This is a genomic window from Micromonospora reichwaldensis (assembly GCF_031845925.1).
Classification (GTDB): Bacteria; Actinomycetota; Actinomycetes; order Mycobacteriales; family Micromonosporaceae; genus Micromonospora; species Micromonospora reichwaldensis.
In genome coordinates, this window is sequence record NZ_JAVRFL010000014.1 from 114,018 (window position 1) to 169,138 (window position 55,121).

The 55,121-nt window shown below is 73.4% G+C and carries 57 protein-coding genes (2 of these 57 cut by a window edge); 34 read left to right on the forward strand and 23 right to left on the reverse strand.

Going from position 1 to position 55,121, the window contains the following annotated elements:
• The 6 genes from RM555_RS14295 to RM555_RS14320 all read left to right on the forward strand — a co-directional run.
• A protein-coding gene (locus RM555_RS14295; RefSeq protein ID WP_311412182.1) for an ATP-binding cassette domain-containing protein crosses the window boundary here: on the forward strand, positions 1 to 95 show its 3' portion. 748 nt of this gene lie to the left of the window's left edge; 95 of the gene's 843 nt are visible here — the last part of the coding sequence; its start codon lies beyond the left edge, outside the window; its stop codon occupies positions 93 to 95.
• A 31-nt stretch (positions 96 to 126) separates the two neighbouring features.
• A complete protein-coding gene (locus tag RM555_RS14300) occupies positions 127 to 1,014 on the forward strand; it encodes a sugar phosphate isomerase/epimerase family protein (protein ID WP_311412183.1) in 888 nt (295 codons plus the stop codon).
• Positions 1,011 to 2,072 carry a Gfo/Idh/MocA family protein gene (locus tag RM555_RS14305; protein ID WP_311412184.1) on the forward strand — a complete coding sequence of 354 codons (1,062 nt, stop codon included), beginning with the start codon at positions 1,011 to 1,013 and terminating at the stop codon, positions 2,070 to 2,072. The genes RM555_RS14300 and RM555_RS14305 overlap by 4 nt, the downstream gene beginning before the upstream one ends.
• A 22-nt stretch (positions 2,073 to 2,094) precedes the next feature.
• Entirely contained in the window at positions 2,095 to 3,177 is a 1,083-nt protein-coding gene (locus RM555_RS14310; protein WP_311412185.1) for a Gfo/Idh/MocA family protein, read from the forward strand.
• Between the two features lie 75 nt (positions 3,178 to 3,252).
• Complete coding sequence (locus tag RM555_RS14315) at positions 3,253 to 3,555, forward strand: hypothetical protein (RefSeq protein ID WP_311412186.1); 303 nt, start codon at positions 3,253 to 3,255, stop codon at positions 3,553 to 3,555.
• Positions 3,556 to 3,633: 78 nt separating this feature from the next.
• A complete protein-coding gene (locus tag RM555_RS14320; RefSeq protein WP_311412187.1) occupies positions 3,634 to 4,716 on the forward strand; it encodes an NAD-dependent epimerase/dehydratase family protein in 1,083 nt (360 codons plus the stop codon).
• 31 nt (positions 4,717 to 4,747) lie between these two features.
• On the opposite strand, the gene RM555_RS14325 is transcribed toward RM555_RS14320, so the two are convergent.
• The 5 genes from RM555_RS14325 to RM555_RS14345 all read right to left on the reverse strand — a co-directional run bounded on the left by RM555_RS14325 (position 4,748) and on the right by RM555_RS14345 (position 8,656).
• Positions 4,748 to 5,947, reverse strand: a complete 1,200-nt coding sequence (locus tag RM555_RS14325) for a GNAT family N-acetyltransferase (protein WP_311412188.1) — start codon at positions 5,945 to 5,947, stop codon at positions 4,748 to 4,750.
• A 66-nt stretch (positions 5,948 to 6,013) separates the two neighbouring features.
• Complete coding sequence (locus tag RM555_RS14330; RefSeq protein WP_151452585.1) at positions 6,014 to 6,706, reverse strand: hypothetical protein; 693 nt, start codon at positions 6,704 to 6,706, stop codon at positions 6,014 to 6,016.
• Complete coding sequence (locus RM555_RS14335; protein WP_311412189.1) at positions 6,703 to 7,521, reverse strand: ATP-binding cassette domain-containing protein; 819 nt, start codon at positions 7,519 to 7,521, stop codon at positions 6,703 to 6,705. Before RM555_RS14335 ends, RM555_RS14330 begins: the two co-directional genes overlap by 4 nt.
• Positions 7,518 to 7,856: a PadR family transcriptional regulator gene (locus RM555_RS14340; protein ID WP_151452587.1), complete on the reverse strand. Its 339-nt coding sequence runs from the start codon at positions 7,854 to 7,856 to the stop codon at positions 7,518 to 7,520. Before RM555_RS14340 ends, RM555_RS14335 begins: the two co-directional genes overlap by 4 nt.
• A gap of 80 nt (positions 7,857 to 7,936) precedes the next feature.
• Entirely contained in the window at positions 7,937 to 8,656 is a 720-nt protein-coding gene (locus tag RM555_RS14345; protein WP_311412190.1) for a PP2C family protein-serine/threonine phosphatase, read from the reverse strand.
• Between the two features lie 63 nt (positions 8,657 to 8,719).
• On the opposite strand from RM555_RS14345, the gene RM555_RS14350 reads away from it, so the two are divergent.
• On the forward strand, positions 8,720 to 9,757 hold the full coding sequence (locus RM555_RS14350) for a helix-turn-helix domain-containing protein (RefSeq protein ID WP_311412191.1): 1,038 nt from the start codon (positions 8,720 to 8,722) through the stop codon (positions 9,755 to 9,757).
• 84 nt (positions 9,758 to 9,841) lie between these two features.
• Here RM555_RS14350 and RM555_RS14355 read toward each other — a convergent pair whose 3' ends face one another.
• Positions 9,842 to 10,309, reverse strand: coding sequence for a helix-turn-helix domain-containing protein (locus RM555_RS14355; protein WP_311412192.1), 468 nt, complete (start codon positions 10,307 to 10,309; stop codon positions 9,842 to 9,844).
• A gap of 149 nt (positions 10,310 to 10,458) precedes the next feature.
• On the opposite strand from RM555_RS14355, the gene RM555_RS14360 reads away from it, so the two are divergent.
• On the forward strand, positions 10,459 to 11,841 hold the full coding sequence (locus tag RM555_RS14360) for a benzoate/H(+) symporter BenE family transporter (RefSeq protein WP_311412193.1): 1,383 nt from the start codon (positions 10,459 to 10,461) through the stop codon (positions 11,839 to 11,841).
• On the opposite strand, the gene RM555_RS14365 is transcribed toward RM555_RS14360, so the two are convergent.
• The 6 genes from RM555_RS14365 to RM555_RS14390 form a co-directional block, all read right to left on the reverse strand.
• Positions 11,759 to 12,919 carry a hypothetical protein gene (locus tag RM555_RS14365; RefSeq protein WP_311412194.1) on the reverse strand — a complete coding sequence of 387 codons (1,161 nt, stop codon included), beginning with the start codon at positions 12,917 to 12,919 and terminating at the stop codon, positions 11,759 to 11,761. The two genes, RM555_RS14360 and RM555_RS14365, sit on opposite strands and share 83 nt — an antisense overlap.
• The gene (locus RM555_RS14370; protein WP_311412195.1) at positions 12,916 to 13,431 is read right to left on the reverse strand and encodes a SigE family RNA polymerase sigma factor; all 516 of its coding nucleotides are present in this window, start codon (positions 13,429 to 13,431) and stop codon (positions 12,916 to 12,918) included. Before RM555_RS14370 ends, RM555_RS14365 begins: the two co-directional genes overlap by 4 nt.
• 207 nt (positions 13,432 to 13,638) lie before the next feature.
• Complete coding sequence (locus RM555_RS14375) at positions 13,639 to 14,013, reverse strand: hypothetical protein (RefSeq protein WP_311412196.1); 375 nt, start codon at positions 14,011 to 14,013, stop codon at positions 13,639 to 13,641.
• A 105-nt stretch (positions 14,014 to 14,118) separates the two neighbouring features.
• Complete coding sequence (locus RM555_RS14380) at positions 14,119 to 14,355, reverse strand: hypothetical protein (protein ID WP_151452591.1); 237 nt, start codon at positions 14,353 to 14,355, stop codon at positions 14,119 to 14,121.
• Positions 14,356 to 14,436: 81 nt separating this feature from the next.
• Positions 14,437 to 14,910: a large conductance mechanosensitive channel protein MscL gene (gene mscL / locus RM555_RS14385; RefSeq protein WP_311412197.1), complete on the reverse strand. Its 474-nt coding sequence runs from the start codon at positions 14,908 to 14,910 to the stop codon at positions 14,437 to 14,439.
• 39 nt (positions 14,911 to 14,949) lie between these two features.
• A complete protein-coding gene (locus RM555_RS14390) occupies positions 14,950 to 15,633 on the reverse strand; it encodes a FadR/GntR family transcriptional regulator (RefSeq protein WP_311412198.1) in 684 nt (227 codons plus the stop codon).
• Between the two features lie 50 nt (positions 15,634 to 15,683).
• Between RM555_RS14390 and RM555_RS14395 the strand changes: the two genes are divergently transcribed.
• Positions 15,684 to 17,021 carry an MFS transporter gene (locus RM555_RS14395; protein WP_311412199.1) on the forward strand — a complete coding sequence of 446 codons (1,338 nt, stop codon included), beginning with the start codon at positions 15,684 to 15,686 and terminating at the stop codon, positions 17,019 to 17,021.
• A 10-nt stretch (positions 17,022 to 17,031) separates the two neighbouring features.
• Here the strand turns inward: RM555_RS14395 and RM555_RS14400 are convergent, their stop codons facing one another.
• Positions 17,032 to 17,388 (reverse strand): STAS domain-containing protein, encoded by a 357-nt coding sequence (locus RM555_RS14400; RefSeq protein WP_091624489.1) that lies wholly within the window; start codon positions 17,386 to 17,388, stop codon positions 17,032 to 17,034.
• A 162-nt stretch (positions 17,389 to 17,550) separates the two neighbouring features.
• Between RM555_RS14400 and RM555_RS14405 the strand changes: the two genes are divergently transcribed.
• The 10 genes from RM555_RS14405 to RM555_RS14450 all read left to right on the forward strand — a co-directional run bounded on the left by RM555_RS14405 (position 17,551) and on the right by RM555_RS14450 (position 26,619).
• Positions 17,551 to 18,408: an STAS domain-containing protein gene (locus RM555_RS14405; protein WP_311412200.1), complete on the forward strand. Its 858-nt coding sequence runs from the start codon at positions 17,551 to 17,553 to the stop codon at positions 18,406 to 18,408.
• Positions 18,408 to 18,821, forward strand: coding sequence for an STAS domain-containing protein (locus tag RM555_RS14410; RefSeq protein ID WP_101413704.1), 414 nt, complete (start codon positions 18,408 to 18,410; stop codon positions 18,819 to 18,821). The genes RM555_RS14405 and RM555_RS14410 overlap by 1 nt, the downstream gene beginning before the upstream one ends.
• Positions 18,818 to 19,237: an ATP-binding protein gene (locus RM555_RS14415; RefSeq protein ID WP_311412201.1), complete on the forward strand. Its 420-nt coding sequence runs from the start codon at positions 18,818 to 18,820 to the stop codon at positions 19,235 to 19,237. The genes RM555_RS14410 and RM555_RS14415 overlap by 4 nt, the downstream gene beginning before the upstream one ends.
• Entirely contained in the window at positions 19,225 to 20,253 is a 1,029-nt protein-coding gene (locus RM555_RS14420) for a SpoIIE family protein phosphatase (RefSeq protein WP_311412202.1), read from the forward strand. The genes RM555_RS14415 and RM555_RS14420 overlap by 13 nt, the downstream gene beginning before the upstream one ends.
• Before the next feature lie 29 nt (positions 20,254 to 20,282).
• A complete protein-coding gene (locus tag RM555_RS14425) occupies positions 20,283 to 21,611 on the forward strand; it encodes a sensor histidine kinase (RefSeq protein WP_311412239.1) in 1,329 nt (442 codons plus the stop codon).
• A 1-nt stretch (position 21,612) separates the two neighbouring features.
• Positions 21,613 to 23,151, forward strand: coding sequence for a SpoIIE family protein phosphatase (locus tag RM555_RS14430; RefSeq protein ID WP_311412203.1), 1,539 nt, complete (start codon positions 21,613 to 21,615; stop codon positions 23,149 to 23,151).
• Positions 23,152 to 23,203: 52 nt separating this feature from the next.
• Entirely contained in the window at positions 23,204 to 23,779 is a 576-nt protein-coding gene (locus RM555_RS14435) for a TIGR03086 family metal-binding protein (protein WP_311412204.1), read from the forward strand.
• 85 nt (positions 23,780 to 23,864) lie between these two features.
• Positions 23,865 to 24,401, forward strand: a complete 537-nt coding sequence (locus RM555_RS14440) for a PadR family transcriptional regulator (RefSeq protein WP_311412240.1) — start codon at positions 23,865 to 23,867, stop codon at positions 24,399 to 24,401.
• On the forward strand, positions 24,398 to 25,099 hold the full coding sequence (locus RM555_RS14445) for an ABC transporter ATP-binding protein (protein WP_132232244.1): 702 nt from the start codon (positions 24,398 to 24,400) through the stop codon (positions 25,097 to 25,099). The genes RM555_RS14440 and RM555_RS14445 overlap by 4 nt, the downstream gene beginning before the upstream one ends.
• The gene (locus RM555_RS14450) at positions 25,096 to 26,619 is read left to right on the forward strand and encodes an FtsX-like permease family protein (protein WP_311412205.1); all 1,524 of its coding nucleotides are present in this window, start codon (positions 25,096 to 25,098) and stop codon (positions 26,617 to 26,619) included. Before RM555_RS14445 ends, RM555_RS14450 begins: the two co-directional genes overlap by 4 nt.
• A 25-nt stretch (positions 26,620 to 26,644) precedes the next feature.
• On the opposite strand, the gene RM555_RS14455 is transcribed toward RM555_RS14450, so the two are convergent.
• Complete coding sequence (locus tag RM555_RS14455; protein ID WP_311412206.1) at positions 26,645 to 26,833, reverse strand: hypothetical protein; 189 nt, start codon at positions 26,831 to 26,833, stop codon at positions 26,645 to 26,647.
• Between the two features lie 159 nt (positions 26,834 to 26,992).
• On the opposite strand from RM555_RS14455, the gene RM555_RS14460 reads away from it, so the two are divergent.
• Positions 26,993 to 28,210 (forward strand): alpha/beta hydrolase, encoded by a 1,218-nt coding sequence (locus tag RM555_RS14460; RefSeq protein WP_311412207.1) that lies wholly within the window; start codon positions 26,993 to 26,995, stop codon positions 28,208 to 28,210.
• Positions 28,211 to 28,247: 37 nt separating this feature from the next.
• Positions 28,248 to 29,189 carry a threonine ammonia-lyase gene (locus RM555_RS14465; protein WP_311412208.1) on the forward strand — a complete coding sequence of 314 codons (942 nt, stop codon included), beginning with the start codon at positions 28,248 to 28,250 and terminating at the stop codon, positions 29,187 to 29,189.
• 115 nt (positions 29,190 to 29,304) lie between these two features.
• Here the strand turns inward: RM555_RS14465 and RM555_RS14470 are convergent, their stop codons facing one another.
• Positions 29,305 to 31,401: a S9 family peptidase gene (locus tag RM555_RS14470; RefSeq protein WP_311412209.1), complete on the reverse strand. Its 2,097-nt coding sequence runs from the start codon at positions 31,399 to 31,401 to the stop codon at positions 29,305 to 29,307.
• Positions 31,402 to 31,491: 90 nt separating this feature from the next.
• Here RM555_RS14470 and RM555_RS14475 point away from each other — a divergent pair, with 90 nt between their 5' ends.
• Positions 31,492 to 32,841: an FAD-binding oxidoreductase gene (locus RM555_RS14475; RefSeq protein WP_311412210.1), complete on the forward strand. Its 1,350-nt coding sequence runs from the start codon at positions 31,492 to 31,494 to the stop codon at positions 32,839 to 32,841.
• Between the two features lie 65 nt (positions 32,842 to 32,906).
• Here the strand turns inward: RM555_RS14475 and RM555_RS14480 are convergent, their stop codons facing one another.
• Both RM555_RS14480 and RM555_RS14485 read right to left on the reverse strand, forming a co-directional pair.
• Complete coding sequence (locus tag RM555_RS14480) at positions 32,907 to 33,338, reverse strand: hypothetical protein (RefSeq protein ID WP_311412211.1); 432 nt, start codon at positions 33,336 to 33,338, stop codon at positions 32,907 to 32,909.
• Between the two features lie 155 nt (positions 33,339 to 33,493).
• Positions 33,494 to 35,569 (reverse strand): SpoIIE family protein phosphatase, encoded by a 2,076-nt coding sequence (locus tag RM555_RS14485; RefSeq protein WP_311412212.1) that lies wholly within the window; start codon positions 35,567 to 35,569, stop codon positions 33,494 to 33,496.
• Positions 35,570 to 35,864: 295 nt separating this feature from the next.
• Here RM555_RS14485 and RM555_RS14490 point away from each other — a divergent pair, with 295 nt between their 5' ends.
• The gene (locus tag RM555_RS14490) at positions 35,865 to 39,680 is read left to right on the forward strand and encodes a HAMP domain-containing protein (RefSeq protein WP_311412213.1); all 3,816 of its coding nucleotides are present in this window, start codon (positions 35,865 to 35,867) and stop codon (positions 39,678 to 39,680) included.
• Positions 39,677 to 40,231: a response regulator gene (locus RM555_RS14495; RefSeq protein WP_151455014.1), complete on the forward strand. Its 555-nt coding sequence runs from the start codon at positions 39,677 to 39,679 to the stop codon at positions 40,229 to 40,231. Before RM555_RS14490 ends, RM555_RS14495 begins: the two co-directional genes overlap by 4 nt.
• Positions 40,232 to 40,365: 134 nt before the next feature.
• Here RM555_RS14495 and RM555_RS14500 read toward each other — a convergent pair whose 3' ends face one another.
• Positions 40,366 to 40,701, reverse strand: a complete 336-nt coding sequence (locus RM555_RS14500) for an STAS domain-containing protein (protein ID WP_089002478.1) — start codon at positions 40,699 to 40,701, stop codon at positions 40,366 to 40,368.
• A 223-nt stretch (positions 40,702 to 40,924) separates the two neighbouring features.
• Here RM555_RS14500 and hemL point away from each other — a divergent pair, with 223 nt between their 5' ends.
• Genes hemL through ccsB form a run of 6 tightly spaced genes read left to right on the forward strand, consistent with a single transcriptional unit; the run spans position 40,925 to position 47,001 of the window.
• Positions 40,925 to 42,262, forward strand: a complete 1,338-nt coding sequence (gene hemL / locus RM555_RS14505) for a glutamate-1-semialdehyde 2,1-aminomutase (RefSeq protein ID WP_311412214.1) — start codon at positions 40,925 to 40,927, stop codon at positions 42,260 to 42,262.
• Between the two features lie 6 nt (positions 42,263 to 42,268).
• Positions 42,269 to 42,916 (forward strand): histidine phosphatase family protein, encoded by a 648-nt coding sequence (locus RM555_RS14510; protein ID WP_311412215.1) that lies wholly within the window; start codon positions 42,269 to 42,271, stop codon positions 42,914 to 42,916.
• Positions 42,916 to 43,491, forward strand: a complete 576-nt coding sequence (locus RM555_RS14515) for a TlpA family protein disulfide reductase (protein ID WP_311412216.1) — start codon at positions 42,916 to 42,918, stop codon at positions 43,489 to 43,491. Before RM555_RS14510 ends, RM555_RS14515 begins: the two co-directional genes overlap by 1 nt.
• Positions 43,491 to 44,360 carry a cytochrome c biogenesis CcdA family protein gene (locus RM555_RS14520; protein WP_311412217.1) on the forward strand — a complete coding sequence of 290 codons (870 nt, stop codon included), beginning with the start codon at positions 43,491 to 43,493 and terminating at the stop codon, positions 44,358 to 44,360. The genes RM555_RS14515 and RM555_RS14520 overlap by 1 nt, the downstream gene beginning before the upstream one ends.
• Positions 44,360 to 46,024, forward strand: coding sequence for a cytochrome c biogenesis protein ResB (gene resB / locus RM555_RS14525; protein WP_311412218.1), 1,665 nt, complete (start codon positions 44,360 to 44,362; stop codon positions 46,022 to 46,024). The genes RM555_RS14520 and resB overlap by 1 nt, the downstream gene beginning before the upstream one ends.
• On the forward strand, positions 46,024 to 47,001 hold the full coding sequence (gene ccsB / locus RM555_RS14530; protein WP_311412219.1) for a c-type cytochrome biogenesis protein CcsB: 978 nt from the start codon (positions 46,024 to 46,026) through the stop codon (positions 46,999 to 47,001). The genes resB and ccsB overlap by 1 nt, the downstream gene beginning before the upstream one ends.
• Before the next feature lie 178 nt (positions 47,002 to 47,179).
• Here the strand turns inward: ccsB and RM555_RS14535 are convergent, their stop codons facing one another.
• The 3 genes from RM555_RS14535 to RM555_RS14545 form a co-directional block, all read right to left on the reverse strand.
• Positions 47,180 to 48,508, reverse strand: coding sequence for a hypothetical protein (locus RM555_RS14535; protein WP_311412220.1), 1,329 nt, complete (start codon positions 48,506 to 48,508; stop codon positions 47,180 to 47,182).
• Positions 48,508 to 48,873 carry a hypothetical protein gene (locus RM555_RS14540; RefSeq protein ID WP_311412221.1) on the reverse strand — a complete coding sequence of 122 codons (366 nt, stop codon included), beginning with the start codon at positions 48,871 to 48,873 and terminating at the stop codon, positions 48,508 to 48,510. Before RM555_RS14540 ends, RM555_RS14535 begins: the two co-directional genes overlap by 1 nt.
• A gap of 485 nt (positions 48,874 to 49,358) precedes the next feature.
• Complete coding sequence (locus RM555_RS14545; RefSeq protein ID WP_311412222.1) at positions 49,359 to 49,835, reverse strand: MarR family winged helix-turn-helix transcriptional regulator; 477 nt, start codon at positions 49,833 to 49,835, stop codon at positions 49,359 to 49,361.
• A gap of 121 nt (positions 49,836 to 49,956) precedes the next feature.
• Here RM555_RS14545 and RM555_RS14550 point away from each other — a divergent pair, with 121 nt between their 5' ends.
• From RM555_RS14550 to mqnP, 3 genes are all read left to right on the forward strand, one after another.
• Complete coding sequence (locus RM555_RS14550; RefSeq protein WP_311412223.1) at positions 49,957 to 50,529, forward strand: carboxymuconolactone decarboxylase family protein; 573 nt, start codon at positions 49,957 to 49,959, stop codon at positions 50,527 to 50,529.
• A gap of 153 nt (positions 50,530 to 50,682) precedes the next feature.
• Entirely contained in the window at positions 50,683 to 52,143 is a 1,461-nt protein-coding gene (locus tag RM555_RS14555; protein ID WP_311412224.1) for a menaquinone biosynthesis decarboxylase, read from the forward strand.
• The gene (gene mqnP / locus RM555_RS14560; protein WP_311412225.1) at positions 52,143 to 53,054 is read left to right on the forward strand and encodes a menaquinone biosynthesis prenyltransferase MqnP; all 912 of its coding nucleotides are present in this window, start codon (positions 52,143 to 52,145) and stop codon (positions 53,052 to 53,054) included. The genes RM555_RS14555 and mqnP overlap by 1 nt, the downstream gene beginning before the upstream one ends.
• Before the next feature lie 61 nt (positions 53,055 to 53,115).
• Here mqnP and RM555_RS14565 read toward each other — a convergent pair whose 3' ends face one another.
• Entirely contained in the window at positions 53,116 to 54,120 is a 1,005-nt protein-coding gene (locus tag RM555_RS14565) for a terpene synthase family protein (RefSeq protein WP_311412226.1), read from the reverse strand.
• 195 nt (positions 54,121 to 54,315) lie between these two features.
• Between RM555_RS14565 and RM555_RS14570 the strand changes: the two genes are divergently transcribed.
• Positions 54,316 to 54,945: a UbiX family flavin prenyltransferase gene (locus RM555_RS14570; RefSeq protein WP_311412227.1), complete on the forward strand. Its 630-nt coding sequence runs from the start codon at positions 54,316 to 54,318 to the stop codon at positions 54,943 to 54,945.
• A 66-nt stretch (positions 54,946 to 55,011) separates the two neighbouring features.
• Here RM555_RS14570 and RM555_RS14575 read toward each other — a convergent pair whose 3' ends face one another.
• Positions 55,012 to 55,121, reverse strand: partial view of a BldC family transcriptional regulator gene (locus RM555_RS14575; RefSeq protein ID WP_089002465.1) — the 3' portion only. The gene runs 157 nt beyond the window's last position; only the last 110 of its 267 coding nucleotides appear in the window; its start codon lies beyond the right edge, outside the window; the stop codon is at positions 55,012 to 55,014.

The following is a 55,121-nucleotide window of genomic DNA, read 5'->3' on the forward strand; positions in this document are numbered from 1 at the left end:
ATGCGTACACGAACCGGCTGCTCATGGCGTCGCCCATCCCGGACCCGGCGCGGCAGGCGGAACGACGCCGCCAGTACGCCGCGCTCTCCTCCTGACCCCGCCACACCCCGACCGAAGGAAGTACCCGTGCAGTTCGGCTTCAGCTCCTACTCCTTCTACCAGCACCTGCGCACCAACCGGATGAGCCTCTTCGAGGTCATCGACTGGATCGGCGCCAGCGACGCCACCCACATGGAGATCGCGACGGTGTCGCTCTCCCCGGAGATCTCCAACGACACCTCCACCCTCGACCAGGACCCCGGGTTCGTCCAGGAGATCAAGACCCGCGCGGCCGACCAGGGCGTCACCCTGTCCAACCTCGTCGTCCCGGCCGACCTCCTCGGCGCGGACGCGGAGAAGAGCATGCAGCGGGTCAAGCGGCACATCGAGGTGGCCGCCGCGCTGGACATCAAGCTCTTCCGCCACGACGTCGCCAAGTGGGCCCACCGGGCGAAGGACATCGCCGAGTTCGAGGCGCTGCTGCCCCGCATGGTGGAGGCGTGCAAGGAGATCGCCCAGTACGCCGCCCCGTACGGCATCACCACCAGCGTGGAGAACCACGGCCTGCTGATGAACGGCGGCGAGCGCGTACGCCGGCTCATCCACCTCGTCGACGAGCCGAACTTCAAGACGACCCTCGACGTCGGCAACTTCATGTCGGTGGACGACAACCCGGTGGTGTCGGTCGCCGAGAACGCCCGGTACGCCAGCATCGTGCACCTGAAGGACTTCTACGTCCGCTCGCAGTACCCCGGCGAGGGCTGGCACCACACCCCCGGCGGCACCTACCTGCTCGGCTCCATCGTCGGCTACGGCGACCTCGACATGCGCAGGATCGTGCGGGGCATCGTCGACGCCGGCTACGACGGCTTCGTGTCCATCGAGTTCGAGGGCATCGAGGAGTGCCTGATGGCCAACCCGATCGGTCTGGCCAACGCGAAGCGGCTCTTCGCCGAGGCGGAGGCGGCGAAGTGAGCCGGCTCGGCGTGGGCGTGATCGGCGTCGGGAGCATCGCGGAGATGCACCTGGGCGCGTACGCCGCCAACCCGGACGTCCACCTCGTCGGGGTGTTCGACGTCAACCAGGAGCGGAGCGCGCAGAAGGCTGAGACCTTCGGCGTGACCCGCGTGCACCCGACGCTCGACAGCCTGCTCGCCGACCCCGAGATCGACGCGGTGAGCATCTGCACGTGGAACGACAGCCACGCGGAGATCGCCACGGCGGCGCTCGACGCCGGCAAGCACGTGCTGGTGGAGAAGCCCCTGAGCCGTACGGCCGGCGAGGCCGAGGCGCTCGTCGAGGCCGTCGAGCGCAGCGGCAGGCACCTGGAGGTCGGCTTCGTCCGGCGCTTCGGCGCGAACGCCAAGGTCCTCAAGTCGTTCGTCGACGCCGGGCTGCTGGGCGACGTCTACCACGCGCGCGCGACGAACATCCGGCGGCTCGGCAACCCCGGCGGTTGGTTCGCGGACCACAAGCGGTCCGGCGGGGGACCGCTCATCGACATCGGCGTGCACGTGCTGGACCTCTGCTGGTACTTCATGGGCACCCCGAAGGCCGTCACAGTCAGCGCGGTCACCCACACCCGGCTGGGCAACCGGGCCAACGTCACGTCGCTGTCGCGGTACAAGGTCGCGGACTACGACCCGACCCAGAGCGACGTCGAGGACTTCGCGGCGGCCCTCATCCGCTTCGACAACGGGGCGTCCCTGACGCTGGAGACCAGCTACTCCCTGCACGCCCTCGAGGACCGCCTCGAAGTGGCGGTCTTCGGCGAGCGCGGTGGCGCGGAACTCGAACCGAAGCTCCGGATCGCCACCGAGATGCACGACACCGTCCTCAACGTGGGACCACAGATCGACCACCTCAGCTTCGACTTCGCCGAGGGGTTCGCCACCGAGATCGCGCACTTCGTGGCGCTGTGCCTGGGAGAGGCCGAGCCGGTGGCTCCCGTCTCCCACGGCACGGAGGTCATGCGCATGCTCGACGGGATCTACGAGTCGGCGCGGGCCGGCCACGAGATCAGGCTCTCCTGACATGGTCCACGACGGAGGGTCCGTGCGGGTGGGGGTCGTGGGGTGCGGAAACGTCAGTTCCCGCTATCTGGCCAACGTCGCCGGGGACCCGGCGGTCACCGTCGTCGCCTGCGCCGACGCCGACCCGGCGCGCGCGCGGGCGCTCGGCGCCGCCCACGCGGTGCCGGAGGTGCACCCGGTCGACGCCCTGTTGACCCATCCGGACATCGACCTGGTCCTCAACCTGACCCCACCCAGGGCGCACGCCGAGGTGACCCTGCGCGCCCTGGAGCACGGCAAGCACGTCTACACGGAGAAGCCCCTGGCGACCACCATGGCCGACGGGCACCGCATCGTCGAGGCCGCCCGGGCGCGGTCGTTGCAGGTCGGCACCGCGCCGGACACCTTCCTGGGCGTCGGGGCGCAGACCTGCGCGGCGCTGCTCGCCGACGGCGCGATCGGCACCCCGACCTCGGTGAACGCCGCCATGATGAACGCCGGGCCGGAACGGTTCCACCCCGAGCCGGAGTTCCTCTACCAGGAGGGCGCCGGACCCCTGTTCGACATCGGTCCGTACTACCTCACGGTCCTGACCGAACTCATGGGTTCCGTCGTCCGGGTGGGGGCGCTGGGCGCGACCGCGCGTACCGAACGCGTCGTGTTGGCCGGACCCCGCGCGGGGTCGACCTTCAGCGTGCAGACACCCACCCACATCAACAGCGTCCTGGAGTTCGCCAGCGGGGCCATGGGCATGCTGGTGACCAGCTTCGACGTCGTGGCGACGCGTACGCCGCACCTGGAGATCCACGGCACCGAGGGCACGATCGTCGCGGCGCAGGCCAACTCGTGGGGCGGTCCCGTGCTGCTCAGGGCAGCGGGCAGCACCGACTTCGTCGAGGTGCTCCCCGGCCCACGCGACTCCGACGGATTCATGGGGATGGGCCTGGTCGAGATGGCCAGGGCCATCCTGGCGGGGCAGCCCGCGCTGGCCTCGGCGACACGGGGGCTCCACGTCCTCGAGGTGCTCACGGCCATCGCCGCCGCCGCCCGCTCCGGCGGAGGTTTCACGACGATCGGTTCGAGGCTGGAGACCCCCGGTCGACGTGACGCGGGTGCCGTCGGGTGAGGGCCGGCCGACGAACGGTGGGGGCGGGGGGTGGGGTGCAGGCATGGCGCGGGCGCGTGGGGGAATCGTGTCCGGATGAGGATGAGCAGCACCCCGGCCGTGGCGGCGTCGAGCGAGGAGACGGGGCCGGACGGCGTACGGGGGCCGGCCGGCGAGGTGCACGCCTGGTTGCCGGGGCAGAACCAGACCGTCTGCGGGCTCCCGCTCAGCCGGACCCGGCTGCGCCGCTTCCCGCACGTGCGGTTCGAGTACACGTCGACGGACGTGCTCACCGAGGCGGATCCCGTCGGCCGGATCTGCCCGCGCTGCCTCGCCGCCTCGCAGGGCCGCCGCCGGAGCGGGCAGAAGAACTGGGTCCGCCACTCGCCCCGCCCCTGACGGGTGCGCCGCTCGCCGTACTCCCGACGGTGGGCGTGATCGACGATTGAGCCGGGGCTGACCGGGTACGGGGCGGGCATGCGGATCGTGGTGGTGGGGGCGACCGGCAACGCGGGCACCGCCCTGTTGCGCCGGCTGCGGCGGGAACGCGGAGTGGAACTCGCCGGGGTGGCCCGCCGGCTGCCGGGGCCGGACTGCGGCGAGCCGTACGACCAGGTGGAGTGGCACTCCTGCGACGTCGGCCTGCCCGGCGCGGCCGACCAGCTCGCCGAGGTCTTCGCCGGTGCCGACGCGGTGGTGCACCTGGCCTGGCAGATCCAGCCCAGCCACGACCAGCGCGTGCTGCACCGGACCAACGTGGGCGGCAGCGCGGCCGTGATCGACGCCGTGGTCCGCGCCGGCGTGCCGGCCCTGGTGTACGCGTCGTCGGTCGGCGTCTACGCGTCCGGCCCGAAGGACCACCCGGTCTCCGAGCGCTGGCCGGCGACCGGGGTGCCCGGCTCGTCGTACAGCCGGGACAAGGCCGAGGTGGAGGCGCTGCTCGACCGGGCCGAGCGGGAGCACCCGGGGCTGCGGGTGGTGCGGCTGCGGCCCGGCCTGAACTTCCAGCGGGCGGCGGCCACCGAGATCACCCGCTACTTCCTCGGCCCGTTCGCGCCCGTCCGGCTGCTGCGCTTCGGCCGGATCCCGCTGGTGCCGACGAACCCACGGCTGCGGATGCAGGCGGTGCACACCGACGACGTCGCCGACGCGTACGCCCGGGCGGTCCTGGGTGACGCGCGCGGCGCGTTCAACGTCGCCGCGGACCCGGTGCTGACCCCGGAGCTGGTGGCCCGGCACTTCCACGGCTGGACGGTGCCCGTCGCCGCCCCGGTGCTGCGCGTCGCCGCCGCCCTGACCTGGCGGGCGCGGCTGCAACCGATCGACGCCGGCTGGGTGGAGCTGGCGCTGCACGCGCCGCTGATGTCGAGCGAGCGCGCCGAGACGGAGCTGGGCTGGCATCCGCGCCACGACGCGCTCAGCGCGCTGAAGGAACTCTTCGCCGGCATGGCCGACCGGGCGCACACCGCCAGCCCGCCGATGTCGGCGGCGCGCCACCTCCCGGGTCGCCCCACCGCCCTGCTGCGCGGTCGCGCCGCAGGCCACGGCAATCCCTACTGAGCCACGGCTGCGGGAGGCGGGCGGGGGTCAGTCAGAAGTCGGCGAAGACGTACGGGTTCTGGCGGGGGAAGAGGCGGCGCAGTTCCGCCGCCGCGTCCGTCGACACGTCGCCCAGCCCTCGCAGGCCCACCTCGACCGGTTCCAGGACCCCGTACGCCAGGGCGGAGAGGCCGGCGGCCGTCAGCGTGGCGGTCGGCGGCGCGCCGACGGTGGCGGCGGCGCCGGTGACCAGCTCCAGCGCGCCGGTGGTGCCGTCCAGCAGGTACGACCCGGCCAGCCACCGGTCGCCGGTCAGCTCCACCCGCACCCGGCCCGGCCCGACGGGCAGCCCGGCCAGCGCGTCGATCGACAGCAGCCGGGCCATGGGCGCGGAGTAACCCGGTCGGGCCACCCGCGCCTCGACGTGCACGGCCAGGTCGGTCAGCCACAGCTCCGGCACCTCGTCGACGGGCACCTGGACGGTCACCCGCTCCACCTGGTCGACGTGCCGGCCCAAGAACTGCAACATGAGTGCCCGGGCGAGCGGGTCGGCGGCGAGCAGGTCGCCTGCGGCGAGCGTGCCGCCGTGGTCGTCGATGCGGTAGAGCACCGCGCCGGTGACCGTACCGCCCGTGCGGGCCGTCAGCAGCCAGTGCTCGTCGCGGTCGCGCAACCCCACGTCCCGGTAGCCGGGGAAGATCGCGAAGCCGTGCCGCTCGTTCAGGCACCGCTCGGTGAACGCGCGCCAGTCCCGGTAACCCTCGCCGATCCGCTCCCAGCCCACCTCGCCGGGCAGGTCGGCGCCGAGCAGCTCGCCCAGGTCGGCCGGCGAGAACGTGACCGTACGCGGCTTCGGCAGCCCCACGTAGCCGAACCGGGCGTAGAACGACGGCCGGAACGGGTAGAGCGCGCTCAGCTGGTGCCCCTCGTCGCGCATTTCGTCGAGGAGTTGGTGCATCAGCGTGCGTACGTGCCCCTGCCGGCGGGCCAGCGGATGGCTCGCCACCCCGGCGACGCCGGCCATCGGCAGCACCTCGCCGCGCAGGTTCTGCCGCATCGGGATGGCCGAGGCGGCGGCCAGCGTGGTGCCGCCCTCCTCGACGACCAGCGTCCGGTTGCCCTTGTTGTAGGGCAGGTAGCCACGGAACTCCTCCGCCCGCGCCGCGCTGCGCGGCGACGCCTCGAAGGCGTACGCGCCGAGCGCGAAGCTGGTGGACAGTCTTTCTTCGGCGTTCACCCGGCGGACGGTCATCCGCCCATCCCATCCCGGCCCGGCGGTCGCCGCAACCGCAATCGCCGGTGACCCGGCGACGCCCGGTCAGCCGATCGGCAGGTGTCGAAGGTGCCGGCGGCGGCGCAGCCGGACGCTGAACACGGCCGCCACGGCGCCGATCAGCAGCGCGGTGACGGCCAGCCCGTGCAGCGAACCCCGCGCCAGGTAGCCGGAGTCGGTGTGGTCCACCGCCCACGTGGCGATCTCCCGGCTGGACCAGAACGGGGTCAGCTTCGCGCCGGTGCCGGCCGGGTCGATCAGCATCTGCACCGCCACGACGGTGAGCAGCAGCAGCGTCCCCTCCAGCTCGCGGGGGAGCAGCGCACCGATCAGCATCCCGAACGGCGCGGCCACCCCCACGCAGCAGAGCATCGCCACCGCCACCCCGCCGTGCCGCAGCTCGGGTGCGTCCACGACGGTGAGCACGAAGAACGGCACGGACAGGATGAGCCCGGCCGCCCACAGGCCGAGCAGCCGGCCGAGGTAGAGGTCGTGCGGGCGGTAGCCGGCCAGCCGCAGCCGGGGCTCCAGCTCGCGGGCCGCGCCGGTGGCGAAGAGGGCGGCGGTGCTGACGGCCCAGCTGATGCCGAGCAGCAGCGAGCGTACGGACTGCCCGACGTGCGAGTCCCGCCGGATCAGCCAGAACGCCAGCGGCATCAACAGCAGCAGCAGGAGCACGCCCCGACGGCGCAGCAGCTCCCGCAGGGTCATCTCGGCGACGGTGACGAGGCGGTTCACGCACGCCCTCCCTGGGTGGCCGGGGTCAGGTCGAGCACCAGGTCGACCCGGTCGAGCTGGTTGAGCAGGTGGGTCACCACGACGATCGCCCGGCCCTCGTCGCGCAGCCGGGCGAGCTGGTCCCAGAAGTTGACGTACGTGCCCTGGTCGAAGCCCTGGTAGGGCTCGTCGAGCAGCAGCACGTCCGGCTCGCTGAGGGTGGACATGGTCAGGTTCAGCTTCTGCCGGGTGCCGCCGGAGAGGTTACGGGCGAGGACGTCGCCGTCGGCCTCCCAGCCGAGGTGGCGGGCCGCCGCCCGACCGGCGCGGCGGGCCGGTCCCCGGGCCACGCCCCGGCCGGCGCCGACCAGCACGAAGTGCTCGTCGGGCAGCAGGAAGTCGGCGGTGCCGCCCTGCTGGGGGCAGTAGCCGACCCGGCCGGAGACGGTCACGTCCCCGGCGTCGGGGGAGACCAGCCCGGCGCAGACGCGCAGGAAGGTGCTCTTGCCGCAGCCGTTCGCCCCGATCACGGCGGCGATCTGGCCGGCCCGGACGGTCAGGGACGCGTCGCGCAGGACGGTGCGTCGCCCGTACCGCTTGGTGATGCCCCGGGCGTGCAGCCGGACCGGTCCGGGACGCGCGGCGGGCGAGGTGCCGATGGTCTCGACGATCGCCGCGGCGTAGTCCTGCGGCCGGCCGAAGACGGCCCACGGGTCGCCCCCGCTGTCGCGCAGGTGCGTGGCGGCCTCCGCGACCACGTGCCGGGCGGCGTCCGCCCGGACCCGGCGCCGGTCCAACTCGGCCGCGAACACCCGCAGCCACTCGTCGGCGTTCATCCGTCGACCCCCTTCGTGACGAGGCCGGTCACCGGGGCGACGAACGCGAGCCAGGCGCTGCCGCCCTGGCGCAGGGTCGCCCGCCCGCTGTCGGTGATCCGGTAGTACTTGCGGGCCGGACCGGACGCGCCCTCCCGCCACTCGGCGGTGACCAGGCCGGTGCGTTGCAGGCGCAGCAGCACCGGATAGAGCGTGCCGCCCTGGATCGGCCCGATGCCGGCGGCCTCCAGCGCCTGGGCGAGCTGGTAGCCGTAGGACTCGCCCTCGCGCAGCAGGGCCAGGACGCAGAGGTCGAGCACCCCGCGCAGCCACTGCCCGCGCCGGTCGGAATCCACCCGAGGAACATAGCGGCACTACCTAGATGGCACAACTACCTAGCTGGCGGCGGCTGCCCACGACGGGAGCCGGGACGCGCTCAGCCGGCGACGACGTCCGAGACCACGACGGTCACGTTGTCCGGCGCGCCGGCCTGGTGGGCGAGCTTGACGAGCTGCTCGCCGCACTGGTGGCGGTCGCCGTACGTGATCAGCGTCGCGGCGATCGTGCCGTCCTCGACGTAGTCGGAGAGCCCGTCGCTGCACAGCAGCAGCCGGTCACCGGCGACCACCGTGAGCACACCGACCGCCGGGGGAGTGTCCGAGCCCTGCACCGCCCGGGTCACCAGGGACCGCTGCGGGTGGTGCCGTGCCTGCTCGGGCGAGAGCGCCCCCTGGTCCACCAGCGCCTGGACGAAGGTGTCGTCGCGGGTGAGCTGGGTCAGCTCCCCGTTACGCAGCAGGTAGCAGCGGGAGTCACCCACCTGGGCCAGCACCAGCGCGTCCCCGGCGAGCAGGGCGGCGGTCAGCGTCGTACCCATGCCGTCGCGCGCCGGGTCGACGGTGATGGCGGCGTGGATGCGCCGGTTGGCGGTGCTCACCACGGCGCGCAGCGCCGCGGCCGCCTCGTCGGGGGTGGTCGGCGGGCTCAGCTCGTCCAGGATGCGGATGACGATCTCGCTCGCCACCTCGCCCGCGGGCAGGCCGCCCATGCCGTCCGCGACCGCGACGAGGCGGTCACCGGCGAGGGCGGAGTCCTCGTTGTTGGTGCGAACCAGGCCGATGTCGTTGAGGATGGCCGAGCGGAGGATCAGCGTCATGGGGTCAAGCTTGCCAAGAACACCCTCCCGCCGTCTCTACGCACTACTGCGTAGGGTTGGGGAATGATGCCGGTGTCGATGGTCGGACGCGCCGGCGAGCTGCTTGAGCTCGACCGGGTGTGGTCCACCGTGGTCGCCGGCCGACGGTCCGCGCCGACCGTCGCGGTGATCACCGGAGCCGCCGGGGTGGGCAAGTCCCTGCTGGTCTCGGCCGCCCTCGACGCGTTCGCCCCCCGGCCGGCGGTGGTGCTCTCCGGCGCCGCCCGCGTGCACAGCCCCGCCCCGTACGACTGGCTGGCCGCCGTTCTCACGGGCCGGGACACGAGCCGGCTCGACCTGCCGCCGGACGCGCTGGCCTGGCTCGCCCAGCAGCCGACCGCGCCGCGCGAGCGCTACGCGCCGGGCACCCTGCTCCGCCTTGCGGTGCGGGTCGTCCGGCTGCTCGTCGGCGCCGGCCCGGCCGTACTGGTGGTGGAGGACCTGCACGCCCTCGACCCGGCCAGCCTGAACCTGGTCGGCGAGCTGGCGACCGCCGCCGACCTGCCGGCGTTGCTGGTGGTGGCGAGCCGGCCCGCCGAGGACGCCGTCGCGCCGGACCTCGCGGTCCGCGCCCTGGCCCGGCTCTGCGGCGTCCGGGGCGCCGTCCGCCAACACCTCGGACCACTGCTCCCGGCCGAGGTCGCCGAGGTGCTGACCCAGGTGTACGCCGACCCGCGCCCGTCCGGCCGTCTGGTGCGCGCCGTCTGGCAGCGCACCGGCGGCAACCCGTACGCGCTGACCGAGCTGCTCGCCGCTCACGCCGGACGGGGGCCCGAGGCGCTGCTCCGCCCGACGCCCGCCCCGCGCCCGCCGAGGATGGCGTCGCAGCGACCGGTGGATCCGGTGGACGCCGAGCTGACCGGGCGGGAGATCGAGGTGCTGGGCTGCCTGGTCGCCGGGATGTCCAACAAGCAGGCGGCTCGGGCCCTCGGCATCTCCGTGCGGACGGTCACCGTGCACGTGTCCAACCTGCTGCGCAAGACCGGGTCGGCGTCGCGTACGGAGGCGGCGATCTGGGCGGTGCAGCGGCGGCTACCGGTGCCGACCCCCGTCGACGGCTGACCCCACGCCGCCGGGTTGAGGTGTAAGGAAGGGCCCCTTGCTAACGCATAGCGTTAGCAAGGGGCCCTTCCTTACACCTCAAGCTCACCGCCGGGGGTAACGGAGCAGGAGGCTGGCGGCGACCTCCTTGTCGCCGACGGCGGCGTACACGTGCGGCACGTCCGACGTCCAGCGCAGGTGCCCGCCGGCGGCGGCGGTCAGCGGCGCGTCGACCGGGCCCGCGCGCAGCACGCCCGCGAAGACGGTGACGTGCTCGGTGACCCCCTCCTGGTGCGCGGGGGAGAGCTGCTCCGGGCCGGGCGCGACCAGCATCCGGTACAGCTCGTAGGTGGCGTCGGCGTCCTCGAAGACCTCCAGCAGGATGGCGCTGACCGCGGCGCCGCGGACGACCGGCCCGGCCGCCGGGCCGGAGAGCACGGCCGTCAGCGGTACGCCGAGCTGCGCGGTGATCGCGTAGAGCGTCTCCAGGGTCGGGTTGCGGGTGCCGTTCTCCAGGCCGGAGAGGGTCGCCTTGCCCACCCCGGCGAGCCGGGCGAGGGCGGACAGCGACATCCCGCGCTCCTCGCGCAGGGCGCGTACCCGGCGACCGACGGCCTCGGCGCCCGGATCGGGGGCCGATCGGTGGACTGGTGACGTCTGCGGCACCCCGCTATGGTGCTACAGGTTCTTGTTCCGTAAACGGAACGGTCGGGGGAGGCGGGATGGCGGGACGGTCGCAACCGGTGCTGGCGGGTGTGGTGACCGCGCTGGTCGGGTTCGCCAGCTCGTTCACGGTGGTGCTGGCCGGCCTGCGGGCCGTCGGCGCCTCGGACGCCCAGGCCGCCTCCGGGCTGCTCGCGGTGTGCGTGGCCTCCGGGATCTCGGCCGTCTGGCTGGGCCTGCGGCACCGGATCCCGATGAGCGTCGCGTGGTCCACCCCGGGCGCGGCGCTGCTGGTCGCCACGGGCACGGTGCCCGGCGGGTGGCCCGTCGCCGTCGGGGCGTTCCTCGTCTCGGGTGCGCTGATCGTGGCCGCCGGGCTGTTCCCCGCCCTCGGGCGGGCCGTCGCGGCGATCCCCCGGCCGATCGCGGGCGCGATGCTCGCCGGGGTCCTGCTGCCGCTCTGCACCGCCCCCGTCCGCGCGCTGGTCGAGGTGCCCCGGCTGGCCGTCCCCGTGGTGCTGGCCTGGCTGCTGCTGCACCGGTTCGCCCGCCGATGGGCGGTGCCTGGCGCGCTCGTCGTCGCGGTGGCGGCGATCGCGCTGACCACCCCGGTCTCCGGGCTCGGCGGCGCGCGGCTGCTGCCCGTGGTCGAGTGGACCGCGCCGGCCTGGAACGTCGCCGCGATGGTGGGCCTCGCGTTGCCGCTCTTCCTGGTCACCATGGCCGCGCAGAACGTACCGGGGATGGCGGTGCTGGTCGGCTACGGCTACCGGCCGCCCTTCGGCGCCGCGCTGCGCGCCACGGGACTGACCACCGTGCTCGCCGCGCCCGCCGGCGGGCACGCGGTCAACCTCGCCGCGATCACCGCCGCCCTGGCCGCCGGCCCGGACGCCCACCCCGACCCGGACCGCCGCTGGATCGCCTCGGTCACCGCCGGGACCGGGCTGGCCCTGCTGGGGCTGGGCGCCGGGGCGGCCACCGCGCTGGTCGCGCTCGCCCCGCCGGTGCTGATCGAGGCGGTCGCCGGGCTGGCGCTGCTCGGCGCGCTGGCCACCGCGCTCACCTCGGCGCTGGCGGAACCGGCGGACCGGGAGGCCGCCGTGGTCACCTTCGTGGTCACCGCCTCCGGGGTGACCCTGCTCGGCGTGGGCGGCGCGTTCTGGGGCCTGGTCGCGGGCGGGGTGATGCTCCTGCTCTTCCGCCGCCGCTCCGGCGGGCCGACCGCGCCGGAGCCGGCGCCCGCACCCGCGCCCGAGCCGGCTGGGCTGGCTGCGGGCGGGCCCGGGCCGGGTGCGGCCGGACCGGCGGATCGACCCGTCCGGGTGCCCGGCGTCAGCGGCACGGACCGGCGCGCGAGCTTCAGCGGCGGCAGTGCCACACCAGCGGCCGGTGCGCCTGGTTCTCGTAGACGGCACCGACCACGATCAGACCGTCGTCGCTGATCCCGTTGGCCGTGTACGTGCCCGCCTCGGTCGCCCGGACATCCGGCCGGCCCGGCAACCGGCGGGACGTGCCGTCCGTGGCGACGACCAGCGGCTCACTGCCGCCGACCAGCAGGTCGCCGTTGCCGGCGATCCCGGTCGCCCCTGGGAACGGCAGCAGGCTCACCGCCCCCGTCCTGAGATTCCAACGTACCGGCAGCATCTGCACGGCACCGCCCTGTCGGGCGCCGGGAACCGTGCCGATCGCCCATTCGCCGTGCGCCGAGTCGACCGAGGCACGCGGGTGGCCGTCGGGCACCGCCAGCGCCGCCCCGACGCCCTGCGGCGTCCACCGGTAGGGCAGTTGGCCCATCACGCCGACGACCGTGCCGTCCTCGGTGATCCCGGTCGCCGCAGACCCGGCCCGGCCGACCAGCCGGTACTCCTGCGGGCGGTCCGCCGACCACAGCACGGCGTGGTGCGAGTCGCCGGCTCCCCTGGCGGTTCCGGCGATGTCGCCCCGGCCGTTGACCGCGTGCACGAGGACCGCCTGGTAGCCGGGTGGGGTGGCCAGGAAGCGCAGCTTCCCGTCCCGGTGGACCCACCCGGTGCCGTCGCCGTTGGTGCCGACCACGACGCCGCCGGCGTTGACCGCCGCCGCGTGCCGCGCGCCGGTTGGCAGGACGGCTGCCCGGCCGTCGGTCCACAGCACGACCCGCCCGTCCTCCTGCCCGGTGCCGATCTCGCCGACGATGTACCGCCCGGTGGGGTCGACGCCGTTGGCCACCGCGACCGGACCGTCGATCGGCTGTGGCAACCACGACGCCTCGCAGGTGACCGGGGCGGCCGGCACGGTCCCGGCCGGTGATGCCGCGAGGGCCGGCGTGGCCGGAGCCGGCCGGCTGGCGGCCCCGCCGGGCTGGACGGCGCCCACGACGCCGAGCCCGGCCAGCACCGTCACCGCGGCGATCCCGCCGACGCGGCGGCGCTGGCGGCGTCGCCGGCCGTCCCGGACCGCGCGGCCCACGTCGACCCGCGGCTCGGGAACCGGCGCGGCCTGCAGCAGTGCGGCCATCCGCTGGTCGTCCAACGCGGTCATCTCGAATTCCTCCCGGCCAGCTCGGCGACGTCGAGCACTTGGCGGACCGCCGCCAGCGCCCGCGCCGTCTGCGATTTCACGTTGCCTTCGGAGCAGCCCATCGCGGCGGCCGTGTCGGCCAGCGACAGGTCACACAGGAACCGCAGGACCAGCACGGTGCGCTGGCCGCGAGGAAGGCGGGCGAGCGCGGCGAGCAGGCTGTCCCGCTCGGCCAGGTCGTCGTGCGGCGTGACCGGCCGGCGCTCCGGCTCCGGCATCCACCCCAGCAGCCGGACCTTCGCCCAGCTCAACCGCTTCTCGTCGACGAGCTTGTGGACCAGCATCCGGTGCACGTACGCGTCGACATTGTCGGCCCGGCTGACCCGGCGCCAGTTCACGTACAGCGATGTGATGGTCTGCTGCACCACGTCGTCGGCCAGGTGGGCGTCGCCGCACATCAGGAACGCGGTCCGGTGCAGTCTCGGCAGTCGCGCGGAGACGTACTCCACGAACTCACGCTCGGCATCCGCCATCGGGGCTCCCTCCTCCGCAGGCTCGACGGGTCCGGGCGACCGTCGGGTTGCGTCAGAGCGAAGTTCGGCGGGGTGCCAGATCGGCGCCGGTGACCCTGGCGCCACCGGGCCGACGGAAAACGTGCTGCCATCGGTGGCCGCCGTCGATGACCCGGCGGGGCCTCGTCACTCCCTGCCGGGCGGCCAGCCGCCGGCGGCGGGGCGTCGCTACTCCTCGGGCGGCAGGTCGCGGGCCGGGACGTCGAGGCGTACCTGGTCGTCGGTGACGGCGGCGATCTGCTCGGCGAGCACGTAGACCGCGCCGGTGCGGACCAGGTCGGTGGAGACCTTCAGGTAGCCGCTGTGCAGCAGCCGGGCCGCCAGGTCGGCCGGCACGTCCGGCTCCTCCACGGCCGTCGACTCGATCAGCTCGTCCAGGCTGCTGCCCGGGTCGGCGGTGGGGGCCTGCACGGTCACCGCGTTGGGATCACCCCGCTGGACCAGGTCGACGGTGCCGAACTCGGTGCCGTCGACGTCGATCACCCGCATGCCCGTGGTGATCCGGGAAACTGTCGCCTGCCGCTCGGTGCCCTGCTGCTCCATCCCGGGGCGGTTCCCGGCCCCCGCTCCGGCTAAACCACCGTCGAGATCTTGGACAGTTGTCGTTCGGGCCGAGCGCCAACTGTCCAAGATCTCGGGCGGGGTCCCTCACCAGGACGTCGGGGGGCGGGGGGAGAGTTCGCGCCACGTGTCGGTGCCCTGGAGCAGCGCCCGGACCGTCTCCTCGGCCTCCTCGGCGGTGCCGTACTCGTAGAACCGGGAGACGCCCTCGGAGCCGCCGGCGCGCTGCTCGACGTGCCACCGGTCGGCGTCCACCCGGAGGAAGACGTCGCGCCGGGCCAGCCGGCCCCATTTCCCGTTCCACCAGTGCTTCCGCTGCTCCATGGCGGGACTCTATCGAACAGGCGTACGAAAATGTGTGGCCCCTGCGGGAATCCCGCAGGGGCCGATGTGCGTGCGCCGGGTTCAGCGCCCGGTGGGTGGTTCCTCCCGGCGGCCGAGCACCTCGTCGAGCGCCCCGCGCCGCTGCCCGGGGGTGGTGTGGCCGGCGGCGACCAGGGCGTCACGGATCTCGGTGAGCAGCCGGACCTCCTCGCTCGGCGCCTTCGGCGGCGGCTCCTCGCCCCGCTTGCGTCGCTCGGCCAGCTTGTTCATCGGGTAGACGACCAGGAAGTAGAGCGCCCCCGCGGTGAGCAGGAACGTGATCAGCGCGTTCACGAACGCGATCCAGTCGAAGGCGATGCCGCGGAACATCGGGGCAGTGCCGGCCAGGCCCTTGTCGCTGCCCGTGATGAGCAGCACGAAGACCCGGATCAGCGGTTCCAGGAACGACTTGGTGAGCTGGGTGACCACGCCCGTGAACGCGGCGCCGATGACGACACCGACCGCCAGGTCGACGACGTTGCCGCGCATGATGAAGTCTTTGAAGCCCTTGAGCATCCGTACTCCCGAGGTGTCCGGTCTTCCGTCCGGCACAACCTATGCCCCGGGCAAGGGCTCCAGAAAAGCGCCGGCCTCGATCGCCGCGCGGCCCGGGTCGCCGGCCCGGATCGCCTCGACCAGCCGGGAGTGGTCGACGTAGCGTTCCGGCTCCAGCGCGCCGCCCATCGACTGGGCGATCGTGCTGTGCAGCGCGGCGCCGACCGAGGCGTACAGCTCGGCGAGCATGCCGTTGTGCGCCGCCGCGACCACGGCGGTGTGCAGCGCCGCGTCGGCCGCCACGAACTCGTCGAACCGGCCGTCGTGCCAGGCCGCCTCGCGGGCGGCTAGCGCGCCGTCCAGGGCCGCCAGGTCCTCGGTCGTACGCCTCAACGCGGCGAGCCGGGCGGCCTCCACCTCGAAGGCGCGGCGCACCTCGACCACCTCGGCCATCCGGTCGGCGGTGAGCCGGCGGGCCACCACCGGGGCCAGCTCGTCGGTCGACACCACGTACGTCCCGGAGCCCTGCCGGCACTCCAGCACCCCGGCGTGCACCAGCGCCCGCACCGCCTCGCGGACCGTGTTGCGGCCCACGCCGAGCGCCGCGACCAGCTGCGGCTCGGTGGGGATCCGTCCGCCGACCGGCCATTCGCCGCCGAGGATCCGCTCCCTGAGCTGGGCGATGGTCTGCCGCACCCGGTGGCCCCTGGGCGGCGCGGCGGCGGAATCAACCGACGGTGGCACTGGTTACAACACCTGCCCGGAATTCATCCCATGATTGTAGGTTCGGACGCATGACCCCGCCAACCACCGCCGCCGTCGACGCCGGGACCTCACCGCGTTCCGTGCGGGAGACGATCGCCGGGCCGGACGACGTGCCCGCACCGGCGGATGCGACGGCTCCTGCCGCCGGTCCCGTCGGCGCCACCCCCAAGCCGGCCGGACCGGTCGCCGGTGGCCTGCTCGTGCTCGTCGGCATGCTGCTCGTGGCGCTCAACCTGCGGGCCGCGATCACCAGCCTCGGCGCCCTGCTCGACGAGGTACGCGGCGGCCTGGCCCTCTCCGGGGCGCTGGCCGGGGTCGTGACCACCCTGCCCGCGGTGGCCTTCGCCGTCTTCGGGTCACTCACCCCCCGGCTGGTCCGCCGGAACTCCCCGGCCCGGGTGCTGGTGGTGGCGATGCTGATCCTCGCCGCCGGGCAGCTCGTCCGGGTCGGCACCGACTCCGCGCTGGTCTTCATCGCCGGCAGCGCCCTCGCGCTGGCCGGGATCGCGGTGGCGAACGTCCTGCTTCCGCTGCTGGTCAAGCAGTACTTCCCGCACCGCATCGGACTGGTCACCGGGGCGTACTCGATGACGCTGACGGTGGGCGCGACGGTGGCCGCCGCGGCGGCGGTGCCGGTGGCGCACCTCTTCGGCACCTGGCGGGCCGGGCTCGCCGTGTGGGCCGGGCTGGCCCTGGTGGCCGTACTCCCGTGGGTGCCGCTGGCGCTGCGGGCGCGCGCGGCCCGACGGGCGGCGACCCCGGCGGCGGTGGCGCCCCGTGCCCGCCGGATCCGGCCGGGGCGGACCCGTCTCGGCTGGGCGATGGCGGTCTACTTCGGGACGCAGTCGCTGGGCGCCTACGCGATCATGGGTTGGCTGGCCCAGCTCTTCCGCGACGCCGGCTACCGGCCGCAGGACGCCGGCCTGCTGCTCGCCGGGGTGACGGCGCTGGGCGTGCCGATCGCCCTGCTGATGCCGACCCTGGCCGGGCGGCTGCGCACCCTGCACCCGCTGGTGCTGACGCTCTCCGCCGCGATGGCCCTCGCCTACGTCGGGATGGCCGTCGCGCCGCACGACGGGGCGCTGCTCTGGGTGGTGCTGCTCGCGATCGGGCAGAGCGCCTTCCCGATGATCCTGGCCACCATCGGGCTGCGGGCCCGGACGACCGAGGGGACGGTGGCGCTCTCCGCGTTCAGCCAGAGCGTCGGCTACCTCATCGCCGCGCTGGGGCCACTGCTGGTGGGCATCCTCTACGGGACGACCGGCGGGTGGACCGTCCCGATCGGGTTCCTGCTGGCGGCACTCGCCGTGCAGACCGGCGCGGGCATGGTGATCGCCCGTCCCCGACACATCGAGGACGAGGCGTGAGGAGGAACCGTCAGGAGGTGGCCGGCGTGGGATCGCCGGCCACGGCCTGGTCGACCGTCGGGTAGGTGTGCAGCACCTCGACGAGACCGCTCACCTCGAGGATGCGCAGCACGCCCCGCTGCGGGGCGGCCAGCCGTACCACGCCGCCCGCCTCGTCGCAGCTGTTCTTGGCCCGGACGAACACCGACAGCCCCGTGGAGTCGCAGAACGAGACGTTCGCCAGGTCGAAGACGAGCCGGCTGCGGCCCTTGTCGAGCAGGTCGGTGATCTGGTCCTGGAGCTGCGGTGCGGTCGCCATGTCCAGCTCGCCCGCGACCGATACGACGACCACGTCGCCGCGTTGTTCCGTGTGCACCGTCAAGGACATTCGCCAGACCTCCTGTTATCGGGGAAACGGTATCCCACGATCGGGGTGGTACGCAGAACGGGAGGCGGTATCCGGTGGCCGTCCTCATTTGTTTGCCCTGCGACAAGTAGCGCTCCGACCCCCGGTGATAGAGTCCGCCGTCGAGGTCGAAGGGGGTTCGCCATGGCGTTGAGCGCCGAGGAAAGCGGCCGGCTGGCCGGTCTGCTGACCGGGCATGCCGATCGGATCATGCTGCGCTGGACGGAGATCGTCGCCGGGTCCCTGCGCGGGCGGCTCAGTCAGGGCGAGCTCCGCCGGCAGCTGCAGGAGCTGCACTCTAGCATGATCACTGCCAGTGGGCAGGGTCCCGTCGACCTCGACTCCGAGCAGGCCACCGAGCTGCGCGCCGTGCTCTCGGAGCTGTCCCGGGGGCGCGCCCGGCAGGGCTTCTCCGCCTCCGAGACCGCGATCAGCGTGTTCTCGCTGAAGGAGGTGCTGCTGGAGCTGATGGAGGCCGAGGGCGGCGCCCAGACGCTGCGTGACTACGTCGCCTTCTCCGGGCTGATCGACCAGATGGGCCTGTTCACCTTCGAGAGTTTCGTGCGCACCCGCGAGAGCCTCATCGCCGACCAGGCGGAGCAGCTGTTGGAGCTGTCCACCCCGGTGGTGAAGCTCTGGGAGGGCGTGGTCGCCGTGCCGCTGGTCGGCACCCTCGACTCGGCCCGGGCCCAGGTGGTGATGGAGCGGCTGCTCCAGACCCTGGTCGACACCGGCTCGCCCTACGCGATCATCGACATCACCGGCGTACCGGCGGTGGACACCCAGGTCGCCCAGCACATCCTCAAGACCGTGGTGGCCGCCCGGCTGATGGGCGCCGACTGCATCATCTCCGGCATCCGGCCGCAGATCGCCCAGACCATCGTGGCCCTGGGCATCGAGTTCGGCGACATCGCCACCAAGGCCAGCCTCGCCGACGCGCTGCGGCACGTGCTCCGGCTCACCGGGGTCGAGACCGGGCGCCGCCAGCGCCGGGAGGCCTGATGGAACGGGTGCCGATCCTCAAGATCGGCGACATCCTGCTGGTCTCCATCCAGGTCGACATGTCCGACCAGACGGCCGTCCAGCTCCAGGAGGACCTCGCGGAGCGGATCGTCGCCACCGGCTGCCACGGCGTGATCATCGACATCACCGCCCTGGACATCGTCGACTCCTTCGTCGGGCGGATGCTGTCGACCATCGCGTCGATCTCCAAGGTGCTCGACGCGGAGACGGTCGTGGTCGGGATGCGTCCCGCCGTCGCCATCACCCTGGTCGAGCTGGGCCTGTCGCTCAACGGCATCCGGACGGCGCTCAACGTCGAGCGGGGCATGGAGCTGATCGCGGCGGCCCACGCCGACGAGCACGAGCTCGCGTTCGACGACGAACCGGACGCCGAGACGACGGCGTTGTCATGACCGCCGGAGTCGACCTGGGCCAGCCGCAGGCGCAGGCGATCCGCAGCGACGAGGACGTGGTACGCGTCCGGCAGTTGGTGCGTACCGTGGCGGTGGCGGTCAAGCTCTCGCTGGTCGACCAGACCAAGGTCGTCACCGCGGCGAGCGAGTTGGCCCGCAACACCCTGGTGTACGGCGGCGGCGGCTCGGTCGAGGTGGCCATCGCGGACAACGGCCGGCGGCGGGGCGTGCGGATCATCTTCGCCGACTCCGGCCCGGGCATCGCCGACCTCGACCTGGCGCTGACCGACGGCTACACCACCGGCGGCGGGCTCGGACTCGGGCTCAGCGGCGCCCGCCGGCTGGTCGACGAGTTCGACATCCAGACCGCCGCGGGTGAGGGAACCCGGATCACGGTCACCAAATGGGCCCGATGAACGACGACGTGGTCTCCGACCGCGGAGTCTGGTACCGGGTCGAGAGCGGCAGCGCGGCGAGCACGGCGCGTCGGGCTGCCGAACGGCTCGGCGCCCAGCTCGCCCTGGGCGACGCCCGTATCGCCGACCTGTCCATCGTCGCCGCCGAGCTGACCAGCAACCTGGTCAAGCACGCCGACGACGGTGTCCTGCTGCTGCGCCCGGTGCGGCACGACGGGAATGCCGGCGTGGAACTGGTCGCCCTCGACTCCGGGCCGGGAATGGCCGACCTCACCGCCTCCATCGAGGACGGGCACTCCACCGTCGGGACGCTCGGCATCGGCCTCGGCGCGATCGTCCGGCAGGCGAGCTGGTTCGACGGCTACTCCCGGCCGCCGCGTGGCACCGTCCTCGCCGTCCAGGTCTGGCCGAAGGCCGACGGCGGGCACGAGCGGCCCTGGGTCGGCGCGCTCAGCCGGCCGATACCCGGGGAGTCGGTCAGCGGCGACGGGTACGCGTGGCGGATCGTCGAGGGCCGGCGCCAGGTGCTGGTCTGCGACGGCCTGGGACACGGTCCGCTCGCCTCCGCCGCCACCGACGCCGCGCTCGACGCGTTCCGCAAGGCGCCGGCGGGGGCCCCGTCGGCGGTCGTCGCGCACCTGCACCGCTCGATGTCGCACACCCGGGGCGCGGCGCTCGCCGTGGCCGAGCCGGACCCGTCGGCCGGGGTGCTGCGCTACTCGGGGCTGGGCAACATCGCCGCCGCCGTGATCGGCGGCGACGGCAAGCGGCGGGGCCTGGTCTCGCTGCCCGGCATCGCCGGGCACCAGCGACCCTCGGTCCGGGAGTACGACTACCCCTTCGACGCCGACGCCCTGCTGGTCATGCACAGTGACGGGGTGGTCGACCGCTGGCAGTTCGCCGACTATCCCGGTCTCGCCGACCGGTCGCCCCTGGTGGTGGCCGCGGCGCTGCTGCGGGACGCCGGCACGCGCCGCGACGACGCCTGCGTCCTGGCCGCCCGGGCCTGGTCGTGACCAGGTCCGCCGGGGCGCCGCTGCTGACGATGGCGCTGCGGGTCGAACACGACATCTTCGTCGTCCGGCAGCGGGGCCGTGAGGTCGCCGCCGCGGTGGGGCTGGAACACCAGGACCAGGTACGCATCGCCACGGCGCTCAGCGAGGTGGCCCGCGACCTGCTGCACTCGGCCGGCGGGGCGGAGGTGGCATTCGCCCTCGTCCACGACGCCGCCGACGGCAGGCGGCACCTGCGGGTGGACCTCGTCCCCGTGCGCCCGCTGCCCGGCGGGCGGTACGAGCCGCAGTCCGGTGCGGTGGCGCGGTTGGTGGACAAGTTGGGCGTGGCGACACGCGAGGGGGCTACGGTCGTGAGGATGTCCCGACGTGTCCCGGTCACCGCAGAGGTGCTGACCCCCGAGCGTCTCGCCGAGCTGCGCTCCGAGCTCGACCGGAACGCCCCGGGCAGCGCCCTGGACGAGCTGACCACCCAGAACGTCCAACTGATCGCCGCCCTCGACGAGGTACGCAGCCAGCGCGACGAGCTGGCCGTCCTGAACGAGGAGCTGGCCGAGACCAACCGCGGGGTGATGGCGCTCTACAACCAGCTCACCGAGGAGCTGGAGGCGACCAACCGCGGCGTGGTGGCCCTCTACGCCGAGCTGGACGAGAAGTCCGCGCAGCTGCGCGCGGCCAGCGAGTCGAAGAGCCGGTTCCTGGCGAACGTCAGCCACGAGCTGCGGGCCCCGGTCACCGCGATCATCGGCCTGGGCCGGCTGCTGGGCGACTCCGCCTCCGACCCGCTCACCGCCGAGCAGGCCCGCCAGGTCGGGCTGATCCGCTCCTCGGCGGGTGACCTCCTCACGTTGGTCAACGAGCTGCTGGACCTGGCCAAGGCCGAGTCGGGCCGGATCGAGCCCGACTGGACCGAGGTCGACCTGCGGCCGGTCTTCGGCCAGTTGCGCGGCACACTACGGGCCCTGGCCACCCGGCCCGACGTCGAGCTCGTGGTGGAGGAGCCGCCCGTTCCGGCGACGCTGCGTACGGACGAGGTGCTGCTCGCCCAGGTCCTGCGCAACCTGCTGCACAACGGGCTCAAGTTCACCGAGCGCGGCGAGGTCCGGCTGCGGGCGGAGCGGCAGGACGAGCGCTGGTCGCTCATCGTCTCCGACACCGGCGCGGGCATCCCCCCGGAGCTGCACGAGCGGATCTTCGAGGAGTTCTACCAGGTGCCCGGCGCGACCCGGGTCGGCGGAACGGGTCTCGGCCTGCCGTACGCGCGGCGGCTGGTGACCCTGCTCGGCGGCAGCCTCGTGATGTCCAGCGAGCCGGGCCGGGGCAGCACGTTCACCGTCACCCTGCCCGTGGGCGGAGCGTGAGGTGGAGGGCGGCCCGGCGACGGTACTGGTGGTCGACGACAGCCCCACCAAGCGCTACCTCCTGGTGAGCTGGCTCTCCCGGGCGGGCTTCGCGGTGCTGGAGGCCGAGAACGGCGCCGAGGCGCTGGCCCGGGTCGGGGTGGACCCGATCGACCTCGTGGTGCTCGACGTGCGGCTGCCCGACCTGAACGGCTTCGAGGTCTGCGAGCGGATCAAGGCGGCGCACCCGTCGATGCCGGTGATCCACGTGTCCGCGCACGCGGTGGACGTGGTGGACCGGGCGCAGGGGCTGACCCGGGGCGCGGACGCGTATCTGGCGGAGCCGATCGAGCCGGAGGAACTGGTCGCCACCTCCCACGCGGTGCTGCGCTACTACCGGGCCCGGCAGCGCGCGGAACTGCTCGCCGAACGGCTCCTCGGCCTGGCCGACACCACCATGGCGGTGCACTCCGCGCCGAACTTCGCGCGGCTGCTGGAGGCGGCGGCGGCCGGCGCCGCGCAGATCTTCCACAGCCCGGCCGCCGTGGTCGCCGAGACGTTCGACGGCGACTGTATCGCCGGGACCGCGGACGGCCCCGACGGCACGGCCACGATCGTCCCGTGGGTCGTCGACGACACCGGGGTGCCGACCGGGACGACGGTCCGGGTGGACGATCCGGCCGCCTGGGGCCTGGTCGACTGGCCGGCGGACGACACGGTCTCGGTGGCCGCCACCCGGCTGCGCGAGGACCGGGCGCCGCTCTACGTCGTCGTGCCCACCGCCACGCAGACCGCCCGCACCCCCGTGCTGCGGCAGCTCGCCCAGGCCGTGGCGGCGGCGGTGGAGGCGCAGCGCTCCTTCGACGAGGAGCACCGCATCGCGGTCACCCTCCAGCGCAGCCTGCTGCCGCGCCGGATTCCGCAGGTCAGCGGGCTCGACCTGGCCGTGCGCTACGAGCCGGCGAGCGCGCAGACCGAGGTGGGGGGCGACTTCTACGAGCTGGTGATGCTCGACGGCCACCTGCTGCTGGCGATCGGGGACGTGGCCGGTCACTCGCTGCACGCCGCGACGGTGATGGCCGAGCTGCGGCACGCGGTGCGGGCGTACGCGGTGGAGGGGCACCAGCCGGGCGAGATCCTGCACCGGGTCAACGAACTCATGCGCACCCTGCTCCCCGACGAGCTGGCCACGATCTGCGTGCTGCTGCTGCACCCGCCCAGCGGCCGGGTGCGGCTGGCCAGCGCCGGGCACCTGCCGCCGGCGCTCAGCATCGACGGCAAGGTGGAGTTCGTGCAGCATTCGGCCCCGCTGCTCGGGGTCCGCGCGCCCCGACCGCCCGACCTGGAGTTCGTGCTGCCGGCCGGGGCGACGCTGGTGTTCTACACCGACGGACTGATCGAGCGGCGGGACACCACCATCGACGACGGGCTGGCCGCCCTGGCCGTGGCCGCCACCCGGGTCGACGACGACCTGGACCGGTTCTGCGAACGGCTCCTGGTCGAGCTGGCTCCGCCGGAGATCCACGACGACGTCGCCGTGGTGGCCCTCCGCCGCAACTGAGCCGGCCTCGCGCGGGGCGGCGACGGCGGGGCCACCCTCGTACCCTGAGCTGATGGCCACGAAGACTGGTGATCTGCTCGCCGCTGCGGCGCCCCGTGCCGTCGCGGTGGTCCGGGGCGTCTCGGACGACCAACTGGACCTGCCGACCCCGTGCAGCGACTACGCCGTGCGCGACCTGCTCAACCACCTCTACGACGTGGTGGTCAACTTCCAGGCCCTCGCCGGCAGGGGGCAGCCGGCGTGGGCGGAGAAGCCCGACCACCTGGCCGAGGGCTGGCGGGACCGGTTCGAGGCGGAGACCGCGAAACTGGTCGAGGCGTGGTCGGACCCGGCCGCGCTGGAGGGGGTCTCGCCCGGGATGGGGCTGCCGCAGGAGACGGTCGGCACCATGGTGCTGCTCGACCTGACGGTGCACGCCTGGGACCTGGCGGTCGCCACCGGGCAGCCGTTCCGCCCCGCGCCGGAGGCGCTGCCCCCGCTGTACGCCCTGACCGAGCAGATGGGGCCGATGGCCCGGGAGCAGGGCGTCTTCGGGGAGCCGGTGGGGACGTCGTCGTCGGACGCTCCCGAGATCGACCGTCTGCTCGCCCTGACCGGCCGGGACCCGGGCTGGTCGGCGGGCGCCTGAGCTCGAAGCGCCACCAGGCCCGCGCGGCACCCCCGCCGCGCGGGCCTCCTTGACAGTCACTATTCACCGGGTGAATAGTGACGCGGTGTCCACCCCGCACGTGTTGCTGGGCCTGCTGGCCGCCGGCAACCGGCACGGCTACGAGCTGAAGCGCGCCCACGACGAGCGCCTGCCCCGCGCCAAGCCGCTGGCCTTCGGGCAGGTCTACTCGACCCTCGGCCGGTTGCAGCGGGACGGCCTGGTGGCACCCGCCGGGCAGGAACGCGAAGGCGGTCCCGACCGCACCGCGTACTCGCTGACCGCCGACGGCCGGGCCGCGCTCCATCGGTGGCTCGCCGAGGTCGAGCCGCCGATGCCGTACGTCGCCAGCACGCTCTTCGCCAAGGTGGTCGTGGCGCTGCTGGTGGCCGACGCGGACCGGGCCCGGACCTACCTCGTCGCCCAGCGGCAGGCCCACACCGAGCGGCTGCGCGAGCTGACCGCAGTGAAGACGGCGCCCTCGGCCAGCCTCGACGACATCGTCGCGGCCGACTTCGCCATCGCCCATCTCGACGCCGACCTGCGGTGGTTGCAGACCACCCTGGGCCGCGTCGCCGACTGGCACCGGGAGGTGCACTCGTGACGCAACTTCAGGCTCGCGGCGTGGTCAAGGCCTACGGACGGACACCCGCGCTGCGTGGCGTCACCGTCGACGTCGCCGAGGGGGAGATCGTCGCCGTCACCGGCCCGAGCGGCTGCGGCAAGTCCACCCTCCTGCACTGCCTCGCCGGCATCCTGCGTCCGGACGCCGGCGAGGTGAGCTGGAACGGGCACCGGATCGACACCTGGTCCGAGGCGGCACGATCCAGGCTGCGGCGCACCGAGTTCGGGGTGCTCTTCCAGTTCGGCCAGCTCGTCGCCGAGTTGACCGCCGCCGAGAACGTCGCCCTTCCGCTGCTCCTCGCCGGCACCCGGCGGCGGGAGGCGCGGACGGCGGCGCTGTCCTGGATGGAGCGGCTCGGCGTGGCCGACCTGGCCGACGTCCGGCCGGGCGAGATGTCCGGCGGGCAGCAGCAGCGCTGCGCGATGGCACGGGCGCTGGTCACCGAGCCCCGGGTGCTCTTCGCCGACGAGCCGACCGGCGCGCTGGACACGCTCACCGGCGAGCAGGTGCTCGTCCAACTCGTCCGGCTCGCCCGCGAGCAGCGGACCACGGTCGTCCTGGTCACCCACGAGCCGCAGATCGCCGCGTACGCCGACCGCGAGGTCATCCTCCGCGACGGCATGGTCGACCACACCGGGCTCGGCCTCGACACCCCGCTGCCGGGCAGCCGCCGGTGAGACCGTCGACGCTGGTACGCCTCGCCCTGGCCGGCACCCGCACCGACACCGTCCGGGTGGCGCTGACCGCGCTCAGCGCCGCCCTGGCCACCCTCGTCGCCCTCGCCGCGCTCACCGTGCTGGCCATCCCCACCCCGCCCGCCACCGACGGCAACGGCAGCCGTTGGTCCCACCAGTACGCCAACCAGCTGCTCGTCGAGCCGGGGCTGCGCGGCGGCACGGCCTTCGCCCTGCTGCTGCTCATGATTCCCGTGCTGGCGTTGGCCGGGCAGTGCGCCCGGCTCGGCGCCCCGGCGCGGGACCGCCGGCTGGCCGCGTTCCGGCTGGCCGGCGCCACCCCCGGCCAGGTGACCCGGATCGCCGTGCTGGAGGCCGGCCTGGCGAGCCTGCTCGGCACGCTGGCCGGCGCGTCGGTCCACTTCGTCGGCCGGGAGCTGTTCGACCGGCCCGACGCCCGGGGCCGGCTCGTCCTGCCCACCGACGTGCTGCCCGCCCCCGGCGTGCTGGCGGCGGTGCTGGCGGGGCTGCCGGTCGTGGCGGCGCTGGCCACCGCGCTGATGCTGCGCCGGGTGAGCACGACCCCGTTCGGCGTGCTGCGTACGCACCGCCGGGAACGTGGCCCCCGACCCTGGGCGGGCGTCCTCATCGGCGCCGGGCTGGCCGCCTTCGTCGCCGTCGAACCGGTCACCCGCCTCTACGACCGGCGCGACACCGACCCGCCGTCGTGGCTGGTGCCGGCGCTGCTGGTCAGCGGCGGGCTGGCCGCGATGGTCGGGGTGGTCGTCGGCACCGGCTGGATCTCCTGGACGGCCGGGCGGATGCTGCACCGCTACGCCCGGGGGCCGGCCGCGCTGCTCGCCGCCCGCCGGTTGACGGCCGACCCCTGGGCGGGCAGCCGCACCTTCGCCGCCCTGCTGGCGGCGGTGCTCCTCGGGGCGGGCGCGGCCGGGCTGCGGGAGTACTTCGTCGCGGCGGGCGAGCTGGGCCGGCGGACCGGCAGCGGACTGGCCGGCGACGACGGCTTCTACCTGCGGACCATGGACCTGGTGGACCTGGCGGTGGCGGTGGCCATGCTGGTCGCCGCCGGTGGGCTGGTCGTCGCGGTGGTGGAGGGGATCACCGCCCGGCGGCGCGCGTACGCGGCTCTGGTGGCGACCGGGGTGCCCCGGCCCACGCTCGGCCGGTCCATCGCCTGGCAGTCGCTGGCCCCTGCCGTGCCGGCGGTGGCCGTCGCGCTCGCCGTGGGCCTGCTGCTGGCCCGGGGGCTGTTCCGCACGCCGACCGCCAGCCACTACGACGAGGTCTGCGACGCCACCGCGCAGCTCTGCGCCGACCCCGCCACCCGGGCGCGCCACACCCGGGTCGTGGCGATGCCGGACGTGACCGTGCCGCCCGACGTACCGCTGGAACAGCTGGCCCTGCTCGGGGCCGGCGCCCTGGCGGGGGTGCTGGCGACGGTCGGCGTCGGCCTGCTCCTCCTGCGCGCGAGCACGGCCGTCGAGGAGCTGCGGGTGACCTGAGCCGGGAGACGGCCCCCGTGCCGGGTCAGGCGGCGAACAGGCCGGCGGAGAGCGCGAGCAGCGTCCCGGCGGCGGCGGAACAGCAGCACACCAGCAGGAACGCGACCACCGCGAGGATCGCCCAGACGCGCCGGTCGCGCGCCGCCGCGCGCCACCCCGACGCCGGTACGTCCCCGGCCGGCCCGTCGTCGTCCACGCCGTCGCCCCCGCTCACTCCGGCAGTCTAGGCACCGGCGCGCGGGCCGCCGGGTGCCGGCGCCCGGACGGGTGAACGCGCCGCGGCCGGCCCGCGCGCCGCGAGGCGGCAGGCGATCCTGGCGTCACCGGGACGTGTCCAGGCCAGCCCGGGGGCCGATTCACCGGAGTACGACCCGTGCACTTCACCAGCGAGGACATCGCGGTCAACCACAAGTCGAACCTCGACGCGAACAACGGCGCGGTGATCCAGCTGTTCGTCCGCTGGTTCAAACCCGACCTTCCGCCGAGCCGGCCCCGCCAGCCGGTGCTCATGGTGCACGGCCGCAGCAGCCCGGGGCTCGTCTCGTTCGACCTGGAGTACGACGCGGGGGAGGGCAGGTACAGCTGGGCGAGGGAGCTGGCGGAGGACGGGTTCGACGTCTTCGTCATGGACCTGCAGGGGATGGGAAGGTCGACCCGCCCGGTGCAGATGAACGACCCCTGCAACATCAACCCGCTCCAGCAGCACCTCCTGCTGCCCCGGGAACCCTGCGCGGCCAGGTATCCGAAGCAGCTCACCAACTCGGCGAGCGACTGGGCGGAACTCGGTACCGTCGTGAACTGGATCCTGGGCCAGCCGGACATGCCACCGAAGGTCGATCTGATCGGCTACTCGGCGGGCGCGTACGCCGTGGGGCCGTTCGCCATGACGGTCGACCCCGCCAAGGTGGCCAGCATCCTCCTGCTCGCACCGATCTTCGCGGTGACGGGCCCGTCGACGCCGCCGGCGCTCCCGGTCAGCTCCCCCTGCCCCGTGTACGGCTTCCCCATGCACATCCTGCACAAGGCCGGTCTCAGGAAGTCGTGGGACAGCGAGGTTGACGTGGAGCCCCGCTACCCGGGCCAGCGGGACGACGCGCACGGCATCATCGACGTGGTGTGGGACGCCTTCCTCGCCAACGACCAGCTGGGTCGCACCTGGGGGCCCGGTGTCTCGCGGTTCCGCAACGGGTTCTGGTGGGGCTGGAACCAGGAGCGGGTGACCGCCGACCACACCAACCTCGGCGAGAAGGTGCCGGTGCTCATCGTGTACGGGCAGAAGGACGTCACGGCCAACAACACCGCGCTGAACTTCTCGGTCCCGGAGCTCTACCGGTCCATCCAGGGCCGGCACAAGCTGATGTACCGGCTCGACGGCACCGGGCACCTCGTCGTCTGGGAACGCCAGCGCACGTGGCTGCACAAGCTGTCCCGCAAGTGGCTGCGCAGCGCGCGGCACCCGAACCGGCCGTACAACGTCGACGGCAACACCACCGGGACGTTCGTCGTCCCGTGGGAGGGCGACCCGGTCGAGATGGACTACGCGTCAGGGCGGACGGACCAGCCGCTCGCCGCCCCGCTCGAACCGATGTAGGCCCGCCGGCGCCCCGTGCGTCGGGCAGGATGGGCCGATGGATCTGGTCTCGATCACCGACGTCCGGAACGCCGCCGCCGACATCGCGGGCACCGTGTCGCGTACCCCGCTGCTGCGCACCGGTTGGGACGCGCAGCTGTGGCTCAAGCCGGAGAGCCTGCAACCGGTGGGGTCCTTCAAGCTGCGCGGCGCGACCCACGCGGTCGCCCGGCTGACGCCCGAGGAGCGGGCGCGCGGCGTGGTCACCCACTCCTCCGGCAACCACGGCCTGGCCCTGGCGTACGCGGCCCGCGCGGCCGGCGTGCCGTGCCGGATCGTGGTGCCCGAGGGCGCCCCGGCCGCGAAGGTGGACCGGATCCGGGCGCTGGGCGTCGAGGTGCTGCTGGTGCCGCCGCCGCAACGCGGGCCGGAGGCGGAGCGGATCGCCGCGACGACGGGTGCGGTGCTGGTGCCGCCCTTCGACGACCGGCGCGTCATCGCCGGCCAGGGCACGGTCGGGCTGGAGATCGTCGAGGACCTGCCCGACGTCGACGTGGTGCTGGTGCCCGTGGGCGGCGGCGGGCTCTCCTCCGGCGTCGCGACCGCGGTCACCGCACTGCGCCCGGCGGCGACGGTGATCGGCGTCGAGCCGGAACTCGCCGCCGACGCGCGGGAGTCGCTGGCGGCCGGGTCGGTGGTGGTGTGGGGCGAGGAGCGCACCTACCGGACGATGGCCGACGGGCTGCGCCTGCCCCCGTCCGAGCTGACCCTCGCCCACCTGCGGGCGCGGCTCGACCGCATCGTCACGGTGACCGAGGAGGAGATCCGCGCCGCGATGGGTCGGCTGGTCACCGACGCCCGCCTGGTGGTGGAGCCGAGCGGCGCGGTGGCCGTGGCCGCCCGGCTGTTCCGCGCCGCCGAGCTGCCGCCCGGCCGTACGGTCGCCGTGGTCACCGGCGGCAACGTCGACCCGACGGTGCTGGCGGGCGTCCTGCGCTGAGCGGACGCCGGGCGTCCTGCGCTGGGCGGGCGTCGGGCGTCCTGCGCTGAGAGCGTTAGGAAGGGCACCTTCCTATGCAGAATCCGTTAAGAAGGTGCCCTTCCTAACATGCAGGTCAGGCGCGGCCGAGGCGGTCGAGGATCCAGGCGTTGACGAACGCCTCCTCGCGCCAGGAGTCGTAACGGCCACTGGGGCCGCCGTGGCCGGCGCCCATCTCGGTCTTCAGCAGGTAGTCGCCCTGCGGGGCGACCGCCCGCAGCCGGGCGACCCACTTCGCCGGCTCGTGGTAGAGCACCCGGGTGTCGTTGAGGCTGGTCACCGCGAGGATCGCCGGATAGTCCACCGCCCGCACGTTCTCGTACGGCGTGTACGACTTCATGTAGGCGTAGACCTCCGGGTCGGCCAGCGGGTTGCCCCACTCCTCCCACTCGGTGACGGTCAGCGGCAGCGACGGGTCGAGGATCGAGGTGAGCGCGTCCACGAAGGGCACCTGCGCGACGATCCCGGCGAACGCGTCCGGGGCGATGTTGGCGACCGCCCCCATCAGCAGCCCGCCGGCCGAGGCGCCCCGGGCCACGAGCCGGTCGCTGGTCGTCCAGCCCGCCTTGACCAGGTGCCGGGCGCAGGCCACGAAGTCGGTGAACGTGTTCTTCTTGGCCAGCAGCTTGCCCTGGTCGTACCAGCTGCGGCCCAGCTCGCCGCCGCCCCGGGTGTGCGCGACGGCGAAGATGACGCCCCGGTCCAGCAGGGAGAGCCGGGCGACGGAGAACCACGGGTCCATGCTCGCCTCGTACGAGCCGTAGCCGTAGATCACGCAGGGGGCGGAGCCGTCCTTCGGCGTGCCGGCCCGGCAGACCAGCGAGACCGGCACCCGGGTCCCGTCGTCGGCGAGCGCCCAGTCGCGGTGCTGCTCGTAGTCGGCCGGGTCGTACGCCCGCCCGTCCGGCCCGGGCTTCACCGGCTTCTGCCGGCGCAGCACCATCTGCCGGGTGACCAGGTCGTAGTCGTAGACCGAGTCGGGGGTGACCAGCGAGGCGTAGCGGAGCCGGATCTGCCCGGTGCGGTACTCCGGGTTGTCGTGCAGGCCGACGCTGTAGAGCGGCTCCGGGAAGTCGATGTCGAAGGCGTCGCCGCCGCCGACGGGCAGCACCCGCAGCCCGGTCAGCCCGTTGGTGCGCAGCGAGACGACCAGGTGGTCGGCGAAGGCGTCGACGGCCTCCAGCCGGGTGCCGGGCGAGTGCTCGATGAGCGGCACCCAGTCGCCGGGCGCGTCCGCCGAGGTCCAGGCCAGCGCGAAGTCCTCCGCGCCGTCGTTGTGCAGGATCAGGAAGCGGTGCCCGTGGTGCTCGACGGTGTATTCGACGCCCTGCCGGCGGGGTGCCACGGACGCCGGCGCGCCGGTCGGGTTGCCGGCCGGGATCACCAGCACCTCGCTGGTGATCTTGCTGTGCACGTCGATGATGACGAACCGCTCCGAGCGGCTCAGCTCCACGCCGACCCAGAACCGCTCGTCGTCCTCCTGGTAGACCACCACGTCCTCGGTGGACGCCGTGCCCAGGGTGTGCCGCCAGACCCGGTTGGGGCGCCACGTCTCGTCCACCGTCACGTAGAACAGCACGGATGCGTCGGTGGACCAGGCGGTGCCGTAGAACGTGTCGGGCACCTCGTCGGGCAGCAGCTCGCCGGTGGACAGGTCCTTGACCCGCAGCGTGAACCGCTCGTCGCCGGAGAAGTCCGTGGAGTAGGCCAGCCACCGCCCGTCCGGGCTGACGTCGAACGCGCCGAGCGCGAAGAAGTCGTGCCCCTCGGCGAGCAGGTTGCCGTCGAGCAGCACCTCCTCGCCGTCGAGCGGCGCGCCGTCCGCGCTGACCGGCGGCTCGGTCTCGCCGTCGCGGACCGCCCGGCGGCACTGCACGCCGTACTGCTGGCCCTCGACCGTCCTGGTGTAGTACCAGTAGCCGCCCTTGCGGCCGGGCACCGACAGGTCGGTCTCCTGGGTGCGCCGGCGGATCTCCTCGAACAGGTCGGCGCGCAGTCCTTCGAGGTGCGCCGTCCGGGCCTCGGTGTACGCGTTCTCGGCGGTCAGGTAGGCGATCGTCTCCGGGTCGTCCTTGGCGGTGAGCCAGGCGTACTCGTCGACGACGGTGTCGCCGTGGTGGGTGCGCTCGCTGGGCACCCGCTTCGCCGTGGGCGCGGGGGTCTCGGTGGTCACGGCGTCACGTTACCGGCCGCGCGCCGCCCGCCGCGCGGCCTCGACGGCGACCCGCCGCCACACCTTTCGAACATGTGTACGATGGCCGGCATGGCGGCTGCAGCGAGTTCCACCGACCGGCCCGGAGCCCTCGACATCACGCGGCGATTGACGGAGATCTGCGGCCCGCCGTTCGCCCGCTTCGCCGGCCCGGCCGACGAGGTGGCCGGCCGCCCGGCCCGCTGGGTGGCCGTGCCGGGCGGTCCGCGCGCGGCGGCCGAGGTGCTGCGGCTCGCCGCCCGGCACGACCTGACGGTGGTGCCGCGCGGCGCCGGCACGAAGATCGACTGGGGTGCCGCCCCCGACCGGGTCGACATCATGCTCGACACCGGCCGGCTCGCCGGGATCGGGCACGAGCCGGTCGGCGCGCCCACCACCGAGGTCGGGGCCGGCACCCCGCTGCGGGCGGTGCAGGCCACTCTGGACCGCACCGGGCAGCGCCTGGCGCTCGACGCCCCCTCGCCCGGGGCCACCCTCGGCGGCGTGCTCGCCGCCGGCGAGGCGGGACCGCTGCGGCACCGCCACGGCAGCCCCTGCGACCAGCTCGTCCGGGTGCGCTACCTCGACGCCGACGGCGAGCTCGTCGACGCCGGGGGCGGCGCGGCCGGGCTGGAGCTGGCCCGGCTGCTCTGCGGCTCGCAGGGGGCGCTCGGCGTGCTGGTCTCCGCGACCCTGCGGGTGCAGGCCGTCCCGGCCGGCCGGATCTGGGTCAGCCGACCGGTGTGGACCCCGCTGGAGGTGCACGACCTGGTCCGCACCGTGCTCGCCGCGCGCCTCGACCCGGCGGCGGTCGAGCTGGACCTGCCGGCCGGCGCGGGACCCCGGCCGCGCCAGGGCAGCCGGGCCGCCGCGATGGCCGCGCACCCGTCCATGGCGGGGCGCGTCCGCGGCGGCCCGGCCGGCGCCGGTCGGCTGGTGGTGCTGCTGGAGGGCGGCCCGGCCGACGTCGCCGAGCGCGCCGACCGGCTCGTTGCGCTCCTCGGCCCGGGCGCGGCCGCCAGCCACGCCGCGCCCGAGTGGTGGCGGCGTTATCCGTTCGGCCCGGGCGACACCGCGCTGCGCATCGAGGTGCCGATCGCCGACCTGCACGCCGCCGTCTACGCGCTGCGGGACGCCGCCGGCGGCCCCGTCCCGGTGCGCGGCTCCGCCGGTCTCGGCGTGGTGCACGCGGCCCTGCCCGCTGCCATGTCCCCCGACCGGGTGGCGTCGATCCTGGCCGCCGTCCGGGGCGTGCTCCTCGCCCGGCAGGGCCGGTGCGTGGTGGTCTCCGCGCCGGCGGCCGTCCGGCGGGCCGTCGACCTGTGGGGCGAACTGGCCGGGCTGGCCCGGCTGCGCGCGGCCAAGGAGCACCTCGATCCCCACCGCCGCCTCGCCCCGGGCCGCCTCCCGGGCGGCCTCTGACCGGCTCCGGCCAGCTCCCGGTGCGAGCGGGGCGGGAGGGCGGCGCGGCCGGGGTCGCGCGCGGCTCAGTCCATCCACCAGCGGTGCAGGTCGGCGCCGACCGGCGTGAAACGGCTCGCGGCCACGACCACCGCGCCCACGGTCAGGGCGAGCAGCACCCGCCACGTGCGGCGGGACATGGCCGACCGGTCCCGGGCCAGCAGGACGACGGAGTGGACCGCCAGCAGCGGCCCGGCGACCAGGCCGGCGAGGTAGAGCAGCGACACCGCGCCGTACAGCCAGGTGAGGGGGTTCGCTCCGCTCAGGCCGAACGGCACCAGGTCCTTCGGGTCGTACGCCCCGCTGCGCATCTCCTCGGGGCCGACCCCGGCGGCGGCCATCCGGCCGACCCCGAGCGCGAGGACGACGACGAAGGCGGCGGTGAGCGCCGACTGGGCGGCGACGGTGCTGCGCAGCAGCGGCGGCCGCTCGGCGGATGCATGGACGGTGCTCGACATGCGGTCAACCTAGCGAACCCGTCCGGTGGCGCCGGTCGGCCTGCTCGCCCGGCCGTCCGCGCCGGTGCCCGCCGCCGCGATCGTCCGGCCCGGTCGCGGCGTGCCGGCCCGTCGCGTCGATGGTGCCGCGACCCTGCCGGCCCGGCCACCGCTGCTCAGGTGGCGTCGTTGCGGAGCACCAGGATGGCGATGTCGTCGCGGGGCGCCTCGGCCGAGAAGCCGATCGCCGTCGAGCGGAGCCGGGCCGCGATCACGTCGGCCGGGTAGCCGGCCAGCGGGGCGGCGGCGTCGCGCAGCCGCTCGGTGCCGAACAGCTCCCGGCCGCGCCGCCGCTCGGTGACCCCGTCGGTGTAGAAGACCAGCGAGTCCCCCGGGGCGAGCGGCACCTCGGCCGTCGGGGAGGCGATCGAGTCGAGCAGGCCGAGCGCGGTGCCGCCGATGCCGACGAAACGCGCACCGCCGCCAGCGGGCAGCAGCACTGGCCGGTCGTGGCCGGCGAGGTGCAGGGAGACGTCGAGCCGGTCGCCGTCGCCGGGGCCGACCGCCGCCAGGGCCAGCGTGCAGTAGCGGCCGCCGCCCCGCTCGAGCAGCGTCTCGTTGACCCGGGCCAGCGCCTCCGGCAGCGGCTTGCCGTCGCCCACCAGCACCCGGATGACGTCGCGGACCAGGCCGGTGACCGTCGCCGCCTGCACCCCCTTGCCCGAGACGTCGCCGATCACCACCAGCCAGCGGCCGTCCGGCAGGGGCACCACGTCGTAGAAGTCGCCGCCGACGTCGACGTCACCGCCGGTCGGGACGTACTCGGCGGCGAAGCCGATGCTCTCGACCACGGGCAGCACCGGCGGCAGCAGCGACTGCTGGAGGGTGTGCGCGACGCGCCGGCGCTCGGCGTGGATCCGGGCGTTCTCGATCGCCAGCGCCGACCGCCGGGCGACGTCCTCCAGCACGGCGACCTCGTCCGGGTCGTGCCGGTGCCGCTGGTGCCGGCCGACGGCCAGGGTGCCCAGCCGCTGGCCCCGCGCGATCAACGGGACGGCGAAGCCCTCCATCGGCGCGCCGAGCGGCATCTGGGTGCCGTTGCGGGACGCCTCGCGCAGCCGGGCCTGGACCGAGTCCGGGCCGGTCTCCGCGAGCACCTGGTGGAGCTGGGGCAGCACCGACTCGTCGGCGTGGCTGGCCGCCGCGAGGCGGAGCCGGCCCCACTCGTCGGTCGTGTGGACCGCGCACCACTGCCCGAGCCGGGGAACCACGAGCTGGGGGACGAGCGCCATGGTCAACTCGACGTCCAGCGACTGCGCGAGCAGCTCGCTCGCCTCGGCGAGGAAGGTCAGCCAGGCCTGCCGGCGGACGTCCGCCCGGCGCAGCCGGTCGTTCTCCAGGTGCAGCGAGAGCCGCTCGGCCATCAGCACGGCCAGCGGTCGCGCGTACGCCGACGGTGCCGCGTCCAGCACCAGTTCACCGGTGTACGGCCGGTGCACGGCCAGCGCCACCCGGAGCAGCTCGTTGCCGGGCCGGGGCTGACGGCCGTACCGGGCCAGCACCTGGGTGCCCTGCCCGTCCCCCCGGTCCAGCCGCACGACCCCGCCGGCCGCGCCGACCATCTCCGCCACCCGGGTGAGCAGGCTGGTCGCGAAGTCGGGCAGCGGATCCTCGGCGTACGGGTCGGGGGTGGTCTGCATCAGCTCGCTCATGGCCCCGGCGCTCGGCGCGGAGTTCTCCGGGGTCGCCGGTGCGCCGCCTCCGGCGGTCGCCGCGCCGGGCACCCGCGCGTGCCGGGTGCCCGTGGCCGGGCCGGGCAGGTCCAGCCGGAACCACACCCCCTTGCCAGTGGGCAGGTAGGTGGTGCCCCAGCGGCTGGCGAAGTGGTCGACCAGCAGCAGCCCCCGGCCGCGCTCGGAGACCTCGTCGATGTCGGTGGCGTCGTTGCGGACCCCGACGGTCAGCTCCTCGACCGGGCCGGCGGCGAAGTCGGACACGGTGACGGTGATCCCGACCGGGTCGGCGACCACCTCGACGTCCAGTTCGGTGCGGGCGTGCTCCACCGCGTTGGTGGAGAGTTCGGTGGTGAGCAGCATGGCCTCGTTGGCCAGTTGGTCCAGGTGGGCCTCGGTGAGGACGGACCGCACGAGGGCCCGGGCCGCGGCCGGCGTACGCCGGTCTGCGGGGAGCCGGACGCGCCGGACGTGCTCGTCTCGGCCCCCGGTCGCCGCGGGCCCCGCCTCCGCTGACACCCCCGTATCCTCCACCGCCACCCGTGCGGGTGCCAAGCCGATGCCCGTACGCGCGCCCCCCGCCCCCGCCCTCCCGCCTCGTCGATCATGCACTTGTGGTGGACGATCGATGACGTTCGACCCGATTCGTCAGGCCCCACAACTGCATGATCGGCCCCTCGGGCGGGGCCCGGCGGGGCCGGGGGTGGTGGGGTGGGGTGGGTCGGGCGCGTGGACGTGGCGCGGACGAGGCCACGGGCACAATGGGGGGATGACCGGTGTCGGCAGGAGCCGGTGGCCCCGAGCTGAGCGAGGAATGATGACCACGAAACAGTCGGCGACCGTGGACCAGTCCGCGCCCGACCACGAGGCGCTCCTCGGCGAGCTGACCGAGGCGCTGCGGCGGGTGCGCGGAGGCGACCTGAAGGTGCGGCTGCCCCGCCGGGCCGGCCGCGCCGGTGAGGTCGCGGACGCCTTCAACGAGGTCGTGTCGCTCCAGGAGCAGCAGTACCTCGACCTGCGGCGGATCAGCCGGATCGTCGGCCGGGACGGCCGGCTCACCGAGCGCCTGGACGACGAGGGGCTGGACGGCTCCTGGGCGGAGGGGCAGCGGGCGGTCAACTCGCTGATCGACGACCTGGGCCGGCCGACCACCGAGATCGCCCGGGTCATCGTCGCGGTCGCCGACGGAGACCTCTCCCAGCACATGGCTCTGGAGATCGACGGCCGTCCGCTGCGCGGCGAGTATCTGCGCATCGGCCGCACGGTCAACACGATGGTCGACCAGCTCTCGTCCTTCTCGAACGAGGTCACCCGGGTCGCCCGGGAGGTGGGCACCGAGGGCAAGCTCGGCGGCCAGGCCGACGTGCGCGGCGTCGCCGGCACCTGGAAGGACCTCACCGACTCGGTGAACACCATGGCGTCGAACCTGACCGGCCAGGTGCGGTCGATCTCCCAGGTGGCGACGGCGGTGGCCAAGGGCGACCTGTCGCAGAAGATCACGGTCAGCGCGCGCGGCGAGGTCGCCGAGCTGGCCGACACGATGAACTACCTCACCGACACCCTGCGGCTCTTCGCCGAGCAGGTCACCCGGGTGGCCCGCGAGGTGGGCACCGAGGGCAAGCTCGGCGGCCAGGCCGACGTGCCGAACGTGGCCGGCACGTGGAAGGACCTGACCGACAGCGTCAACTCGATGGCGTCCAACCTGACCGCCCAGGTCCGCAACATCGCCCAGGTCTCCACGGCAGTGGCCCGGGGGGACCTGTCGCAGAAGATCACCGTGGCGGCGCAGGGCGAGATCCTGGAGCTGAAGGACACCGTCAACACGATGGTGGACCAGCTGTCGTCGTTCGCCGACGAGGTGACGCGCGTCGCGCGCGAGGTGGGCATCGAGGGCAAGCTGGGCGGCCAGGCCCAGGTGCGCGGCGTCTCCGGCACCTGGCGGGACCTCACCGAGAACGTCAACCAGCTCGCCGGCAACCTGACCAGCCAGGTGCGCAACATCTCCCAGGTCTCCACCGCCGTGGCGAAGGGCGACCTGTCGCAGAAGATCACGGTCGACGCCCAGGGCGAGATCCTGGAGCTGAAGAACACCGTCAACACGATGGTGGACCAGCTGTCGTCGTTCGCCGACGAGGTGACGCGCGTCGCGCGCGAGGTGGGCACGGAGGGCAAGCTCGGCGGTCAGGCGCAGGTCAAGGGCGTCTCCGGTACGTGGCGGGACCTGACCGACAACGTGAACTCGATGGCGTCGAACCTGACGTCGCAGGTGCGCAACATCGCCTCGGTCACCACGGCGGTGGCGAAGGGCGACCTGTCGCAGAAGATCACCGTGGACGCCCGGGGCGAGATCCTGGAGCTGAAGTCGACGGTGAACACGATGGTGGACCAGCTCTCGTCGTTCGCCGACGAGGTCACCCGGGTGGCCCGCGAGGTCGGCAGCGAGGGCAAGCTCGGCGGCCAGGCCCAGGTGAAGGGCGTCTCCGGCACGTGGCGGGACCTCACCGAGAACGTCAACCAGCTCGCCTCGACCCTCACCACGCAGCTGCGCGCCATCGCGCAGGTCTCCACCTCGGTGACCCGGGGCGACCTGACCCAGCGGATCGCGGTCAAGGCGCAGGGCGAGGTCGCCGAGCTGAAGGACAACATCAACCAGATGATCGTCACCCTCCGGGAGACGACCAAGAAGAACGCCGAGCAGGGCTGGCTCGACTCGAACCTGGCCCGGATCGGCGGGCTCCTCCAGGGGCAGCGCGACCTCGGCGAGGTCTGCCGCATGATCATGATGGAGGTGACCCCGCTGGTCGACGCGCAGCTCGGCGCGTTCTTCCTGGCGGACACGTCCGAGGGCGTCATGCGGCTGCGGTTGACCGCCTCGTACGGCTATGTCGCCCGGGGGCACGAGGTCACCTTCGGCCCCGGCGAGGGGCTGGTCGGGCAGGCCGCACTGTCCCGCCGCACCATCCGGATGGGCGGGGCGCCGGACGGCAAGCTGATGCTCCGCTCCGGGCTCGCCGAGACCCCGCCGGCCGATCTGGTCGTACTGCCCGTGCTCTTCGAGGGCGAGCTGCTCGGGGTCATCGAGTTCGCCAGCGTGGCGGCCTTCTCCGAGCTGCACCTGTCGTTCCTGGAGCGGCTCGTGCTCACCACCGGAGTCGCCGTCAACACCATCCAGGCCAACCGGCGTACGGAGGAACTGCTCGCGCAGTCGCAGCGGCTCGCCCACGAGATGCAGGAACAGTCGGCGGAACTCCAGCGCACCAACGCCGAGCTGGAGGACAAGGCGCAGCTGCTCTCGGAGCAGAAGGGCAACATCGAGACGAAGAACCGGGAGATCGAGCTGGCCCGGCTCGGCCTGGAGGAGAAGGCCCAGCAGCTCACGCGGGCGTCGGCGTACAAGTCGGAGTTCCTGGCCAACATGAGCCACGAGCTGCGTACGCCGCTGAACTCGCTGCTGCTGCTGGCCCGGCTGCTGGCCGAGAACTCGGAGCAGAACCTCACGCCGAAGCAGATCGAGTTCGCCCGGACGATCCACGGCGCCGGCTCCGACCTGCTGTCGCTGATCGACGACATCCTGGACCTGTCCAAGATCGAGGCGGGGCGGATGGACGTCGAGCCCACGGCCGTCCGGTTCGACGAGATCCGCGGGTACGTGGAGCAGGCGTTCGCGCCGCAGGCCGAGGAGAAGGGCCTGGACTTCCAGGTACGGATCAGCAAGGACCTGCCGGAGGCGCTGGTCACCGACGCCCAGCGACTCCAGCAGATCCTGCGCAACCTGCTCTCCAACGCGGTCAAGTTCACCGACAACGGGTCGGTGACGCTGCGGATCGCGCCGGCGCCCGACAACGCGGTCTTCGACGTGCCGGCCCTGACCAACGCGCAGCAGGTCATCGCGTTCACCGTGGTCGACACCGGCATCGGCATCTCCGACGACAAGCTGTCGCTGATCTTCGAGGCGTTCCAGCAGGCCGACGGCACCACCAGCCGTCGCTACGGCGGTACGGGGCTGGGGCTGTCGATCAGTCGGGACCTGGCCCGGCTGCTGGGCGGCAGCATCGTGGTGGCGTCGGCGCCCGGCCAGGGCTCGACGTTCACCCTCTTCGTACCGGACGTGCTCGCCCCGGACGCGGTGGTCGCGCCGCTGCCGCCGTCACCGGCGCGGGCCGGACTGCCGTCCTCGCTGCTCATGCCCCCGCCGGAGCTGCCCGAGCCGGCCTCCACGCCGGCCACCCGGCGGCTGGAGGGCACCACCGTGCTGATCGTCGACGACGACGTCCGGAACGTCTTCGCGCTGACCAGCGCGTTGGAACTGCACGGCCTGACCGTGTTGTACTCGGACAACGGGGCGGACGGCGTCCGCCTGCTGGCCGAGCATCCGGAGGTGGACATCGTCCTGATGGATGCGATGATGCCCGATCAGGACGGTTACGAGACGACCCGACAGATCAGGCGCAACCACCGGTTCGCCGACCTGCCGATCGTCTTCCTGACCGCCAAGGCCATGCCCGGCGACCGTGAGTCGGCGCTGGCGGCCGGGGGAAGTGACTACATCACCAAGCCCGTCGACCTGGACGAGTTGATCGAACTCATGTCGTCCTGGATCAGCGGCAGCCGAACCGAGGAGAGTTCGTGACCCAGATGGCAAAGGCGCTGCTGGTGGACGACCGCCGGGAGAACCTGATGGCACTGGAGGCGATTCTCCAGGGCCTGCCGGTCCAGTCCGTCGCCGTGGAGAGCGGCGAGGCGGCCCTGAAGCAGCTGCTGGTCGACGACTTCGCGGTGATCCTGCTGGACGCCCAGATGCCGGACATGGACGGCTTCGAGACGGCCAGCCACATCAAGCGCCGCGAGCGTACGCGGCACGTGCCGATCATCTTCCTCACCGCCGCCGACCGGGACGCGCAGCTCGCACTGCGCGGTTACGCGGTCGGCGCGGTCGACTACCTGACCAAGCCGTTCGACCCGTGGGTGCTGCGGGCCAAGGTGTCGGTCTTCGTGGAGCTGTGGGTGAAGACCCGGCAGCTCGCCGCCCAGTCGGATCTGGTGCGGGACCGGGACGCGCAGCTACGGGTGCTGACCGACGCGGTCGACGAGGCCACCGCGATGTTGCGCCTCGACGATCAGGATTCCCGCGACCGCGCCGTGCAGCTCCTGGAACAGGCCCGCTGGGGAAACACCCCCTGACCCATGCATCGGAACTACGCCGGGCGGAGTGACGTGCGCAGGCGAGATCTTGGTAGCTGGCGGCCCCGGGAGGGGCCGTAGCTCGCCAAGATCGCGACGCCTGTGCCGCCGCACCACAGCGGGTGGGCGGTAAGTCAGCCCGTGGTCTGGTCGTTGCGGATCATCAGGGCGCTGCGCAGGCCGGTGATGTCCAGGACGCGGAGCAGGAAGTCGCCGACGTTGGTCAGGATCAGCAGGCTCTGCGCGTGGCTGGCCTTGCGGCTGAGTACGACGAGGGTGCCCAGGCCCTGTGAGTCGCAGAAGGTGACCCCGCCGAGGTCGAGCACGATGCGCGGCGGCGGCTCGGCGAGGACCTCGTTGACGACGGTCGACAGCTGGGCGGCCGTGAGCATGTCGATCTCACCGGCCAGGCGAAGCACAGCTTCGTCGCCCGTCCGGTGTAGCGTGATGGACAGTTCGGCACGATCCACCGGGTCAGCCTAGCGCGATCCGGGCCACCCGGCCCGTCGAGCGGTGGCGACCGGGCCGACCGGGCGCGGCGACCGCGCTCCCGAGGAGGTTGGGAACGGGGACGTCCCGCGCCGCGGACGTGACGCCGCCGGACGGCGGTGAGGGCCGGCCCGGGTGAGCCTGGTAACCCCGGTCCGGGGTGCCTGCCGATTCGCCGCCCGACGCTGACACAATGGCGGCATCGTGACCGATATGTTTCCCGCCGGATCCGGCCGCTACCCGGCCGAAGCACCGGCCTCCGAGGCCCTGTTCGACCGCGCCAAGGCCATCGTGCCCGGCGGGGTGAACTCTCCCGTGCGCGCGTTCCGTGCCGTCGGCGGCACGCCGCGCTTCATGGTCCGGGGGGAGGGGCCCTGGCTCTACGACGCCGACGACCGGCGCTACGTCGACCTGGTCTCCTCCTGGGGCCCGCTGATCCTCGGCCACGCGCACCCGGAGGTCGTGGACGCGATCAGGTCGGCCGCGACCCGGGGCACCAGCTTCGGCACCCCCACCCCGGGTGAGGTCGAGCTGGCCGCCGAGATCGTCGACCGCACGCCGGTCGAGCAGGTCCGGCTGGTCAACTCCGGCACCGAGGCCACCATGTCGGCGATCCGGCTGGCGCGCGGCTTCACCGGCCGCCCCCGGATCGTCAAGTTCTCCGGTTGCTACCACGGGCACTCGGACGGCCTGCTGGCCGCCGCCGGCTCGGGGGTGGCCACCCTCGGCCTGCCCGACTCGCCGGGGGTGACCGGGGCGGCGGCGGGTGACACGATCGTGCTGCCGTACAACGACGTCGCCGCCGTGGAGCAGGCGTTCGCCGCCGAGGGCCAGCACATCGCCGCGATCATCACCGAGGCCGCCGCCGGCAACATGGGGGTGGTCGCCCCGCGCGACGGCTTCAACTCCCAGCTCGCCCGGATCGCGCACGCGCACGGGGCGCTGCTCATCGTCGACGAGGTGATGACCGGCTTCCGGGTCTCGCGCGCCGGCTGGCACGGCCTCGACCCTTCCGACGCCGACCTGTGGACGTACGGCAAGGTCATGGGTGGTGGGCTGCCGGCCGCGGCGTTCGGCGGGCGCGCGGAGATCATGGAGCGACTGGCCCCCGCCGGACCGGTCTACCAGGCCGGCACCCTCTCCGGTAACCCGTTGGCCTGCGCCGCCGGCCTGGCCACCCTGCGGCTGGCCGACGACGCGCTCTACCGCAAGCTCGACGACACGGCCGCCGTCGTGGGCAGGCTCGCCGCGGAGGCGCTCGCCGCCGCCGGGGTCCCGCACCGGCTGTCGTACGCGGGAAACATGTTCTCGGTCTTCTTCACCGACGCCGACGTGGTCGACTACGACAGCGCCCGCACCCAGCAGGTGCCGGCGTTCAAGGCGTTCTTCCACGCGATGCTCGCAGCCGGCGTCTACCTGCCGCCGAGCGCGTTCGAGGCGTGGTTCGTGTCTGCGGCGCTGGACGACGCCGCTCTGGAGCAGATCACCGCCGCCCTGCCGGTGGCGGCCAACGCTGCGGCAGCGGCAGGTCACGGGGGGTAGCGTACGGTGAGCAAGACGGTGGTCCACGTGCTGCGGCACGGCGAGGTACACAACCCGGACGGCATCCTCTACGGCCGGCTGCCGGGCTTCCGGCTCTCCGAGCTCGGCGTGCAGATGGCCAAGGCCGCCGCGCAGGGGCTGGCCGAGCGGGAGGTCGTGCACGTGGTGGCCAGCCCGCTGGAGCGCGCCCAGCAGACGGCCGAGCCGATCGCCGCGCAGTTCGGGCTGCCGGTCGGCGTGGACGAGCGGCTCATCGAGAGCGCCAACTGGTTCGAGGGCAAGAAGGTCTCGCCCGGCGACGGCTCGTTCCGCGACCCGCGCAACTGGTGGGTGCTGCGGGACCCGGTTACCCCGTCCTGGGGCGAGGCGTACCGGGCCATCGCGGAGCGGATGTTCGCCGCCCTGAACGCCGCCCGCGTGGCGGCCGAGGGACGCGAGGCCGTGCTGGTCTCCCACCAACTGCCGATCTGGACGCTGCGCCGCCACGTCGAACGCAAGCGGCTCTGGCACGACCCGCGCAAGCGCCAGTGCGGGCTGGCCAGCCTCACCTCCTTCCACTTCGACGGCGCCAAGGTGGTCGGTATCGGCTACTCCGAGCCGGCCGCCCACCTGATCGCGATGTCGCCGACAGCCAGGACGGCCAAGGGGGCCTGATGAACGCCCGGAGGTTGACCGCGGGTCTGCTCGCCGCCGTCGTGACGGTGGCACTGGCCGGCTGCTCGTCGCGCGACGGCGAGGAGGCGTGCGACAACTCCGGCGGCATCATCGAGTGCGCCCCCGACCAGCGGTCGGCCGCCCCGAAGCTCGCCGGTGAGCTGCTCACCGGCGGCAGCCACGACGTGGCGAGGGACCGCGGCCAGGTCGTGGTGGTCAACTTCTGGGGCTCGTGGTGCGCGCCGTGCCGGGCCGAGGCCGACGACCTGGAGAACACGTACCAGGCCACGAAGGGCTCCGGGGTGACGTTCCTGGGCATCAACATCCAGGACCAGCGGGACAAGGCGCTCGCCTTCGAGGAGAGCTTCAAGGTCACCTACCCGAGCCTCTTCGACCCGCCGAGCCGGCTGGCGCTCGCCCTGGACATCCCGCCGAACACCATCCCGGCCACCGTCGTGCTGGACCGCGACGGCCGCGTCGCCGTGGTGATCCGCGCCGCGGTGAGGCAGGAGGGCCTCCAGCCCATCGTCGAGCGGATCGCGGCCGAGAAACCCGCCGCCAACGGTTCCCGCTGATGGGCGAGACGTTCTCCGAACTCGCCCAGTCGGGTCCGCTGCTGCTCGCCATCGGCGCGGCGGCGCTCGCGGGGCTGGTCAGCTTCCTCTCCCCGTGCGTGCTCCCGCTGGTGCCGGGCTACCTGTCGTACGTCACCGGCCTCGCCGGCGCCGACCTCGAAACCCGCCGCCCGCAGGTTAGGAAGGGCCCCCCGTTAACGGATTCGGTAGAGGAAGGGGCCCTTCCTTACACCGAGGGCGGCAGTGATCGGGTGGCGGTGCGGGAGCGCACCGAACCGACGAGGGTCGCGGTCAAGGGCCGGGTGCTCGCCGGCACGCTGCTCTTCATCGCCGGCTTCACCGTCGTCTTCACCGCCACCGCGATCCTCTTCGCCAGCGTCGGCCGGGTCTTCTTCGAGTACGAGCGGCCGCTGGAGATCGTCATCGGCGCGCTGATCGTCGTGCTCGGGCTGAGCTACGTGGGGCTGGTCCCCGGGTTGCAGCGGGAGTTCCGGATCCAGCGGCTGCCCGCCGCCGGGCTGCTCGGCGCGCCGGTCTTCGGCGCGGTCTTCGCGCTCAGTTGGGTGCCCTGCGTCGGCCCGACCCTCGGCGCGGTGATCGGCATGGCCGCCGTCGGCGGGCAGACCGACCGGGCCGCGGTGCTCGCCGTGGCGTACTGCCTCGGGTTGGGGATACCGTTCGTCGTCTTCGGGCTGGGCTTCGAGCGGCTGCTCGGGGTGTTCCGGGCGGTCCGGCGCAACAGCCGCTGGGTCACCCGGGTGGGCGGGGCGCTGCTGATCCTGATCGGCCTCGCGCTGGTCACCGGCGGCTGGACGAACTTCGTGATCTGGTTGCAGACCACCGTCGGGGTGGGCGAGGTGAGCATCTGATGACCGCCGTCGACGAGCGGCCGGCACCGCCGGCCGAGACCCCCCGGCGCCGGCCCAACCGCCTGTTGGCCCTGCTGCGCAACTCGTGGCGGCAGCTCACCAGCATGCGTACGGCTTTGGTGTTGCTCTTCCTGCTCGCGGTGGCCGCCATTCCCGGCTCGGTGCTGCCGCAGCGCGGGGTCAACCCGGAGGACGTGCGGGACTACTTCACCGCGCACCCCGACCTGGCCCCGGTGCTGGACCGGATCGGCGCCTTCGAGGCGTTCGGCTCGGTCTGGTTCTCCGCGATCTACCTGCTGCTCTTCACCTCGCTGATCGGCTGCATCACGCCCCGGCTGCGCGACCACGTGCGGGCGCTGCGGTCGAAGCCGCCGGCCGCCCCGAGGCGGCTGGACCGGCTGCCGCAGCACACCGTGCTGTCCGCGCCCGAGGGGGGCGCGGCGGCGATCGCGGAGGTGCTGCGCCGGCGGCGCTGGCGGGTGGTGGTGCGCGGCGACGAGGTCTCCGCCGAGAAGGGCTACCTCAAGGAGACCGGCAACCTGCTCTTCCACAGCTCGTTGGTGCTCGTGCTGGTCGGTGTCGCGCTCGGCTCCTGGTACGGCTGGAGCGGCAACAAGCTGCTGGTGGCCGGCAAGGACAACGCGTTCTGCAACACCCGCCAGCAGTACGCCGAGAGCAAGCTCGGTCCCCGCGTCAGCAGCGCCGACCTGCCGGGCTTCTGCATCCAGCTCGACGACTTCGAGGCCCGGTTCCTGGAGTCCGGTCAGCCTGATTTCTACGAGGCCAGGGTGACCGTGGACGGGGCCGACGGCGAGCGGCGGCCGGCCGAATTCTCGGTCAACTCCCCGCTGCGCCTCGACGGCGCGAACGTCTACCTGCTGGGCCACGGCTACGCCCCGGTCATCCGCTACACCGACCGGTTCGGCAAGAGCCAGACCAGTAACTTCCCGTTCCTGACCACCGGCGACGTCGGCCTGACCAGCGAGGGGCTGGCGGCGTTCCCGGACATCAACGTCGACCCGGCCACGGGTGAGCGGGACGCGAACCTCCAGATGGCCTTCTCCGGCCTCTACCTGCCGACCGCGCCGGCCGCCGCGCCCTTCGCCCGCTCCGAGTACCCGACGGAGCGCAATCCCGCGCTGAACCTCGTCGCCTACCGGGGCAACCTGGGCATGGACGCCGGCATCCCCGGCTCGGTCTACAAGCTGGACCAGCGGCAGGTGAATGCCGGCAAGGTCAAGGAGGTCGGCACCAAGCTGCTCCGCAAGGGCGAGACCTGGAAGCTGGACGACGGCACCACGCTCGAGTTCCTGGGCACCGTGCCGTACGTCACGCTGTCGGTCCGCTACGACCCCGGCTCGACGCTGCTGCTGGTCAGCTCCGCCGTCCTGCTGGTCGGGCTGATGGGCTCGCTGTTCGGGCGGCGTCGCCGGGTCTTCTTCCGGGTGCTGCCGGCCGGTGCCGCCGACCCCACGAGTGGATCTCCGACGGGCGGTAGTAGTTTGGTCGAGGCCGGTGGCCTGCCGCGCACCGACCACCCCGGGTTCGCCGACGAGTTCGCGCAGCTCGTGGCCGCCGTCGGCGGCGACGGGCGGTCGGACGAGGAGGCCGGTGTCGACCGCGACGGCGGCGACCGGGCCGGAGCGCGAGAAGGAGCCGAGTGATGTCCGCACTCTCCGACCAGCTGGTGTCGTTCGCCATCCTGGCGTACCTGATCGCGATGATCAGCCACGCCGTCGAGTACGCGCTGGGCAACTCCCGCGCCCGGGTCGCCGCGGCGCCCGCCCGCGAGCTGGTCGGTGCCGGCGTCGGCGCGGCCGGGGGCAGCACCCCCGACGCGCCCGTCGACACCGGCGCGGCGGCGGCCGAGCGTACGGCCCGACGCGCCCGGCTGGGCGGCCTGGTCGCCGTCGCGGCCACCGCGCTCGGGGCGCTGCTGCACCTGGGGGCGCTGGTCACGCGCGGTCTCGCCGCCGACCGGATGCCCTGGGGCAACATGTACGAGTTCGTGCTCACGGGCACCTGGATCGGGGTCGCCGCCTGGCTGGTGGTGCTCTGGAAGCGGCCGCAGCTGCGCCGCCTCGGGCTGTTCATGTCGCTGGTGATGGTGCTGCTGGTGGCGACGGCCGAGCTGGTGCTCTACACCCCGATCGTGCCGCTGGTGCCGGCGCTCAACTCGTACTGGTTCGTCATCCACGTCTCGACGATCGTCTTCGCCTCCGGCATCTTCCTGCTGGGCGCGGTGCCGGCGGTGGCGTTCCTGATGCGCTCCGGCTACGAGCAGGGCCGGCGCAGCTTCCCGTACACGCTGGCGAAGCGGCTGCCGGCGGCGGCGGCGCTGGAGCGGCTGACCTTCGTGCTGCACGCCTTCGCGTTCCCGGTCTTCACCTTCGCGGTGATCGCCGGGGCGATCTGGGCCGAGGCGGCCTGGGGGCGGCCGTGGGGCTGGGACCCGAAGGAGACCTGGTCGTTCATCTCCTGGGTGATCTACGCCGGCTACCTGCACGCCCGGGCCACCCCGAGCGTGAAGCGGAACGTCGCGACCTGGCTCGCCGTCGTCGGCTTCCTCACCATGCTGATGAACCTCTTCGGCGTGAACATCTTCTTCGAGGGCCTGCACTCCTACGGCGGCCTGGACTGAGCCGGTCCTGCAACCGCTCGGTGACGGTCCGCGCCCGCTGCTCGCCAACGGCGAAGCCAGGTGGGGCCGGCTGCGGGGCCGGCCCCACCTGGTCCGACCAGCGGGCGTGTGGTCCTGGTCGATCCTGAACGGCTCTACTCCGGCGCGTAGGCGCGAGACGGAGGAGACCCGACAGCGGTCAGGCCACGTCGTCCAACTGCCGTCGGACGAGCCGTTCGGTGGCGGTGGCCCCCGTCGGCTGCAACCCGGCGCCGGCGTTCTGCGCCTGGACGTCGATGGTCACCGCGATCCGGTCCGTACCCGCGATGATCATTTCAAAGACCTTGGCGAACCGTACCTCCATCTCCTTGCCGTGGTCATCGGTGATCACCAGTCGGCCGCCCTGCGGCGCCTCGTGCAACTGCCGCATTCGCAGGCCGGTGATGTCCTTGTAACGGAAGTCGAAGGCGTCGGCGTTCGACACGATGCACGTGACGAAGTCCCACTCGCAGGAGAAGACCGAGATGCGGGTCTGTCCGAGGAGCAGGATGACGAACTTGTACCGCGAGAACCGCCGGATGCCGTCCTTTCCCACCGCCTGTTCGGTGGGCGAGGCGGGACCGATGACGAGTTGCGGCTCGCAGATCAGGTCGTCCAGTTCGCGGTCGAGGTGCCGGAGGGCGTGATCGAGAACTCCGAACTTGTCGAAGTGCAGCCACACGTCCATCTGCTCGTCGCTCGGCTTCGGCTCGGCCGCCGCCAGGTCACGCTCGTACTTCGAGGTGAGCGCGTTGTACTGGCCGTATCCCTTGACCAATAGGACGAGGCCGCCCACACCCACGAGCACCGCGAGGCAGAGGTAACCCGACTCCGACAACGACGCGATCACGAGGATCAGCGCGAGCGCCAACCCGATGCCGCCGGCGACCATCATGGCCTGCGCGCCACCGGTCGCGGGTGGCACGGGCGTGCGGACGAAGTACTTGCGTACGTTCGGCTTGCGTTCCTCGATGCCGGCCTGCGCCACGGCGACGGTGGCCTGCCACAGCCGGTTCTCGCGGTTGCCGAGGAAGGGGGCGATCTCGGCCGCGTGCACCGGGTCGATGTCGCCGACTCCGGCCTCGATGTCGGCGACGGACGGGCCGGGGTCGTGGCGGTCGGCGTAGTGGTCGCGCTTGACGGCCGCCCAGAGGGCGCGGACGTGCGCCGCGGCGGGGTCGATCTGGAGTGCCCGGCCCAGGTGCTCCTCCACCCGGGCCATCACCTGCTGCGCCTCGCGACCCATCCGGCTGGGCCGTCTGCCGCCGAGGAGCGCGAGGGCCAGGTAGTAGTGCGGGTCGGAGCCCTTCGCCCCCTTGGCGATCGCCTCGGTGAAGTATTCGGCCGCCCGCTTGTACAGCCGCTCGGCGACGGCCCGCCGCCCGTAGGCCATCAGCTGCTGCGGCCCGTCGGACTTGTTGATGTGCACGTTGTCGGCGTTGATCTGGGCGCCGAAGACGCGCTGGCCGTGCTGGTCGAAGGTGGTCATCAGGAAACCCCGCCCAACGAGTTCCAGATGGTCGCCATCGCCCCGCCGATCACCGCCAGCGGCGCCGCCGCCTGCAACACCTCGATGGCCCGCTGCAGCCGTTGCGAGGCCTCGCGACGGTCGTCGCGGGTCAGGCTCTGGCGGGCGCCGTGCAGTTCGTCGACGACGGTGCGGCCGGCCTGCGGGTCGAGGGCGCCGCTGGCCGTGGCCAGCTCCACCGCCCTGAGGACGGCCTTCAGCCGAGGGACGAGCTCCGTCTGGCCGGCGTTGTCGGGCAGACGTGCGAAGGTGCTGTTCCGCAGATCGATGATTTCGGCGTTGAACTGCTGATCCACGCGCTGGTGCTGCTGATTGAAGGTGGCCATCGCCAACCGTCACCCCCATCTTGCTTCGATGGAAAATGTTTCGGATGGTGGTGACGGAACCATTGGAATTGTCTGCGGGCAATGTCGGAAGATTTACGTCCCCACGCGGATCCGGCGGGGCCCGATTGAACGGCGGGCAATTCCGCATGGATGGTGCTGGCGGCGTTCGCGCGCGGTGTGTTAGCGGTTGACCGAAAGTCCTATGACCGGCTCGGGCGTCCCGGGAAAGGCACCTGTCGGCGGGTATGCCGGGTCGGTCCGCGGGGCCGCGCGGCGCCACCGTTCGGGCTTCGACCGTTCGGGCGACGGCGACCGGGGGTCTTGACGGCGGGCGGCCGTGCTGCTGCCGGCCTCACCCGACGCCTGCCCGCTCCCGGCTCCGGGCGGGTGCCGGTACCGGATGTTGGCCCGGCAGGAGACCGCCGAGCGCACCCGGGAACCGGGCCGGTGGCCCCACCCCGGGCGTGAACGCCAGGGAGCGGGGGTCAGCCGCCGAACCAGCCGGGCACGTCGAGGCGGAACGGGTTGGCCGGGGTGACGGCGCGCAGGTCGTCCTCCAGGGCAGCGACCCGGTCGGGGCCGAGGGTGGCGGCCCACCGCTGCCGGAGCTGGTCGAAGACGGCCGCCGACCGGCGCAGGCCGTCCAGGCCGTGCGGGGTCGCCCGGACCAGCTTGCGCCGGGCGTCGCGCGGGTCGTCGGCGCGCTCCAGGTAGCCGAGGACGACCAGCCGGTCCACCGTCTTGCCGGCCGCCTGCTTGGAGACGCCGAGCCGCTGGCCCAGCTCGGTGGCGGTGGTGCCCTCGGCGCCGACGGCCTGGAGGACGAAGCCGTGCAACGGCCGCAGCTCCGGGTGCCCCTGCCGGGCCAGCTCCGCGTGCAGGTCGTCGATGAGCGTACGGAAGCCGGCCAGCAGCAGCAGGGGCAGCAGGAAGCCGGGCCGGTCGGGGTCAGCCGTTGCCACGTTCGACAACCTCGTTTACCATTTCGACAACCACGTTGACGATTCTACGTCACGCGCGGCGCGTCGCCGATCGGGCCGCGCCGGCCGTCCCCGCGACCCCGACCCCGAGAGCAGGCTTGCCGTGCCCCCGTTCACCGCGCACACCGCCGACACCGCACCCGCCGCCGTCCGGCCCACCATCGAGGGCGTACGCCGCAGGCTCGGGCACCTGCCCGCCGCCGTCGGCCTGATGGCCGAGTCCCCGGAACTGCTCACCGGCTTCCTCACCGTCAACGGCATCTTCGAGAAGTGCGCCCTCGACCCGGTCGAACGGGAGGTCGTCGTCATGACGGTCGCCACCCGCAACGAGTGCCACCTCTGCGTCGCCATGCACACCGCCGCCCTCGTCCGGCACGGCGCGACGCCCGAGCTGATCGACGCGCTGCGCGCCGGCACGCCGCTGCCCGACGACCGGCTGGAGGCGCTGCGGCGCTTCACCCTCGCCGTGCTCGACCACCGGGGCGCGGTTCCCGAGGACGGGATCGCCGCCTTCCTGACGGCCGGCTACCAACCCCGGCACGCCCTGGACGTGGTGCTCGGCGTCGGCACGTACACGATCTCCACCCTGGCCAACCGGCTCACCGGCGCGCCGCTCGACGCGCCCCTGGCCGTGTACGCCTGGAAGCCGGCCAGCGGTCCGACCGCGCACCGGTGAACCACGGTCGAGGAAGGACGGGGATCCGGCTGGCCGGGAGCCCTCGCCGGTCGACGCGCGTGGACCCGTTCCGGCGCCTCCTCACCGGTGGATCGCCGGTGTCACACCACCCGGCGTGGTCGCCGCCCAGGTCGGTGCGGGAGACTGGCAGGCATGGCGGCTCGTGGCTTCCCGTACACCGATCTCAAGGACTTCCTCGCGGCGCTGGAGCGCGCGGGCGAGCTGCGGCGGGTGAGCGCGCCTGTCGATCCCACCCTGGAGATCAGCGAGATCGTCACCCGGACGGTCCGCGCGGACGGCCCGGCGCTGCTCTTCGAGCGGCCCACCCGGGGCGAGATGCCGGTGGTGATCAACCTCTTCGGCACCGAGAAGCGGATGGCGATGGCGCTCGGCGTCGAGTCGCTGGACGAAATCGGCGAGCGGATCGGCAACATGCTCAAGCCGGAGCTGCCGGTGGGCCTCTCCGGGATGATGGACGGCCTGGGCAAGGTCAGGCAGCTCACGTCGATGCCGCCGAAGAAGGTCAGGACCGCCCCCTGCCAGCAGGTGGTCTACCGGGGCGACGACGTCGACCTGAACCGGCTGCCCGGGTTGCAGGTCTGGCCGGGTGACGGCGGGATCTTCCACAACTTCGGGCTGACCCACACGAAGCACCCGGAGACCGGCAAGCGCAACCTGGGGCTGTACCGGTTGCAGCAGCACTCGCGGAACAGCATCGGCATGCACTGGCAGATCCACAAGAACTCCACGGCGCACCACGCGGTCGCCGAGCGGCTCGGCCAGCGCCTGCCGGTGGCGATCGCCATCGGCACCGACCCGGCGGTGGCGTACTCGGCCAGCGCGCCGCTCCCCGCCGACATCGACGAATATCTTTTCGCCGGGTACCTGCGCGGCGAGCGGGTCGAGATGGTGGACTGCCTGACCGTCCCGTTGCAGGTGCCGGCGCACGCGCAGATCGTCCTGGAGGGCTACATCGAGCCGGGTGAGCGGCTCCCCGAGGGCCCGTTCGGCGACCACACCGGCTTCTACACCCCGGTGGAGCCCTTCCCGGTGATGCACATCGAGTGCATGACCACGCAGCGCGACCCGGTCTACCACACGATCGTCACGTCCCAGCCGCCGCAGGAGGACCACGGCCTGGGCAAGGCCACCGAGCGGATCTTCGCGCCGCTGCTGCGCTTCCTGATCCCGGACATCGTCGACTACGACCTGCCCGCCGCCGGGGTCTTCCACAACTGCGCGATCGTGTCGATCCGCAAGCGCTACCCGAAGCACGCCCAGAAGGTCATGAACGCGATCTGGGGCGCGCACATGATGTCGCTGACCAAGCTGATCGTGATCGTCGACGAGGACTGCGACGTGCACGACTACAACGAGGTCGCCTTCCGCGCCTTCGGCAACGTCGACTACGCCCGCGACCTGCTGCTCACCGAGGGCCCGGTGGACCACCTCGACCACGCGTCGTACCAGCAGTTCTGGGGCGGCAAGGCGGGCGTCGACGCGACCCGCAAGCTGCCCGAGGAGGGCTACACCCGGGGCTGGCCGGAGGAGATGCGGATGGCCCCCGAGGTCGTCTCCCTGGTCGACAAGCGCTGGAAGGAGTACGGCATCTGATGGCCACCGCCGTCGAACCGGTGCAGCGACCGGGCCGGGTGAAGTCCTTCCTCAAGCTGGTGGCGATCGAGCACTCCGTGTTCGCGCTGCCGTTCGCGTACCTGTCGGCGCTCACGGCGATGCAGGTCGACGGCGGGCGGGTCCGGTGGCTGGACCTGCTGCTGATCACCGTGGCGATGGTCGGCGCGCGGACGTTCGCGATGGCCGCCAACCGGATCCTGGACCGGCGGATCGACGCGCGGAACCCCCGTACCGCCGGCCGGGAGCTGGTCACCGGGGCGGTCAGCGTGCGGACGGCCTGGACCGGCGCGGCGGTCGCGCTCGTGGTCTTCCTCGCCGCCGCCGCCCTGCTCAACCCGCTCTGTCTGGTGCTCGCGCCGCTCGCCGTGGTGCCGCTGGTCGTCTACCCGTACGGCAAGCGGTTCACCAACTGGCCGCACGCCATCCTGGCCGTCGCCCAGGCCGTCGGCCCGGTCGGCGCCTGGCTGGGCGTCACCGGCACCCTCGACGGCTCCTGGCCGGCGTGGCTGCTCGGCGTGGCCGTCGGCCTCTGGATCGGCGGGTTCGACCTGATCTACGCCTGCCAGGACGCCGAGGTGGACCGGCAGATCGGCGTGCACAGCGTGCCGGCCCGCTACGGGCTGCGGTTCGCGCTGCACGCCTCCACCGTCGCGCACGTGGTGACGTTCGCGCTGTTCGTCTGGTTCGGGGCGCTCGTGGGCTTCGGCTGGCTCTGGTGGGTGGGCCTGGCGCTGACCGCCGTCGCCTTCGGCTACCAGCACCTGGTGGTCAGCCCGACCGACCTGAGCAAGGTCAACCGGGCCTTCTTCACCGCCAACGGCTTCGTCGGCATCGCGTTGTTCGTCTTCGCCCTGCTCGACCTGGTCGTCCGCCTCGGCCTGCGCGCCTGACCCTGGGCCGTTGCTCGCCCTGCGGGCGTCGGCTGTCGACGGCTGCGGCCGGGCCAGCCCGTTAGGAAGGGCCCCTTCCTCTACCGGAGGCGTTAACAAGGTGCCCTTCCTTACCGCCGTAGCGGCTGCTCTCCAGGGTCCAGTCGACGGTGGCCCGGACGGCGTTCGCCACCCCGTCGAGGTGGTCGGCGACCGCCCGGTCCAGCGCCGGACCGAACGACGGCACCCCGGCGCGCAGCTCGACGAAGCGCCGCATCGACGCCCGCCAGCGCTCGGCCGTCAGGCCGACGGCGGTCTCCACCGGCACCCGCTGCTCGGCCGCCGTCGCGAGCACCAGGTTGTGCCCGCCGGAGGTGGCCTCGTCGCGCTCCAGCGAGGCGAGGTCGTTGTACCAGGAGAGCAGGTCGTTGCCGGTGTCGGCGATCTCCCGCAGCAGCGGGTGGTGGTGGACCGGGTCGGGCAGCGGGCGGCCGGTGACGAACTCCACCAGCGGGTACGACACGTACGCGGCGGAGGTGGCGCGCCGCAGCGCGACGTACTCGGCGACGCCGGGGCGACGGCCGGCCGCCTTGTTCGCCGCCTCCCGCCACGTGCCGTCGAGATGGTCGGCGACGGCCCCGGCGAAGCGCAGCCGCCAGCGGGCCGGCATCCGCCGGCGTGGCTCCCGCCACGCGTGCACCAGCAGCCGCCTCAGCGGCCCGGTCAGGCCGGCGTGCCGGAGCCGGGGACCGACGTGCAGCAGGGTGAGCGCGCCGGCGCGCAGCGCCCGGATCTGGTCGGCGCCGAGCCGCCCCGGCCGGTCGCACGCGTCGTCGACCAGGAAGAACCAGGTGAACAGGGCCGTCAACGCCCGCAGGTCGGCCTCGGTGGCGCCGGGGTAGAGCCGGCCGGCGTACCGGGCGACGCCGGCGTGCGCCAGCCGCTGCGGCGCCGCGTCGTCAGTCGCCAGGCCGAGGCCCGGCAGCAGGTCGCCGACCAACCACTCCTGCACCCGGTCGGCGTGCGGCGAGAGCCGGGGCGGGATGGGGCACTCGGACCGTAGCGACCAGAGGACCTCGCCGGTCATCAACCGATTCCTCCCGGGTGCGATCCCGCTTCGCGTGGGAATCGCCACCGGCAGCATGTCAGGCCGGCGGGATGGGCGCGCTCCCGGCCGACATCGCGCCCGTCGGCGCACAACCGACACCCGAGCGGGACAACACGGACGCTCCGGGCGGGGGTGCCCGGCATCGGGAGGGGACCACCAGGCAGGCTGGAGGGCATGCGCGAACCATGGGTGGTCGGAGTCTCCGGGGCGTCCGGCACGCCGTACGCGGCGGCCGTCGTGCGGGCGCTGCTCGACGCCGGGGAGCCGGTGGACCTGATCGTCTCCCGGGCCGCCCGGCTGACCGTCCTCGACGAGACCGGGCGCCCGTTCCGGGACGCCCACTGGGCCGACGACCTCGCCGCCTGGCTGGGCCGCGAGCTGGCGGGAGCCGACGTGCGGCACTGGCCCGCCGGCGACCTGGCCGCCGGCCCGAGCAGCGGCTCTTACCGGGTACGCGGGATGGCGGTGGTCCCGGCGAGCACGGCGGCCTGCGCCGGCATCGCGATCGGGCTCTCCAAGGACCTGTTGCAGCGGGCCGCCGAGGTCAACCTCAAGGAGCGCCGGCCGGTGGTGGTGGTGCCCCGGGAGACGCCGGTGACCCGCAGCCACCTGGAGCATCTGATCGCGCTGCACGACGCCGGAGCGGTGGTGCTGCCGGCCAGTCCCGGCTTCTACGGCGCCGGGGCGGCGGCCTCCGCCCCGCAACTCGTCGACTTCGTGGCCGGCAAGGTGCTGGACGCCCTCGGCGTACCGCACACGCTGTTCCGTCGTTGGTCGGGCGAGCTGGGCGTGGCGCGGGAGTGACCCGGGCCCGGCTCACCGCGACGCGGACCGGAGCTCTCGTCCGGCCCGCGTGATGATCCGCACCATTCAGTACATGCCGGCGTTGGCCGGGCCCGGCCCGGTCGAGGCGGCCGGCCCCGCGTTACGCGGCTTGCCGACGTCTTCCGCCTCGTCCAACATGCCCTCCCCCTCAAGCA

What these genes read in the sequence shown, in the direction of transcription:
- RM555_RS14315 (WP_311412186.1), top strand. Translation starts at nt 3,253, where the DNA reads ATGAGGATGAGCAGCACCCCGGCCGTGGCGGCGTCGAGCGAGGAGACG.
- RM555_RS14320 (WP_311412187.1), top strand. Translation starts at nt 3,634, where the DNA reads ATGCGGATCGTGGTGGTGGGGGCGACCGGCAACGCGGGCACCGCCCTG.
- RM555_RS14325 (WP_311412188.1), bottom strand. Translation starts at nt 5,947, where the DNA reads ATGACCGTCCGCCGGGTGAACGCCGAAGAAAGACTGTCCACCAGCTTC.
- RM555_RS14335 (WP_311412189.1), bottom strand. Translation starts at nt 7,521, where the DNA reads ATGAACGCCGACGAGTGGCTGCGGGTGTTCGCGGCCGAGTTGGACCGG.
- RM555_RS14345 (WP_311412190.1), bottom strand. Translation starts at nt 8,656, where the DNA reads ATGACGCTGATCCTCCGCTCGGCCATCCTCAACGACATCGGCCTGGTT.
- RM555_RS14350 (WP_311412191.1), top strand. Translation starts at nt 8,720, where the DNA reads ATGATGCCGGTGTCGATGGTCGGACGCGCCGGCGAGCTGCTTGAGCTC.
- RM555_RS14355 (WP_311412192.1), bottom strand. Translation starts at nt 10,309, where the DNA reads ATGTCGCTGTCCGCCCTCGCCCGGCTCGCCGGGGTGGGCAAGGCGACC.
- RM555_RS14360 (WP_311412193.1), top strand. Translation starts at nt 10,459, where the DNA reads ATGGCGGGACGGTCGCAACCGGTGCTGGCGGGTGTGGTGACCGCGCTG.
- RM555_RS14365 (WP_311412194.1), bottom strand. Translation starts at nt 12,919, where the DNA reads ATGACCGCGTTGGACGACCAGCGGATGGCCGCACTGCTGCAGGCCGCG.
- RM555_RS14370 (WP_311412195.1), bottom strand. Translation starts at nt 13,431, where the DNA reads ATGGCGGATGCCGAGCGTGAGTTCGTGGAGTACGTCTCCGCGCGACTG.
- RM555_RS14375 (WP_311412196.1), bottom strand. Translation starts at nt 14,013, where the DNA reads ATGGAGCAGCAGGGCACCGAGCGGCAGGCGACAGTTTCCCGGATCACC.
- RM555_RS14380 (WP_151452591.1), bottom strand. Translation starts at nt 14,355, where the DNA reads ATGGAGCAGCGGAAGCACTGGTGGAACGGGAAATGGGGCCGGCTGGCC.
- mscL (WP_311412197.1), bottom strand. Translation starts at nt 14,910, where the DNA reads ATGCTCAAGGGCTTCAAAGACTTCATCATGCGCGGCAACGTCGTCGAC.
- RM555_RS14395 (WP_311412199.1), top strand. Translation starts at nt 15,684, where the DNA reads ATGACCCCGCCAACCACCGCCGCCGTCGACGCCGGGACCTCACCGCGT.
- RM555_RS14400 (WP_091624489.1), bottom strand. Translation starts at nt 17,388, where the DNA reads ATGTCCTTGACGGTGCACACGGAACAACGCGGCGACGTGGTCGTCGTA.
- RM555_RS14405 (WP_311412200.1), top strand. Translation starts at nt 17,551, where the DNA reads ATGGCGTTGAGCGCCGAGGAAAGCGGCCGGCTGGCCGGTCTGCTGACC.
- RM555_RS14410 (WP_101413704.1), top strand. Translation starts at nt 18,408, where the DNA reads ATGGAACGGGTGCCGATCCTCAAGATCGGCGACATCCTGCTGGTCTCC.
- RM555_RS14415 (WP_311412201.1), top strand. Translation starts at nt 18,818, where the DNA reads ATGACCGCCGGAGTCGACCTGGGCCAGCCGCAGGCGCAGGCGATCCGC.
- RM555_RS14420 (WP_311412202.1), top strand. Translation starts at nt 19,225, where the DNA reads ATGGGCCCGATGAACGACGACGTGGTCTCCGACCGCGGAGTCTGGTAC.
- RM555_RS14425 (WP_311412239.1), top strand. Translation starts at nt 20,283, where the DNA reads ATGGCGCTGCGGGTCGAACACGACATCTTCGTCGTCCGGCAGCGGGGC.
- RM555_RS14435 (WP_311412204.1), top strand. Translation starts at nt 23,204, where the DNA reads ATGGCCACGAAGACTGGTGATCTGCTCGCCGCTGCGGCGCCCCGTGCC.
- RM555_RS14465 (WP_311412208.1), top strand. Translation starts at nt 28,248, where the DNA reads ATGGATCTGGTCTCGATCACCGACGTCCGGAACGCCGCCGCCGACATC.
- RM555_RS14475 (WP_311412210.1), top strand. Translation starts at nt 31,492, where the DNA reads ATGGCGGCTGCAGCGAGTTCCACCGACCGGCCCGGAGCCCTCGACATC.
- RM555_RS14480 (WP_311412211.1), bottom strand. Translation starts at nt 33,338, where the DNA reads ATGTCGAGCACCGTCCATGCATCCGCCGAGCGGCCGCCGCTGCTGCGC.
- RM555_RS14490 (WP_311412213.1), top strand. Translation starts at nt 35,865, where the DNA reads ATGATGACCACGAAACAGTCGGCGACCGTGGACCAGTCCGCGCCCGAC.
- RM555_RS14515 (WP_311412216.1), top strand. Translation starts at nt 42,916, where the DNA reads ATGAACGCCCGGAGGTTGACCGCGGGTCTGCTCGCCGCCGTCGTGACG.
- RM555_RS14520 (WP_311412217.1), top strand. Translation starts at nt 43,491, where the DNA reads ATGGGCGAGACGTTCTCCGAACTCGCCCAGTCGGGTCCGCTGCTGCTC.
- resB (WP_311412218.1), top strand. Translation starts at nt 44,360, where the DNA reads ATGACCGCCGTCGACGAGCGGCCGGCACCGCCGGCCGAGACCCCCCGG.
- ccsB (WP_311412219.1), top strand. Translation starts at nt 46,024, where the DNA reads ATGTCCGCACTCTCCGACCAGCTGGTGTCGTTCGCCATCCTGGCGTAC.
- RM555_RS14535 (WP_311412220.1), bottom strand. Translation starts at nt 48,508, where the DNA reads ATGACCACCTTCGACCAGCACGGCCAGCGCGTCTTCGGCGCCCAGATC.
- RM555_RS14540 (WP_311412221.1), bottom strand. Translation starts at nt 48,873, where the DNA reads ATGGCCACCTTCAATCAGCAGCACCAGCGCGTGGATCAGCAGTTCAAC.
- RM555_RS14555 (WP_311412224.1), top strand. Translation starts at nt 50,683, where the DNA reads ATGGCGGCTCGTGGCTTCCCGTACACCGATCTCAAGGACTTCCTCGCG.
- mqnP (WP_311412225.1), top strand. Translation starts at nt 52,143, where the DNA reads ATGGCCACCGCCGTCGAACCGGTGCAGCGACCGGGCCGGGTGAAGTCC.
- RM555_RS14565 (WP_311412226.1), bottom strand. Translation starts at nt 54,120, where the DNA reads ATGACCGGCGAGGTCCTCTGGTCGCTACGGTCCGAGTGCCCCATCCCG.
- RM555_RS14570 (WP_311412227.1), top strand. Translation starts at nt 54,316, where the DNA reads ATGCGCGAACCATGGGTGGTCGGAGTCTCCGGGGCGTCCGGCACGCCG.